This is a genomic window from Bradyrhizobium sp. SZCCHNR2028 (genome assembly GCF_032380995.1).
GTDB lineage: Bacteria > Pseudomonadota > Alphaproteobacteria > Rhizobiales > Xanthobacteraceae > Bradyrhizobium.
On the sequence record NZ_JAUHJF010000009.1, the window covers coordinates 114,015 to 171,685 of the forward strand.

Annotated in this window: 50 protein-coding genes, 1 tRNA gene, 1 other RNA gene and 1 pseudogene (1 of these 53 only partly in view); 32 read left to right on the top strand and 21 right to left on the bottom strand. The window is 65.7% G+C overall.

Features of this window, described 5'->3' with window-relative positions; translation table 11 throughout:
• Positions 1-150 precede the first annotated feature (150 nt).
• Entirely contained in the window at positions 151-1,389 is a 1,239-nt protein-coding gene (locus QX121_RS16755; RefSeq protein ID WP_315812529.1) for an NF038122 family metalloprotease, read from the bottom strand.
• Between the two features lie 251 nt (positions 1,390-1,640).
• Here QX121_RS16755 and QX121_RS16760 point away from each other — a divergent pair, with 251 nt between their 5' ends.
• Together QX121_RS16760 and QX121_RS16765 are read left to right on the top strand one after the other, a co-directional pair.
• Complete coding sequence (locus QX121_RS16760; protein ID WP_315783885.1) at positions 1,641-2,591, top strand: aldo/keto reductase; 951 nt, start codon at positions 1,641-1,643, stop codon at positions 2,589-2,591.
• Between the two features lie 292 nt (positions 2,592-2,883).
• The gene (locus QX121_RS16765) at positions 2,884-4,047 is read left to right on the top strand and encodes a hypothetical protein (RefSeq protein WP_315812530.1); all 1,164 of its coding nucleotides are present in this window, start codon (positions 2,884-2,886) and stop codon (positions 4,045-4,047) included.
• 42 nt (positions 4,048-4,089) lie between these two features.
• Here the strand turns inward: QX121_RS16765 and QX121_RS16770 are convergent, their stop codons facing one another.
• The gene (locus tag QX121_RS16770) at positions 4,090-5,541 is read right to left on the bottom strand and encodes a HAMP domain-containing sensor histidine kinase (protein ID WP_315812531.1); all 1,452 of its coding nucleotides are present in this window, start codon (positions 5,539-5,541) and stop codon (positions 4,090-4,092) included.
• A gap of 5 nt (positions 5,542-5,546) precedes the next feature.
• Positions 5,547-6,218: a response regulator transcription factor gene (locus QX121_RS16775; RefSeq protein ID WP_315734907.1), complete on the bottom strand. Its 672-nt coding sequence runs from the start codon at positions 6,216-6,218 to the stop codon at positions 5,547-5,549.
• 468 nt (positions 6,219-6,686) lie between these two features.
• Here QX121_RS16775 and QX121_RS16780 point away from each other — a divergent pair, with 468 nt between their 5' ends.
• Positions 6,687-8,243, top strand: a complete 1,557-nt coding sequence (locus tag QX121_RS16780) for a glycosyltransferase family 39 protein (protein WP_315812532.1) — start codon at positions 6,687-6,689, stop codon at positions 8,241-8,243.
• A 101-nt stretch (positions 8,244-8,344) separates the two neighbouring features.
• Here the strand turns inward: QX121_RS16780 and QX121_RS16785 are convergent, their stop codons facing one another.
• On the bottom strand, positions 8,345-8,668 hold the full coding sequence (locus tag QX121_RS16785; protein ID WP_315812533.1) for a hypothetical protein: 324 nt from the start codon (positions 8,666-8,668) through the stop codon (positions 8,345-8,347).
• A gap of 781 nt (positions 8,669-9,449) precedes the next feature.
• On the opposite strand from QX121_RS16785, the gene QX121_RS16790 reads away from it, so the two are divergent.
• A complete protein-coding gene (locus tag QX121_RS16790) occupies positions 9,450-10,274 on the top strand; it encodes an NAD(+)--dinitrogen-reductase ADP-D-ribosyltransferase (protein ID WP_315812534.1) in 825 nt (274 codons plus the stop codon).
• A gap of 12 nt (positions 10,275-10,286) precedes the next feature.
• Positions 10,287-11,177, top strand: coding sequence for an ADP-ribosyl-[dinitrogen reductase] hydrolase (gene draG / locus QX121_RS16795; protein WP_315773658.1), 891 nt, complete (start codon positions 10,287-10,289; stop codon positions 11,175-11,177).
• Positions 11,178-11,264: 87 nt separating this feature from the next.
• On the opposite strand, the gene hisC is transcribed toward draG, so the two are convergent.
• Positions 11,265-12,332, bottom strand: a complete 1,068-nt coding sequence (gene hisC, locus QX121_RS16800; RefSeq protein ID WP_315812535.1) for a histidinol-phosphate transaminase — start codon at positions 12,330-12,332, stop codon at positions 11,265-11,267.
• A 316-nt stretch (positions 12,333-12,648) separates the two neighbouring features.
• Here hisC and QX121_RS16805 point away from each other — a divergent pair.
• The 8 genes and pseudogenes from QX121_RS16805 to QX121_RS16840 all read left to right on the top strand — a co-directional run bounded on the left by QX121_RS16805 (position 12,649) and on the right by QX121_RS16840 (position 21,890).
• A pseudogene (locus QX121_RS16805) lies at positions 12,649-13,994 on the top strand (tyrosine-type recombinase/integrase).
• 455 nt (positions 13,995-14,449) lie between these two features.
• A complete protein-coding gene (locus QX121_RS16810; protein ID WP_315773686.1) occupies positions 14,450-14,743 on the top strand; it encodes a helix-turn-helix domain-containing protein in 294 nt (97 codons plus the stop codon).
• Between the two features lie 12 nt (positions 14,744-14,755).
• Positions 14,756-16,771 (top strand): hydrogenase 4 subunit B, encoded by a 2,016-nt coding sequence (gene hyfB / locus QX121_RS16815; RefSeq protein ID WP_315812536.1) that lies wholly within the window; start codon positions 14,756-14,758, stop codon positions 16,769-16,771.
• Positions 16,762-17,715: a respiratory chain complex I subunit 1 family protein gene (locus QX121_RS16820; protein WP_315715389.1), complete on the top strand. Its 954-nt coding sequence runs from the start codon at positions 16,762-16,764 to the stop codon at positions 17,713-17,715. The genes hyfB and QX121_RS16820 overlap by 10 nt, the downstream gene beginning before the upstream one ends.
• Before the next feature lie 2 nt (positions 17,716-17,717).
• Complete coding sequence (locus QX121_RS16825; protein ID WP_315734917.1) at positions 17,718-18,383, top strand: hydrogenase-4 component E; 666 nt, start codon at positions 17,718-17,720, stop codon at positions 18,381-18,383.
• Positions 18,383-19,831 carry a hydrogenase 4 subunit F gene (locus QX121_RS16830; protein WP_315735705.1) on the top strand — a complete coding sequence of 483 codons (1,449 nt, stop codon included), beginning with the start codon at positions 18,383-18,385 and terminating at the stop codon, positions 19,829-19,831. Before QX121_RS16825 ends, QX121_RS16830 begins: the two co-directional genes overlap by 1 nt.
• Before the next feature lie 5 nt (positions 19,832-19,836).
• A complete protein-coding gene (locus QX121_RS16835; protein WP_315812537.1) occupies positions 19,837-21,348 on the top strand; it encodes an NADH-quinone oxidoreductase subunit C in 1,512 nt (503 codons plus the stop codon).
• A 14-nt stretch (positions 21,349-21,362) separates the two neighbouring features.
• On the top strand, positions 21,363-21,890 hold the full coding sequence (locus QX121_RS16840) for an NADH-quinone oxidoreductase subunit NuoB (protein ID WP_315775595.1): 528 nt from the start codon (positions 21,363-21,365) through the stop codon (positions 21,888-21,890).
• Between the two features lie 211 nt (positions 21,891-22,101).
• Here QX121_RS16840 and QX121_RS16845 read toward each other — a convergent pair.
• Positions 22,102-22,178: transfer RNA gene (locus QX121_RS16845), tRNA-Arg, on the bottom strand.
• Positions 22,179-22,447: 269 nt separating this feature from the next.
• Entirely contained in the window at positions 22,448-23,923 is a 1,476-nt protein-coding gene (locus QX121_RS16850; RefSeq protein ID WP_315812538.1) for a HAMP domain-containing sensor histidine kinase, read from the bottom strand.
• 501 nt (positions 23,924-24,424) lie between these two features.
• Here QX121_RS16850 and rpmH point away from each other — a divergent pair.
• The 10 genes from rpmH to dapE all read left to right on the top strand — a co-directional run bounded on the left by rpmH (position 24,425) and on the right by dapE (position 33,478).
• Positions 24,425-24,559, top strand: a complete 135-nt coding sequence (gene rpmH, locus QX121_RS16855) for a 50S ribosomal protein L34 (RefSeq protein ID WP_006609582.1) — start codon at positions 24,425-24,427, stop codon at positions 24,557-24,559.
• A gap of 31 nt (positions 24,560-24,590) precedes the next feature.
• Positions 24,591-25,001: a ribonuclease P protein component gene (gene rnpA / locus QX121_RS16860; RefSeq protein WP_315775596.1), complete on the top strand. Its 411-nt coding sequence runs from the start codon at positions 24,591-24,593 to the stop codon at positions 24,999-25,001.
• A 22-nt stretch (positions 25,002-25,023) separates the two neighbouring features.
• Positions 25,024-26,892: a membrane protein insertase YidC gene (gene yidC / locus QX121_RS16865; protein WP_315812539.1), complete on the top strand. Its 1,869-nt coding sequence runs from the start codon at positions 25,024-25,026 to the stop codon at positions 26,890-26,892.
• A 145-nt stretch (positions 26,893-27,037) separates the two neighbouring features.
• Positions 27,038-27,697 carry a ribosome biogenesis GTP-binding protein YihA/YsxC gene (gene yihA / locus QX121_RS16870; protein WP_315812540.1) on the top strand — a complete coding sequence of 220 codons (660 nt, stop codon included), beginning with the start codon at positions 27,038-27,040 and terminating at the stop codon, positions 27,695-27,697.
• On the top strand, positions 27,694-28,065 hold the full coding sequence (locus tag QX121_RS16875; protein ID WP_315775599.1) for a DUF423 domain-containing protein: 372 nt from the start codon (positions 27,694-27,696) through the stop codon (positions 28,063-28,065). The genes yihA and QX121_RS16875 overlap by 4 nt, the downstream gene beginning before the upstream one ends.
• Before the next feature lie 75 nt (positions 28,066-28,140).
• Positions 28,141-29,037, top strand: coding sequence for an acetylglutamate kinase (gene argB, locus QX121_RS16880; protein ID WP_012047096.1), 897 nt, complete (start codon positions 28,141-28,143; stop codon positions 29,035-29,037).
• Positions 29,038-29,240: 203 nt separating this feature from the next.
• Positions 29,241-30,251, top strand: a complete 1,011-nt coding sequence (locus QX121_RS16885; protein ID WP_315812541.1) for a DUF1036 domain-containing protein — start codon at positions 29,241-29,243, stop codon at positions 30,249-30,251.
• Positions 30,252-30,471: 220 nt separating this feature from the next.
• Entirely contained in the window at positions 30,472-31,164 is a 693-nt protein-coding gene (locus tag QX121_RS16890; protein ID WP_315812542.1) for a pyrimidine 5'-nucleotidase, read from the top strand.
• Between the two features lie 254 nt (positions 31,165-31,418).
• Positions 31,419-32,264 carry a 2,3,4,5-tetrahydropyridine-2,6-dicarboxylate N-succinyltransferase gene (gene dapD / locus QX121_RS16895; protein WP_315775602.1) on the top strand — a complete coding sequence of 282 codons (846 nt, stop codon included), beginning with the start codon at positions 31,419-31,421 and terminating at the stop codon, positions 32,262-32,264.
• A gap of 59 nt (positions 32,265-32,323) precedes the next feature.
• Positions 32,324-33,478: a succinyl-diaminopimelate desuccinylase gene (gene dapE, locus QX121_RS16900; RefSeq protein ID WP_315812543.1), complete on the top strand. Its 1,155-nt coding sequence runs from the start codon at positions 32,324-32,326 to the stop codon at positions 33,476-33,478.
• A gap of 19 nt (positions 33,479-33,497) precedes the next feature.
• On the opposite strand, the gene QX121_RS16905 is transcribed toward dapE, so the two are convergent.
• The 4 genes from QX121_RS16905 to def form a co-directional block, all read right to left on the bottom strand.
• Entirely contained in the window at positions 33,498-35,555 is a 2,058-nt protein-coding gene (locus QX121_RS16905; RefSeq protein WP_315734933.1) for a methyl-accepting chemotaxis protein, read from the bottom strand.
• A 154-nt stretch (positions 35,556-35,709) separates the two neighbouring features.
• Positions 35,710-36,447, bottom strand: a complete 738-nt coding sequence (truA, locus tag QX121_RS16910) for a tRNA pseudouridine(38-40) synthase TruA (protein ID WP_315734935.1) — start codon at positions 36,445-36,447, stop codon at positions 35,710-35,712.
• Positions 36,448-36,564: 117 nt separating this feature from the next.
• Positions 36,565-37,500 (bottom strand): methionyl-tRNA formyltransferase, encoded by a 936-nt coding sequence (gene fmt / locus QX121_RS16915; protein ID WP_315734937.1) that lies wholly within the window; start codon positions 37,498-37,500, stop codon positions 36,565-36,567.
• Between the two features lie 141 nt (positions 37,501-37,641).
• Complete coding sequence (gene def / locus QX121_RS16920; RefSeq protein WP_315812544.1) at positions 37,642-38,169, bottom strand: peptide deformylase; 528 nt, start codon at positions 38,167-38,169, stop codon at positions 37,642-37,644.
• Positions 38,170-38,338: 169 nt separating this feature from the next.
• On the opposite strand from def, the gene QX121_RS16925 reads away from it, so the two are divergent.
• Both QX121_RS16925 and QX121_RS16930 read left to right on the top strand, forming a co-directional pair.
• Entirely contained in the window at positions 38,339-39,571 is a 1,233-nt protein-coding gene (locus QX121_RS16925) for a DNA recombination protein RmuC (RefSeq protein WP_315812545.1), read from the top strand.
• A 43-nt stretch (positions 39,572-39,614) separates the two neighbouring features.
• Complete coding sequence (locus tag QX121_RS16930; protein WP_315773635.1) at positions 39,615-41,000, top strand: AmpG family muropeptide MFS transporter; 1,386 nt, start codon at positions 39,615-39,617, stop codon at positions 40,998-41,000.
• A 203-nt stretch (positions 41,001-41,203) separates the two neighbouring features.
• Here the strand turns inward: QX121_RS16930 and QX121_RS16935 are convergent, their stop codons facing one another.
• The 5 genes from QX121_RS16935 to ffs all read right to left on the bottom strand — a co-directional run bounded on the left by QX121_RS16935 (position 41,204) and on the right by ffs (position 44,765).
• Positions 41,204-41,629 carry a hypothetical protein gene (locus tag QX121_RS16935; RefSeq protein WP_315773633.1) on the bottom strand — a complete coding sequence of 142 codons (426 nt, stop codon included), beginning with the start codon at positions 41,627-41,629 and terminating at the stop codon, positions 41,204-41,206.
• A 20-nt stretch (positions 41,630-41,649) separates the two neighbouring features.
• Positions 41,650-42,249: a recombination mediator RecR gene (gene recR, locus QX121_RS16940; RefSeq protein WP_008964175.1), complete on the bottom strand. Its 600-nt coding sequence runs from the start codon at positions 42,247-42,249 to the stop codon at positions 41,650-41,652.
• A 25-nt stretch (positions 42,250-42,274) separates the two neighbouring features.
• Positions 42,275-42,595 carry a YbaB/EbfC family nucleoid-associated protein gene (locus tag QX121_RS16945; RefSeq protein WP_315775610.1) on the bottom strand — a complete coding sequence of 107 codons (321 nt, stop codon included), beginning with the start codon at positions 42,593-42,595 and terminating at the stop codon, positions 42,275-42,277.
• Positions 42,596-42,698: 103 nt separating this feature from the next.
• Positions 42,699-44,537: a DNA polymerase III subunit gamma/tau gene (locus QX121_RS16950; RefSeq protein WP_315812546.1), complete on the bottom strand. Its 1,839-nt coding sequence runs from the start codon at positions 44,535-44,537 to the stop codon at positions 42,699-42,701.
• A gap of 131 nt (positions 44,538-44,668) precedes the next feature.
• Positions 44,669-44,765: signal recognition particle sRNA small type (ffs, locus tag QX121_RS16955), an RNA gene on the bottom strand.
• Between the two features lie 144 nt (positions 44,766-44,909).
• Between ffs and QX121_RS16960 the strand changes: the two genes are divergently transcribed.
• The 5 genes from QX121_RS16960 (at position 44,910) to QX121_RS16980 (ending at position 48,837) form a co-directional block, all read left to right on the top strand.
• Positions 44,910-45,329 (top strand): HIT family protein, encoded by a 420-nt coding sequence (locus QX121_RS16960; RefSeq protein WP_315773628.1) that lies wholly within the window; start codon positions 44,910-44,912, stop codon positions 45,327-45,329.
• A gap of 3 nt (positions 45,330-45,332) precedes the next feature.
• Positions 45,333-46,277: an NAD(+) diphosphatase gene (gene nudC, locus QX121_RS16965; RefSeq protein ID WP_315773626.1), complete on the top strand. Its 945-nt coding sequence runs from the start codon at positions 45,333-45,335 to the stop codon at positions 46,275-46,277.
• Between the two features lie 130 nt (positions 46,278-46,407).
• Positions 46,408-46,908, top strand: a complete 501-nt coding sequence (locus QX121_RS16970) for an Lrp/AsnC family transcriptional regulator (protein WP_315773624.1) — start codon at positions 46,408-46,410, stop codon at positions 46,906-46,908.
• 112 nt (positions 46,909-47,020) lie between these two features.
• Positions 47,021-47,350, top strand: a complete 330-nt coding sequence (locus QX121_RS16975) for a hypothetical protein (protein ID WP_315799186.1) — start codon at positions 47,021-47,023, stop codon at positions 47,348-47,350.
• 20 nt (positions 47,351-47,370) lie between these two features.
• A complete protein-coding gene (locus QX121_RS16980) occupies positions 47,371-48,837 on the top strand; it encodes a methyl-accepting chemotaxis protein (RefSeq protein WP_315812547.1) in 1,467 nt (488 codons plus the stop codon).
• Positions 48,838-48,900: 63 nt separating this feature from the next.
• Here the strand turns inward: QX121_RS16980 and QX121_RS16985 are convergent, their stop codons facing one another.
• From QX121_RS16985 to QX121_RS17000, 4 genes are all read right to left on the bottom strand, one after another.
• Positions 48,901-50,400, bottom strand: a complete 1,500-nt coding sequence (locus tag QX121_RS16985; protein WP_315812548.1) for a phosphomannomutase/phosphoglucomutase — start codon at positions 50,398-50,400, stop codon at positions 48,901-48,903.
• 224 nt (positions 50,401-50,624) lie between these two features.
• Positions 50,625-51,125, bottom strand: coding sequence for a TIGR02281 family clan AA aspartic protease (locus tag QX121_RS16990; protein ID WP_315773682.1), 501 nt, complete (start codon positions 51,123-51,125; stop codon positions 50,625-50,627).
• 161 nt (positions 51,126-51,286) lie between these two features.
• Positions 51,287-53,761, bottom strand: a complete 2,475-nt coding sequence (gene hrpB, locus QX121_RS16995; RefSeq protein WP_315812549.1) for an ATP-dependent helicase HrpB — start codon at positions 53,759-53,761, stop codon at positions 51,287-51,289.
• A 129-nt stretch (positions 53,762-53,890) separates the two neighbouring features.
• Positions 53,891-55,210 (bottom strand): UDP-glucose/GDP-mannose dehydrogenase family protein, encoded by a 1,320-nt coding sequence (locus tag QX121_RS17000; protein WP_315734961.1) that lies wholly within the window; start codon positions 55,208-55,210, stop codon positions 53,891-53,893.
• Positions 55,211-55,361: 151 nt separating this feature from the next.
• Here QX121_RS17000 and QX121_RS17005 point away from each other — a divergent pair, with 151 nt between their 5' ends.
• A complete protein-coding gene (locus QX121_RS17005; protein ID WP_315812550.1) occupies positions 55,362-56,414 on the top strand; it encodes an acyltransferase family protein in 1,053 nt (350 codons plus the stop codon).
• An 8-nt stretch (positions 56,415-56,422) separates the two neighbouring features.
• On the opposite strand, the gene QX121_RS17010 is transcribed toward QX121_RS17005, so the two are convergent.
• Positions 56,423-57,391, bottom strand: a complete 969-nt coding sequence (locus QX121_RS17010; RefSeq protein ID WP_315812551.1) for a quinone oxidoreductase — start codon at positions 57,389-57,391, stop codon at positions 56,423-56,425.
• A gap of 99 nt (positions 57,392-57,490) precedes the next feature.
• Here QX121_RS17010 and QX121_RS17015 point away from each other — a divergent pair, with 99 nt between their 5' ends.
• Positions 57,491-57,671: the 5' end (the start) of a LysR family transcriptional regulator gene (locus QX121_RS17015; protein WP_315812552.1), read on the top strand. Its footprint extends 671 nt past the window's final position; only the first 181 of its 852 coding nucleotides appear in the window; the start codon lies at positions 57,491-57,493; its stop codon lies off the right edge, out of view.

The following is a 57,671-nucleotide window of genomic DNA, read 5'->3' on the forward strand; positions in this document are numbered from 1 at the left end:
GGCTACATCACGCCTTTCAGTTCAGGCGAGTGCGACGGAGATGGCCGGGGCAAGCGCGGCCATGACGACGATGAAATGGCGGGCATGACTTAGATCGACTACGCGATGACCTTCTCGCGCCCAATCGATCCTCTGCTGGTAGCGACCGCCTCAGTTCGCACTGATCGCGTGCAGATGCATCGCGAGCATCATCGGATCGTGGTGCGGCTCGGCGGAATAGGACGCATAGGCCGTTGCGTGGTCATGGTTCGCGCCGGCATCGGTGCCATTCAGCGCAGCAGCATCGGCCTGGGCATTCGCCAGCACCTGCGCGGCGCCGGCGGCATCACCCAGCTTGGTGAGGCTGGCGGCCGTCTCGGCGGCCACGGCGGAGGCGATCGCGACGGCCTGCTGCGGCGTCTGCACCGGTGCGGCGACCCCGGCGGCGTGCGGGATCTGGGCGAGCAGCGCCTGCGTGTCGGGGGTCGAGATATTGTAGCCGAGCGTCTCCAGCACCACGAGATCGATCGGCGACAGTGTCTGCGACGTGGTCGGATTGTAGAACTCGTTCAAGGGATCGCGGGCGCCCTGGATGCCGGTGTTGAGGAAGTCGGCCGGGTCCGACATCTGGCCGTAATCGGCGATCTTGGTGAGCCCGCCGTCGAGCGAGAAATAGGCCGGCGGCGCCGAGCTGATGCTGTTGTTGATCAGATGCTGCCCCGGCTTGGTGAAGTCGAACAGGTCGAAGATGTCGAGATTGCCCGGCGACGGCACCCGTCCCAGCGCATGCGACAGTTCGTGCAGCGCGACGCCGACCAGCGACTGCGTCGGGATGTCGGTGTTGAAGACGGCGAAGCCGTCCTCCGTCGTCGTGCTGTTTGGATCGATGAGCCCGAGCACCTTGGCCTGGGCGTTGGCGACGAACACCTGGGAATGGCCCTGCACTGCCCGCCCCGTCGGCAGGTTGTCGAACACCGTGTCGCCGGCCACCGCGTGGTCCTGCAGATCGGTTCGGAGCTGCGCGTAGCTGGCGAGGACGCCATTGGAGACATTGGCGCCGGCGCCGCCGCCGGTGCCGGCGAAATCGATCGCGAGGTTGACCGTGGCCTGATCGGTGATCGCCGAGGACAGGATCGCCGCAGCCTGCTCGACGCCGGCGCGGAAGCTTTCGGGCGCGGCAGCAGCGGCGGCATCGAAGGTGAGGTTGAAGGTGAGACCGCCGGTGTGAACCGAGACGGTCTCGGAGCCGTCGGCATGCACCACCGGATCCGACACCGCGCCGGGCGGCAGCACGACAGGCGGGGCGGCCGCAGCCGTATTGGTGGTCGCGTTCTTCGCCGCCGCGGCCGGATCGGGCATCATGAGGCCATCTGAGCTCAGCCCGAGCTGGTCATAGGTCAGCGTGTTCATCAGACGGACTCCTTGATCATGGCCCCCGCGTCTCCAGCTGCGAGGCGTTCGCAGGCTGCGACCATCATCGGCAAGTGAGTGAAAAGTCTGACGCTGCCGGACCCACTTCGGGGCAGCCGCGCCACGGTTTGGATGCGGCCGGACGGGCCCGCCATGCTCCTGCCGCGCTGGTCTCGCGCGACGAATGACGGCAATCTGCGGCAGGCGTCCGCGATGGATGCAGCCAACATCATTCAGATCGAGAGCCTCCCATGAAGATGCGCCCGCTCGGCCGTTCCGGCCTCAACGTTCCGCCCCTCTGCTTCGGCTGCAACGTGTTCGGCTGGACGGTGGACGAGGCGGCCTCGTTCCGCCTGCTCGACAAGGTGCTGGAGTCCGGGATCAACTTCCTCGACACGGCGGACGTCTATTCGCGCTGGGTGCCCGGCCACAGCGGCGGCGAGTCCGAGACCATCATCGGCAAGTGGATGAAGCTGCGCGGCAACCGCGATCGCATCATCCTCGCCACCAAGGTCGGCATGGACATGGGCGACGGCAAGGTCGGGCTGAAGGCCGACTACATCGCGCGCGCGGTGGAGGACAGCCTGCGCCGGCTGCAGACCGACGTCATCGATCTCTATCAGTCGCACAAGGACGACGAGACGACGCCGCAGGAGGAGACGCTGGCGGCCTATGACAGGCTGATCAAGGCCGGCAAGGTGCGCGTGATCGGCGCCTCGAACTTCTCGGCCGAGCGGCTGCAGGCCGCGCTCGAGCTGTCGGCGAAGAGCGGCTTGCCGCGCTATGAGAGCCTGCAGCCGGAATACAGCCTCGCCGAGCGCGCATCCTACGAAGGCGCGCTGCAACGCGTCTGCGAGAACTACGGCGTCGGCGTCATCACCTTCTTCTCGCTGGCCGCCGGCTTCCTCACCGGCAAGTATCGCTCGGAGGCCGATTTCGGCAAGAGCCCGCGCGGACAGCGCGGCATCCCGAAATACATGAACGAGCGCGGCATGCGCATCCTCGCCGCGCTGGACGCGGTCGCAAGGGAGACCGGAGCGCAGCAGGCCTCGATCGCGCTGGCGTGGCTGCTGGCGAAGCCGTCGGTGACGGCGCCGATCGCCAGCGCCACCAGGCCCGAGCACGTCGACACCCTGGTGGCGGCGACGCAGCTCGCGCTGACCGCGGATCAGGTCGCGCGGCTCGACGCGGCCAGCGCGTGAGCGCCGGCGCGCGGCGCCATCATTCAGCGCCGAGCATGCGACGTTTCGACACGCACGCAGTGCGATCGTTCTCCGCCGAACACGGCCTGTGATCGAGGATTCGGCGCGCTCAGCGCCGGTCCTCGATCGCGGCACTTGATCACGCTGCTCCTGCACCGCATTTTCAGCACAGCCGTGAAGCGGGCCGGGCGACTTTGCAGCATCTCGCGGATCGCCACCTCACGGCCAAACTTCGGCCGGGATCGAACTGCTAAGTCCACTGTCAATTTAGAATGTATCGAGGAAGCGTTCGGTGAATCGTGTCGCGCGCGTAGCTGTTGGCGCATTCGTATTTGCACTTGTTCTGTCATCCGTCGTGGCGCTGGCTGGTAGCGCCCGGGCGCAGCAATTGCCGCAGCGCCCGCCGGCCGGCGGCGCCGTCGGTACGCTGCCGGACCGCGAGGCTCTGAACTCCGGCACCGTCACCGTGATCACCGCGCCGATCGGCGGGCCGATGTCGGTCATGGGCTCCGACATGGCCGCGGTGCTCGACGAGGGCGAGAGCCTGCGCGTGCTGCCGATCCTCGGCAGGGGCTCGGCGCAGAACCTCATCGACATCATCATGTTGAAGAACATCGACATGGGCTTCGTCACCACCGACGCGCTGGAATTCGTGAAGACGGAATACAACATTCCAGACATTGCCCAGCGCGTGCGCTACATCGCGCAGCTCTTCCACAACGACGTCCACATCGTCGCGCGGCGCGAGATCCGCTCGCTGGAGGATCTCAATGGACGGCGGGTGTTCGCCGAGCGCTCGATCGGCCTGCCGGCGGCGCGCACGATCTTCCGCCGGCTCGGCATCCGCGCCGACATCGACTCCCAGACTGATCCGACCGGCGGGCTGCAGAAGCTGATCGACGGCCAGGGCGATGCCTGGATCGCCTCGGTGTCGAAGGACGCGCCGATCATCAAGGGCATCAAGAACGAGGGCGGCCGGCTGCATCTCCTGACGATCCCCTATGACCACGCGCTGCAGGACATCTATCTGCCGTCGTCGTTCTCGTCCGAGGAATATCCGAACCTGGTGCCGCCCGGCACCAAGGTCGAGACCGTCGCCGCCTCGACCGTGCTGATGGTCTACAATTGGCCGGAGAACAGCGAGCGCTATCGCCGCACGGCGCGGTTCGTCGACGCGCTGTTCGGCAAGATCCAGGTGCTGCAATCGCCGCCGCGGCATCCGAAATGGCGCGACACCGTGCTGTCGGCGCCGGTGCAGGGCCTGGTCCGCTTCAAGGCGGCGCAGGAATGGCTCGACGGCGCCCGCACGATGCAGTCGCCGGGCCAGGATGCCAACCCGGCCGAATTCCGCAAGTTTCTCGACGAGCGCAAGGCGCAGGCGCGGATGTCGCCGGACGAGGCCGCGAGACTCTACAGCGACTTCCTGAAGTGGCAGCGGAGCAGGGAGCCGCGCTGAGCGCGGGCCGCGCGAGGCTCGCGAGGTCGGGGCGCGGAATCGTTAAACGGAGCGCGGCGGCGGCGCGGCCTTCTCGGCTGTGCGGCGGACCGCCGGGATTGCCGCCTCGGCCGCCGCCGGTGCACCGCCCGGCTGAGGCGCGGCAGGCGCGAAGCTGAGCTCGACCGTGGTGCCGCCACCTGGCGTCTCACGCAACGCCACGCGGCCGTGATGCGTCGCCATGACCTGCGACACGATCGAGAGCCCGAGCCCCATGCCGTCGCCATGGGCGCGGCCGCGCTCGAACGGCTGCAGCAGGCGCTCGGGCTGATCGGCCTGCAGGCCCGGCCCCGAATCGATCACGCTCAGGCGCGCCGACGCGTCGACCTCGACGAGAATCGGACCGCCGGCGCCGGCATGCATGACGGCGTTCCTGATCAGGTTGGAGAGCGCGACCGCCAACGCGGGCTCCGAGCCGAGGATCGAGACCGGCGCATCGCATCCGGCGAAGCCGATCTCGAGGCCGGCCTTCAGCGCCATCGGCACATGCTCGGCCGTGACGCGCCGGGCCAGCGCCACCAGATCGATCTCGGTCAGCTCGACCGGCTCCATCGAAATGCGCGCCAGTTGCAGCAGCATGGTGACGATCGACGACAGCTTCTGGTTCTCGCCGACGAGACGTGCCCGCAAGCCAGCATCCGGGATTGCCTCGAGCATGGTCCGCGCATTGGTCAGCGGCGTCCGCAGCTCATGCGCCGCGTTGGACAGGAAGTTGCGCTGCGCCTCCGCGGCATGATCGATGCGCGACAGGGCGCGATTGAACGCGGTGACCAGCGGCAGCAATTCCGCCGGCGCGTCCCGCTCGGGCAGCCGTCGGCCGTCCGGCACGCCGTCGATCATCTCGGCCGCGCGCGCCACCGCACGAACCGGGCGCGCGATCAGCGTCGGCACGAACACCAGGGCCGCGAATACCGTCACGACCAGCACCAGGATGATTGGAAGCGCAACGACCGTCGCGTCGGTCAGCGTGCCCAGCATCAGCTGCGTCGACGTATAGGCGACGCCGCCGGTCTCGATCCAGACCTCACCGACCGGCGTATTCCGAACGGCCGTCATGCGTTTGAAATTCCGCGTCTCGCCATCGATCGCATAGGCCAGAAAGCTGGTGCCGTCCTGCGACGACAGAGGCTTGTGCGGACGCCATTTCGGAATCGGCCCGTAGCTGACCTCGCCGCTCTTGTCGGAGACGACGTACCAGAATGTCGCGAAATCCTGGATGATCTTGTCGAGACGCGACGTCTGCTTGATGAGCAGCTTGCCGCCGGCATCGCGGGATACGGCCTCCTTCAGCGCATCGGCGACGTCGGCGGCGCCCCATGTGCCGTCATCGTCGCCGCCGAACCGGATCAGCAAGGCGGCCGCGCAGATCAGCATGATGGTGGTGACCACCCCGATCAGCGTCGCCGAGAGCAACGTGATCGAGCGGCGGATACGGCTGAGCTTCTGCCACCTCACCTGCGTCACTCGCCGCTGAGGAGATAGCCGAGGCCGCGCACCGGCCTGATGGCGGCCTTGCAATTGGCCTCGCGCAGCCGGCGGCGCAACCGCGAGACGTGGGCCTCGATGGCATTCGACTGGATCTCGTCCTCAAAGCCGTAGGCCGCGGCTTCGAGCGTCTCGCGCAGGACCACCCGCCCGCTGCGGCGGACCAGCGCCTCAAGGATTGCCAGCTCGCGCCGCGGCACCACGATGGGCACGTCCTCGACGCAGACGGCGCGATTGACGATGTCGTAGCTCAGATTGGCGATGGAGACCGTCGCGCCGCGGTCGAGAAACAGCCGGCGCAGCACCGCCCTCGCCCGTGCCACCAGCTCGATCGGCTCGAACGGCTTGGCGACGTAGTCGTCGGCGCCTTCGTCGAGCGCACGCGCGATGTCGGCGGGGTCATCGAGCGCGGTCAGCACGACCGTCGCCGGGCTCGGCTTCTGCTGCCGCAGATCCGGCAACAGCGCGAGCCCGTCGCCGTCCGGGAGGCCGCGGTCGATCACCACGAGCTCAAAATTGCGCACGGCGATCGCCGCACGCCCTTCGTCGAGCGTCGTGACGATGTCCGACGAGCCGAACGCCGTCGCGAGCGCATCCCGCAGCCAGATCCCCAGCTGGGGGTCATCCTCAACGACCAGAACGCGCACGCGATTCTCCCGCATCATCGACAATCGGCTGTTCCTATCATTACGGAGGGATTACAATAGGATTACGTCGGCGGTGTTCTGATACTTTTGTTTGATCGCGCAAGCGAAGTTGACTCGTTCTGCCAGCGCCGATCGCGCGCAGCTCATATACTCCACGCTGCTGGCGGGCACTGGCCCTATCGCGACATCTCCGATTGCAAGCTGAACCGCTTCTCGGCTGGCGCGATTGCGGTCGTATGACGTGCCCCGCCGCGATGATCCGTTTTTCCATCGGCCGGCAAGCCGGCGGCGTCAGCCTTTCGTAATCGTCTTGGCCGAGACTGGCACACTCAAACAAACGCCGAGGATTCGCTCGCATGGAGCCTGCCGCATGATCGACCGGACACACCGGACGGTCCGCCCCCAATTATCGGCCGCGGCCGCTCACCGAACGTCCCGTTCGACGCACCATTTTTGATGCACACCGGCATGTTCCACGAGTTTGCGTTCTCGACCGTCGCTGAACGGTCGGACAGCCATCCGGCAGCCTGGCGCATTCCATTCCTGCGCTGGCTGGACGGCATCGAGGCCGGCTGGGCGGTGCCGCTGCTGCTGACCTGCTTCGTGGCCGTGTGGACGGCCTATCTCTCGATCGCCTATGCCGGCGCCGGCCTGCATCCCGACGTTCTCGAGACCTGGACATTCGGACGGCAGTTCGCCTGGGGCTACGACAAGCATCCGCCGCTGATGGGCTGGATCGCCGGCGCCTGGACCGCCGTCTTCCCTCTCTCCGACTGGTCATTCCACCTGATGGCGATGACCAATGCGGCGCTGGCGCTGTGGTGCGTCGATCTCGTCTCGCGCCGTTTCGTCACTGGGGACAAGCGGGTGATCGTGCTGCTGCTGCTGATGCTGACGCCGGCCTATCAGTTTCACGCACAGCGCTTCAACGCCAACTCGGTGCAGCTCGCGACGTGGCCGCTCGCCACCTACTGCTTCCTGCGCGCGTTCGAAACGCGAACGCTGCCCTGGGCAGCCGCCGCGGGCCTGACGGCCGCGCTCGCACTGCTCGGCAAGTACTACTCGATCTTTCTGGTGATGAGCTTCGCATTCGCCGCCATGGCGCATCCGCAGCGACGCGCCTATTTCACATCGGCATCGCCGTGGATCTCCGGCGTCGTGGGCCTCGCCGCACTGTCGATGCATCTCGACTGGCTCGTCGCCAACGATGCGGCCCCCATTCAGTACGCGCTGCTGCACGCCAGGTCCAACCTGTCTACGTCGTTACGGGATTCCCTGTTCTTCCTGCTGGGGCTCGCGGCCGCGATGGCCGTGCCGGCCGCGACCTGGCTGATCGTCGCCGGCGCCAGGATCAGGTCTTTCTCCACGGAGATGGCCACGCTGAACGACGGCCTCCGGCTGTTGTCATATATCGCCATCGGCACGCTCGGCCTGCCCGTCATCAACGCGCTGGTCATGGGCACCGACCTGCCGTCGCTATGGGCGCTGCAGGGACTGTTCTTGTTCGTCGTGGTCGTCGTCTGCGCCACCAGCTATCCGATCGCGCGCTTTCATACCGTCAACATCGCGGTGCTGACGGCCGGGATCGCCGTCCTGGCTGCGATCGTTGCGGCGCCGCTCCACGCCTTCTATCGCAACAAGCACGGCTATGAGGAAGGTCGTACCTTCTACCAGCAGACCGCACGGGAAGCGACGCGACAATGGCGGGAGTTGACGGGGAAGCCGCTCGAGCATGTCGGCGGCACCGAGAGCCTTGCGCTCGCAACCACCTTCTACAGTGCCGATCATCCCGCTTACGGTCTGCCCACCACAGCCCACCAGACCGGTGCGGACTCTGGCAGCGGAGGCTGGATTTCGCTGTGCTTCCGCGACCAGGCGGATTGCATCGGCGCCGCGGAAGCGGCGGCCGCCGGATCCGGCAACTACGTCAAGCGCGAGTTCGCGGTGCAGGCCCGGCTGCTCGGCTGGACGGGATGCACACGAACGGTGGTGGCATTCCTGGTGACACGGCCGAAGGAACCGTAGGTCGAGGCAACGCTGGACGCGGCAGCCTCGTCAGCGGATCCGAACATTCGGATCAAGGACAAGGTCCCGCGTCGGCGGGACCTTGCGCTTGGGCGGCGGTCTCAGTCGTTGTCCCAGGATCCGTCGGAATAGCCGTCCCGGTAGCCGGACACATAGCCGTCGCCATAGTTGCCGTATTCCGCGTCGTACTCATAGACGCGGTGACGACGATAGACGACCCGCGGCGGCGGATAATCCTCGTAGCTGTAGACATAGGTGGGCGCGGAACGGGCGGTTGCCGCAGACCCGATCAGGGCTCCGATCGCCAGACCTCCGACGACGCCGGCCGCCACCGCCGCTCCGCGGTTGCCACCGGCATTGGCCGGCGTCGCGATCGTGCCTGCGATGGTCGAGGCCACGATCATAAGCGCGCAAATTCGTTTCATTGGGTTCTCCTTGCGATCAGCTCAGCCGTCGCTGCGGGAGACTCGCGGCCGCGGCTTACCGTATCATTACAGACGCAAGACGATGCGACCAACATGTGAGCGCGAGTGTCACCACGAGGTCCATCATGGCAGGCCGTTCGGACGTGTGGGGCTGGGACACAAACCGAACGGCCCGCTCACTGGACTCCGACGACGTTCGAAGCCATGCGGCGCCAGATCATGATGGAAGGTGCCGCAGGTGGGACGGAGCCGACCTGATCAGGCCGGGCTTTCGGGTCTGCGGCGGCGCTCCAATGTCCTTCCGATCGAACACCACATCGAGAGACGGCGAGCCATGGCTCATCATGACACGCTGTCGATGGCGCGACCGATGTGATGTCGGTCGTAAGGACGCATCGAAGCTAGCGTCACGGCCTTACCGCAGCATTACAGTAGACGCAGATGACGCGGGCATCTCACCAGTGGACGGCCGGGAAGAATTCAACGCGATCGTGCTGATTGCCCTCCGTGCTGACACACTGCGCGCGATCGAGCAGCCGGCTTCGAATGGATAGAAGACAACGCTCTCGGCAGGCGCGCTCGATGCACTTCACAGACGAACCGCTCCGACAGCGCAACGGCGACGCAGTTGCCTGCGGGCGATTTCGAAGGCGCCAAGCGGCGGGGTTGCGGTGGTCATGGTAGCACCGGCTGGGGCGGTTGCAGCTGACAATCAGAAGCTCTCCGCCATGTCAGTACCGACGGCTTCCCTTATACTGCGCGACCCGGCATCATGCCGATCATGAACGACGCAGCACAGCGCGCCCGCCGCGGCATCGGCCATTCGACCAACCTCGTGGGGCGTCCTTCCGAGTGGCTGGCGAGCGCTGCCTTCAACGAGGCGGCGGTGCCGCTGCACATCTGGGGCGTCACCGAGATGAACCCCAGCCTGTTCACGATGCTCGATCAGGCCGAACATCTCGCCGAAGCCGGCGAAGCCTTCACCACCTACACGATGGCAATGTTCGGGCTCGATCCCGAGCAACGCGCCGCGACGTCCGGCGGCCAGCGGCGTTTCCGCTCGTCCTTCCTGCGGCTGATCCAGGGCTGGGGCTTCGACAGCAACGGCCCGGAAGGCGCCGTGCTCAAGGGCTGGGTCGAGAGCCGGTTCGGCCTCGGCCCATCGTTCCACAAGGAGGCTATCGAAGCCGTGGCAAGCCGGGCCTGGACGACCTATGTCGAGGAGAAGATGTCGAGCCGCTTCCACAACAATGCGATCTGGGTGCAGCTCGATCTGCTGTTCGAATTCTGCCAATGGGCCATGCGCCGCTTCACCTTCCCCGACCAGACACATCTGACGCTGCATCGCGGCGTCAATTCGTTCGACGAGCATTGGATCGTGGAGCGAACGACGCGGCGCGAGGCGGTGGTCCGGCTCAACAATCTCGTCTCGTTCTCCTCCGACCGCGACACCGCCGGCTGCTTCGGCGACATGATCCTCACCGCGCGCGTCCCCGTCAGCAAGATCGTGTTCTTCAACGGCCTGCTGTCGTCACATGCGCTGAAGGGCGAAGGCGAATACCTCGTGATCGGCGGCGACTACCGCGTGAGCGTCGACTATGTGTGAGCGGATCGCAGCATGACCGCACTCGATGTCGAGGAACGCGCGCTCGCGGCCTATCTCGGCTTTGCCATCGGCGATGCGCTCGGCGCCACCGTCGAGTTCATGACCCGAGACGAGATCGCCGCGCAATATGGCGTGCATCGCGACATCATCGGCGGCGGCTGGCTGAAGCTGAAGCCGGGCGAGGTCACCGACGACACCGAGATGTCGCTGGCGCTGGGACGCTCGCTGATCCGCAATGGCGGCTTCGACGCACGCGACGTCTGCGAGGAGTTCGCGGCATGGCTTCGGACCGGGCCGGCCGATGTCGGCAACACCTGCCGCCGCGGCATCCGCCGTTACGTCATGCGCGGCACGGTCGAAGGTGTCTACGCCGAAGGCGACGCTGGCAATGGCGCGGCGATGCGCGTACTGCCCGTGGCGCTCGCGACGCTCGAGGCACCGGACAACGCCGAGACGTGGACGCTGGCGCAGGCGCGCGCCACGCACCATCATCCGTTGTCGGACGACGCCTGCGTTGCGCTGGTGCGCATGACTCATGCCTTGCTGCAGGGTGAGGGCCAGGACGCCGTCCGCCGCGAAGCCGAAGCTCTGATCGGCAAGCACCGCGCCTTCAGCTTCGTCCCCTACCCCGGGCAGAGCTCGGCCTTCATCGTCGACACCATGCAGACCGTGCTGCACCACTATCTCGCCATCGACTCGTTCACAGAATGCCTGGTGCAGACCGTCAATCAGGGCGGCGACGCCGACACGACGGGCGCTCTCGCGGGCATGCTGGCCGGCGCCACCTATGGGCTGGCGGCGATTCCTGCGCGCTGGCGCGACAGGCTCGACCGCGACGTGGCTGCAGCCATTCACGCGCAGGTGCCGCGGCTGCTAGAAATCGCGCGCGTGCTTCGGGTCTGATGTCTGGGACCAATGGCATCCAGACTTCGCAGAGTGTGCCGGTCGTGGCGGATCGGCTCCGACCGATCGTCATCTCAGCCACAACTCTCAACCATTCTGCGCCAACACCTCGCGCAGCGCGTCCGTCAGCCGCGCGAGCTCCGTCTCCGAGCCGATGGTGATACGCAGATAGTCCGCGATCCGCGGGGCGGTGAAATGGCGGACGAGCACGGCGCGCTGACGCAGGGCCGTGGCCAGCGCCTGGCCGGAATGATCAGGATGACGGACGAAGACGAAATTGGCGCTGGACGGCAGGACCTCGAAGCCGAGACGGGCCAGCGCGGCGGTGAGGTCGGCGCGGTTCTTCATGATGACCGAGCGCGCCTGTTGGAAATACGCGTCGTCCTCGATCGAGGCGATCGCGCCGGCCTGGGCGGGGCGGCCGAGCGGGTAGGAGTTGAAGCTGTCCTTGACCCGCGTCAGGCCTTCGATCAGGCCGGCGGCGCCGATCGCGTAGCCGACGCGCAGCCCGGCCAGCGCGCGCGATTTCGACATCGTCTGCACCACCAGCAGGTTGGGATGCTCGGAGATCAAAGGGATCGCAGTCTCGGCGCCGAAATCGACATAGGCCTCGTCGATGACGACGGCCACATCGCTGTGGGCAGCAGCCAACCGTGCGATCTCGGCACGCGACAGCGCAATTCCGGTCGGCGCATTCGGATTGGCCACGATCACGGGGCCGGGGCGGTCGACATAATCGTCGATACGCACGCGCATCTCGGCATCGAGCGGAACGGTCGCGTAGTCGATCCCGAGCAGCCGGCAGTAGACCGGATAGAAGCTGTAGGTCACGTCAGGGAACAGCAGCGGCGCAGGTTGCTTCAGGAGCGCCGCAAATGTATGCGCGAGCACCTCGTCCGAGCCGTTGCCGACGAACACCTGCTCGGGTGAGACCTTGTGATAGGCCGCGAGCACCTCGCGCAGCCGCGTTGCCTGGGGATCTGGATAGAGCCGCAAGGTGTCGGCAGCGGCGGCCCGTATGGCCTCGATCGCCTTCGGCGACGGCCCGAACGGGCTCTCATTGGTGTTGAGCTTGACCAGGCCCGGGATCTGCGGCTGCTCGCCAGGCACATAGGGCGACAGCCCATGAACGAGCTCTGACCAGAAGCGACTCAAGATTGTTCTCCTGCGCACCCGAGATCCGCCAATCGACGCATCGACCGGAAGTGATGGACGTGCGAATTGAACGTGCTGTGGTTCATCGGCGAATGGCGCGCCCGGAACGTTTCGAACGTCCGACCCTCAGATTCGTAGTTCAAAAACATTGCTACGCCACGCTATCCGACTGTACGCCACAGCGCAACGATAGACGCAAAAGTCCTTAATTTCGAGCCTTTTATCGCACATCCTCCTACAAGGTCGGGGTCGAACCGTCGAACTCCCCGATTTGCCAAAACCGTTTGAAAAACCGTTTTTGTTTCGGAGCGCTCCGATGGCCGATGTCCGCCTCCTGCTGACCGACAAAGAAATCGCTCGCCTGCCGACCCCGAGGAAGGGCTGGTATCTGGCGCGCGACACCGAACTGAAGGGATTCTTCGTCGTCGTCGGAAAGCGGAAACGAACCTTTACCGTCCAAGGCGACCTTCGCGAGGACGGCAAGCGAGCGACGTCGATCCAGGTCGCAATCGGCGACGTCAAAGAACTCTCGACAAGGACGGCCCGAGCGACTGCCAAGGAATATCTTGCTCAGATAAGCCGGGGTCAGCATCCCAAGGCCGGGTCGAAACCGAGTCGCGTCGCGGCCAGCGGGGATAGCCCGACCGCGCATCAATCCGGCGGCATCACGCTCAGGCAAGCGTGGGAGCGATATCGCGACGCCCACATGATTAGGAAAGGCCGTAGCGAGCGCACAATCGAGAGCTATCGGGATCACGTGGAACGAATCTTCATCAAATGGCTCGATACGCCATTGGAAGATTTGGGCCGCCACCCTGCAAAGGTGGTCGAGAGACATGACGAAATCACCAAGGAGAACGGGCCATATATTGCGAATGGAAGCATGCGCACTCTCCGGGCCATCTATTCCCACGCCCGAAAAGCCAACAAGACCTTGCCGCCCGATATTCCCGTCGGGGCTATCGACTGGAATGGAGAGAAGCGACGCGACACCGGAATGGGGCCCGGTGATCTGAGGGCCTGGTTTTCCGAATTGTCGGCTTTGGACAATCCGATCCGCCGTGAATTCCATCTCTTCACGCTGCTTTCGGGATGTCGGCCCACCGCGTTGCAGGAAACCACTCCGGGCAATATCGATTTCAAGAGACGGATCCTACACATTCCCAAGCCCAAGGGCTGCGCGAAGCGGGCCTTCGACATCCTCTATCTCGGGAAATGATCCGCTGCCTGATCCGAGTCATGCGTTTCGGACATCAGATGCATCCGTCGCATGCCCGCCAATGGATATTCCCGGCCGACAGCGTGTCGGGGCACATCGTCGAGCAGAAAGAAGATCGGGCCACGCTGTCGAAATGGGGTAACGATCTACGGCAGAGCTTTCGCACCATCGCCGCCGCAGCCGGCGTGTCGGAGTTCGATGCGAAGCTGCTGATGAACCACGCAATTCCCGGCGTGAACGCAGGCTACATCACTCGCCCTAAGCTGCTGGAGGATCACCTACGACGCCAACAACAAGCGATCAGCAGTACGGTATTTGCGGCATCGAATGCGAATAGCCCAAGTATCCGTCGGTGGCTGAAATCCACCAACTCGCAACTTCTCAATGTTATCGCTGACGACATTCGCGGGCAACAAGGGCTGAAGTCAGCGATCGCGGAATAGCAAGAGCGCGCTCCGTGGGAGAGAGGTGCTTAGTGTCGGCTCCTAGACGCGCGAAACGCGTGTAGCGATCCGCTCTTCTGCATAGATGACGGCACAAGCTCCCCTGTGGCGGAGAGAGTATCAGTCAATCTCCATTGAAAGAGAACGCATTTTCGTTCTTCCCCGACCCAAACCCACCGATTGAGCTACGGCCGGAGAATAGGGTTTCGCCCCCGACAACGACCTGTTCCGCCAATAATCCATCATCGCCGAAAGTCCATCAAGCGAGTCGATCAATGGCCGGCCTGCAATACGCACCCTCCAATGCGTTGATGCCTGGGACAAAGTCCTCGGCAAATGAGGTCTCGAACATCAATATAGCTATACAAAACAACTTCATTGGTATAATTGATCGAACAGCTAGCACTTTTACGTGCAGTATTGATGCACAAAATATCAGTACTGGCATCTCGACGATGATCACCGCAGCACAGCTCCGCGCGGCCAGGGCGCTTCTTGACATCGACCAGCGCCAGCTTGCCGAACTGTCTGGCCTTTCGGTCCCCACGATCCAGCGTATGGAAGCGAGCGAAGGCGTCGTGCGCGGCAACGTCGATTCCTTGATGAAATTGATCGAGGCGCTGATCCAGAGCGGCATCGAACTGATCGGCGACGGAGCAGCCAGTCAGACCGGAGGCCGCGGAGTCCGGCTCAAGGAGCCCGCACTCTCCGACTCGCGCCACGTGAAGGGTATGGCGAAAAGGGCATAGGATCCAATTCAGATGAGTGTCGTTGCATTCCTCATGCTCTGCGCAGCGGCGATGTTGGGGGTTGCGCTGTTGGCGGTAGCCATCGCGCGCGCGTATGCGGCGACTCGCATCATCTACGGCGCCATGCTGGCGCTGTGCAGCGCGGCGACGGTTTTTTCGCTTCTCGCGCTTGCCGGCCATGCCGGCGCCCCGACTGACCTCGTTCTGCCGCTCGGCCTGCCCTGGATCGGCGCACACTTCGCGATCGATGCGCTCGCGGCCTTTTTTCTCGTTGTCGTGAATATCGGCGGCGCCGTGGCAAGTCTCTACGCGCTCGGCTACGGCGCGCACGCGGAGGAGCCGCATCGCGTGCTGCCGTTCTTTCCGGCCTTCCTCGCCGGAATGAATCTGGTCCTGCTGGCGGCTGATGCCTTCAGCTATCTGTTGTCCTGGGAGTTCATGTCACTGGCCTCCTGGGCGCTCGTAATCGCGCATCATCGCGATCCCGAGAACATGCGCGCCGGCTACGTGTATCTGATCATGGCGAGCCTCGGCACGCTCGCGCTCCTGCTCGCCCTCGGCCTGCTCGCCGGGCCGGGCGGCAGTTACGACTTCGAGACGATCAGACATGGCGTGCGAACGCCGCTGACGGCTGCGATGGTCCTCGTGCTGGTCCTGATCGGTGCAGGATCCAAGGCCGGGCTGGTGCCGCTGCATGCCTGGCTGCCGCTTGCGCATCCGGCGGCGCCAAGTCACGTTTCGGCTCTGATGAGCGGCGTGATGACGAAGGTCGCGATCTACGCCTTCATCCGCATCGTGTTCGACCTTACCGGCGACCTGCCCTGGTGGTCGGGCGCGCTGCTGCTCGCGATCGGCAGCCTGAGCGCAGTCCTCGGCGTGTTGCAGGCCCTGATGCAGGACGACGCCAAGCGGCTGCTCGCCTATTCGACCATTGAAAATATCGGCATCGTCTTCATCGGGCTCGGCCTCGCGCTGTCGTTCCGAGCCGACGGCATGAATGCGGCGGCCGCGCTGGCCATAACGGCGGCCTTGTTGCACGTGCTCAACCATTCCCTCTTCAAGAGCCTGCTGTTCTTCGGCGCCGGCGCGGTGCTGACCGCAACCGGCCAGCGCGACATGGATCGTCTCGGCGGATTGATCCACCGCATGCCGGTGACGAGCTTCCTGTTCCTGGTCGGCTGCATGGCGATCTCGGCGCTGCCGCCACTGAACGGTTTCGTATCGGAATGGCTAACCTTCCAGGCCGTGCTTCAGAGTCCCGACCTGGCGCGATGGTTGCTGAAGGTCATGGTCCCGGCGGCAGGCGGCCTGCTCGCGCTCGCAGCAGCGCTGGCGGGCGCGACCTTCGTCAAGGCCTTCGGTATCACCTTCCTCGGCCGTCCACGCAGCACGGAAGCGGGACAAGCAACGGAGGTGGACCGCTTCTCGCTCTCGGCCATGGCGACACTTGCCTTGCTCTGCCTGATCACCGGCATCGTTCCGGGCTTCGTCATCGATGCCATCGCCCCGATCACGCACCAGCTTGCCGGCACGGCGCTGACGCCGCAGGGGAGCCGGCCCTGGCTCACGATCGTGCCGGAGGCCGAAACCGGCAGCTCCTATAACGGCTTGCTGGTCTTTCTCTTCATCACCACGTCCGCGCTGCTGGCGGTGTGGGCCATCCACCGCTTCGCCTCGCACGCGATCCGCCGCGGCCCGGCATGGGATTGCGGCTTTCCCGATCCCAGTCCGCTGACGCAATATTCCGGCTCGAGCTTTGCCCAGCCTATCCGCCGCGTGTTCCTAGCGCGGACTCCTGTCACGAGTGAAGAGGTCACCATGCCCGCGCCCGGCGACACACGCGCCGCCCGCTTCACGCTGACGATCGCCGATCCGGTGTGGGACTGGCTCTACGAGCCGTTTGCCGGCGCCGTCGAACGCGCCGCACTCCAGCTCAACAAACTGCAATTCCTCACCATCCGCCGCTACCTCAGCCTTGTCTTCCTCTCCCTCGTGCTGCTCTTGCTGGTGCTGGCGATATGGAGCTGATCTCCGCCCTTCTCGTTCAGGTCTCGCAGATGATGCTGGTGCTGCTGGCGGCGCCGCTGCTGACCGGCTTCATCCGCAAGGTGAAGGCGCGCCTCCAGCGCCGCCGCGGCCCGCCGATCGTGCAGCCCTATCGCGATATCCTACGGCTCCTGAAGAAAGAGGTCGTGGTCGCGGACAATGCCTCGTGGATATTCCGCGTCGCGCCCTATCTGATCTTCGCGGCGACCTGGGTCGCCGCCGCGCTGGTGCCGACCTTCGCCAAGGGTTTGCTGTTCAGCTGGTCCGCGGACCTCATCGCCATCATCGCGCTGCTCGCCAGCGCGCGGTTTTTCCTCGCGCTCGCCGGCATGGATATCGGCACCGCCTTCGGCGGCATCGGGGCGAGCCGGGAAATGATGATCGCCTCGCTCGCCGAGCCGGCCATGCTGCTGGTCGTCTTCACCATGGCGCTGGTTGCGCACTCGACGCAGCTCTCGGCCGTGGCCGATCTGTTCGCCTCGGGCGTCGGCCTGCGTGTCTCGCTGGGCCTTGCGATGGTCGGGCTGATCATCGTCGCCATCGCCGAAAACGGCCGCGTTCCGGTCGACAACCCGGCGACCCATCTCGAACTCACCATGGTGCATGAAGCCATGGTGCTGGAATATTCAGGTCGCCACCTCGCCATGATCGAACTCGCGGCCGCGGTCAAGCTGCTGCTCTACATCTCGCTGATCGGCTGCATCTTCGTGCCGTGGACGCTGGCTGCGCCCAGCGCGAGCACCGCAAGCCATCTGACCGGATTCACCGGCTATCTCGCCAAGCTCACTGTGTTCGGCTTTCTGCTCGGCGTGTTCGAGACCGCCATTGCGAAGATGAGGGTGTTCCGCCTACCGGATTTCATCGGCGCTGCCTTGATGCTCGGCCTGCTCGGCACGCTGCTGTTGTTCGTATCGAGGAGCCTCTAGCAATGGCGCACGGACTGACATTCGACGTCGCGCACCTGTTGGCGGGCAGCCTGTTGCTCGTCAGCTTCCTGATGATCACACAGCACCGGCTCTATGCCCTGCTCAACGCCTTTGCGCTCCAGGCCGTGCTGCTCGCGATGTCGGTCGCCTGGCAGGCCCACGTCCAGAGCGCGCCGCATCTCTATGTCACCGCCATGATCGCGCTGGTCTTCAAGGCCGTGGTCGTGCCGGTCGGGCTGCATCGCATCATCCAGCGACTCGGCATCCATCGCGAGATCGAAACCGTGATCGGTTCCGGAACGACCATGCTGACCGGCATGGGACTGGTCGCGCTCTCGATGACGGTCATGCTGAAGGTCACCCCCGCCGCCGATCCGCTCGCGCGCGAGGACCTCGCCTTCGCGCTGTCGGTCGTACTGCTCGGTCTGTTGATGATGGTGAGCCGGCGTAACGCCGTGAGCCAGGTGGTCGGCTTCATGTCGCTTGAAAACGGGCTGGTGCTCGCAGGCACCGGCGCGCGCGGCATGCCGCTGGTAGTCGAGATCAGCGTCGCCTTCTCGATCCTGATCGCCTTCTTCGTGATCGGCGTCTTCCTGTTCCGGATCCGCGAGCGCTTCGATACCGTCGATGTCCAGGCGCTGGATCGCTTTCGCGGAGAGCGCCGATGATGTTGTCCACCAACGAGGGCGTCGTCCTCGTCACCGTCATTCCGGTCGTCTCGGCCGCTGTGCTGGCCCTGCTTCCCGGCTATCGGCTGTCCGCGCGCCTCAACGTGCTGGCGTCGGGGTTGACCTTCGCGGCCTCGCTCTCGATGTTCTTCGCCGATCACATCCAGCCCGGCTCTTACCTGTTCGTCGATGAACTCAACATCGCGTTCATCGTGCTCAATACCTTCGTCGGCTTCACCACCAGCGTGTTTTCGGCAAGCTATATCGGCCACGAGCTGGCGACCGGGCGGCTGACGCCTGCATACTTGCGCTTCTACCACGCCATGTTCCAGGTCATGATGGGCGGGATGAATCTCGCGCTGACCGCCAACAATATCGGCTTGATGTGGGTCGGCATCGAACTGGCGACGCTGACGACCGTGCTGATGGTCGGCATCTACCGCACCCATGAAGCGCTCGAAGCCGCCTGGAAATATTTCATTCTCGGCAGCGTCGGCATCGGGCTCGCGCTGTTCGGCACCATCCTGGTCTACATGGCTGCGCTCCCCGTGGTGGGCGAAGGCATCAACGGCATGGTCTGGACGGTGCTGGTCGCGCATGCCTCGCAGTTCGATCCGGCGCTGATCAACGTCGCCTTCATATTCCTGCTGCTCGGTTACGGCACCAAGGTGGGGTTGGCGCCGCTGCACGCCTGGCTGCCGGATGCGCATGCGGAAGGGCCGACGCCGATCTCCGCGGTGTTGTCCGGCCTCCTGCTCAACGTCGCACTCTACGCAGTGCTTCGTTTCAAGATCGTGCTGGCAGCCAATCCGAGCGCGGTGGCTCCTGGACCCCTGATGGTGACACTCGGTCTGGTATCGCTGGTGTTCGCCGCCTTCATGCTCTACCGGCGGCGCGACATCAAACGCCTGTTCGCCTATTCCTCGATCGAGCACATGGGGATCATCACCTTTGCCTTCGGGATGGGCGGCCCGGTCGCCAATTTTGCGGGGCTGCTGCACATGGTGATGCACAGCCTTACCAAGTCGGGAATCTTCTTTGCCGTTGGCCACGTCGCGCAGATCAAGGACACGCAGAAGATCGCCGATATCCGCGGCCTGACCGCGACCCATCCGGCGCTCGGCTGGAGCCTCGTGATCGGTGTCGTGGCCATCGCCGGATTGCCGCCGTTCGGCGTCTTCATGAGCGAATTCCTGGTCGTGACCTCGACCTTCGCGCGCGAGCCGCTGCTTGCCATCCCGCTCGTGTTCGGCATCCTGCTCGCGCTCGGCGCGCTGTTCTATCATCTCAACGGTATCGCCTTTGGCGTTCCGACCGGGAGCACTGCACCATCGGATGCCTCCTACATGCCGATGATCGTGCATTTCGGTCTCGTGCTGATCGCCGGAATCTTCCTCCCGCCCACGCTGGTCACGTGGTTCCGGCACGTCGCCGATATTCTGGGGTGATCGCAATGGGCCTCGACGAACTCCTGCGCCAAGGCGAGCTTGCATCGAGCCCCTGTCCCTGGCCGCGCGCCGTCGTCGGCGTCGCGACCTGGAACGAGGCGATCGCAGGACTTGCCGGCGCCGACTGGGAACTGCTCGGCCTTTGGGGCGAGGCGGATCGCGTTCACATGGCGCTGCTCGATGCGCCGAAGACTGTGGTCGGCATCATCACGCTCGATTGCCCGACCCGCCGCTATCCGTCGGTCGGTCTGCACCACCCACCGGCACTTCGGCTGGAACGGACCATCCGCGATCTCCGCGGCCTGGAGCCGCAGGGCCTGCCGGACCCGCGCGCCTGGCTCGACCACGGCAATTGGGGCCTGCGGCATCCGCTCGCTGCGAAGCCCGAGCCGACGCCGATCGACAGGACCTATGCGTTCCTTCCCGTCGAAGGCGACGGCCTGCATCAGATTCCGGTCGGACCGGTCCATGCCGGCATCATCGAGCCCGGCCACTTCCGCTTCACAGCCAACGGCGAGACCGTGGTGCGGTTAGAGCCTCGGCTCGGCTATGTGCACAAGGGTATCGAAGGCCTGATTGCGGGCGCGAACCTTGCGAAGGCGGGCAAGCTCGCAGCTCGCGCCTCCGGTGACAGCACGGTCGCCTACGGACTGGCCTTCGCGCGCGCGGTGGAGGCCGCGTTGGGGGTGGAAGTTCCGCTGCGTGCGCACCATCTGCGCGCGCTGATGGCGGAGCTGGAACGTCTCGCCAATCATCTCGGCGATTTCGGCGCAATCTGCAACGATGCTTCCTTCGCCCTGATGCTGGCCCATTGCGGCGTGTTGCGCGAGAGGGTGCTGCGCGGCGCGGGCAATGTTTTCGGGCACCGCCTGATGCGCGACTTGATCCTGCCCGGCGGCGTTGCGACCGATATCAACCAGGATGGCATCCAGGCGATCCGATCGCTGGTGAGCGATATCCAGGCACGCTTCCCAGCCCTGGTGGAACTCTACGACAACACGGCCTCGCTCCAGGATCGCACCGTCACCACGGGCACGGTGAAGGCCGATCTCGCCCGTCAATACGCGCCCGGCGGCTTCATCGGCCGTGCATCGGGCCGCACCTTCGACGCACGCAAGCATCTTGCCTACGCGCCCTATGACAAGCTCGCCTTCGAGATTCCTGTGCTTGAGGCCGGCGACGTCAACGCGCGGGTGTGGATTCGCGTTCGCGAGATCGAGCAGAGTCTAGGGCTCGTCACCCAATTGCTGGAGCGGATGCCGCAGGGCGAGTTGCGGATCGATCTGCCCATGGCCGGCGAGGTTCGCGAGGGCATGGCGCTGGTGGAGGGTTTTCGCGGCGACATCCTGGTCTGGCTCAGGCTCAATGCCGACAACAGCATTGCGCACTGCCATCTGCGTGACCCTTCCTGGTTCCAATGGCCGCTGCTGGAGGCCGCGATCCAAGACAACATCGTTGCCGATTTCCCGCTCTGCAACAAATCGTTCAACTGCTCCTACTCGGGCCACGACCTCTAGGGACGTCCATCCAGATGAGAAAGCTGCTGTTCCAGAGTCTCGTGCAGATGCCGTTGACGGAGCCGGCGCCGTCGGCCGACGACCGGGCACTTGCAGAAGTGGGCGCTGCGCTGGAGCGGGCGGCCCGCCGGCGCCTTGGCCGGTCGCTGTCGATCCGCGAGGTCGACGCCGGCTCCTGCAACGGCTGCGAGCTGGAAATTCATGCGCTCAACAACGCCTATTACGATCTCGAACGCTTCGGCCTCCGCTTCGTCGCCTCACCGCGCCACGCGGACGTGCTGCTGGTGACTGGGCCGGTGACGAAGAACATGCGCATGGCGCTGGAGCGGACCTACAACGCAACACCAAATCCGAAGTGGGTCGTGGCCGTGGGCGACTGCGCCCGCGACGGCGGGTGCTTCGCCAGCAGCTATGCCGTGGTGGGGGGCGTGGGAGAGGTCGTGCCGGTCGATCTGCATGTCCCGGGGTGCCCGCCCGCTCCGCTCGAAATTCTCCGCGGGCTATTGGCTCTTCTCGAACGCGTGGCTTCGGCCACGCCATAGCCATCTCGACGGCTTCGATGATTTATAGGACCTCAGAGGCACTGGCGGAGAGAGTGGGATTCGAACCCCCGTTAATTCTCCGATCTGGATGCAATCCTTTGCCAGGAGCGGCACCGTCCACGAGCATGCATGTCGCACACCAAAACCGTTTGAAAAACCGTTTCAGTTTTCAAATCTCAAACGGTGATTTTAGCTAAGTCATTGATCTAAATGGCGCGCCCGGAACGATTCGAACGTCCGACCCTCAGATTCGTAGTCTGATGCTCTATCCAGCTGAGCTACGGGCGCGTTTTTCGCGTTTGGCAGGCTCCGGGCCAGGGGCCGGATCCCGGAAGGCCGGGGCGGCAAATGCCGGCAGGCCTCGCGAAGGGCCTTTGACTAACGGCTCGGAGACCGCTTGGCAAGGCTGGAGCGGGACATTTTGCGACCATTTTTCCGCAGACGCGCTGGCGCGGTTCGGTAGAGCCGGAGCGGACGGGCTTCGTTCCGGCACGCCCGAAGTTCCGGGCTCGACGCCTGCGGCATCGCCCCGGAATGGCAGGTGAGGCCGGTCCGGTTCAGGCGCTGGCGCGCTCGGTCCAGAAGGTCTGCAGCTCGACAGGGCGGTCGGGAATCGTGATTCGGAAGGTGGCCCCCAGGGTCCCTTCGACCAGCTGGATGTCGCCATCGTGGGCCCGGACCAGCTCGGCCGCGATCGCAAGGCCCAGCCCCGAGCCGCCCGGGCGACCGGCACCGCGAAAGGCCTCGAACAGGTGCTCTCGCACCTTCGCCGGGACGCCGGGACCCGTGTCCGAGACCTCCAGGATCGCCACCCCGCCCTCGCGGCAGCCGGTGATGCGGATCTGGCGCACGCCGGCATCCGCCGCGAGGCTGTCCAAGGCCTGGGCGGCATTGCGCACCAGGTTGAGCAGCACGCGGAACAGCTGGTCCGGATCAGCATCGATCTTCAGCCCGCGCTCGATCGCCGCGATCCACGTGATCGAGGCATCCGGCGACAGGCCAGCGGTCTCCCGCACCTCCGCCACCACCTGCTCGACCGCCACCATGCGGCGGTCCGGCGCCGGCTCCTGCACCTTGCCGTAGGACAGCGTCGACTGGCAGAACGCGATGGCGCGCTCCAGCGAGCGCATCAGCTTCGGCGCGAAGCGCTGCACCCGCGGATCGGGAACGCTGGCGAGCTGGTCCGACAGCAGTTGCGACGAGGCCAGCAGGTTGCGGAGGTCATGGTTGATCTTGGACACGGCGAGGCCGAGGGCGGCGAGCCGGCTCTTCTGATGCAGCATCGAGACGAGGTCGCGCTGCATGTCGGCGAGCTCGCGCTCGGCGACGCCGATCTCGTCGGAACGCTGGCTCGGCACGATGATTCGCGCCACGCTCTCCGGATTTTCGTGGAAGCCTACGAGGCTCGCGGTGAGGCGCCGCATTGGCCGCACGAACAGGAAATGCAGAGCAAGATAGACCAGCGCCGCGGTCAGCACCGCCAGCAGCAGCGACACGCCGAGCAGATTGCGCGAGAAGCGATACATCGCCTTGCGCAACGGCTTCTCGTCGGTCACGACCTCGATGAACTGGGCGCGGCCCGGCGACGGCCCGATCACGCGCATGGTGTGATCGCCGGTCTCTGTCATCATCGTCAGCGAGTTCACGATCGACGACCACACCGTCATGTCGCGCATGTCGAAGTCGTGGTCGATCGAGGCGGGCAGGTCGGCGCTGGCGAGCAGGCGGCGCTGCTGGCCCATCTTGATGGCGACGCCGCGCGCGTTGATGGAGGTGAGGATCTGCCGCGCCAGCGAATCCGGCACCATGCCGGACGGCGCGGCATCAAGCACCAGCGCAGCGGTATTGGCGGCCGCCAAGCGATCGTTAAGCCGGTTGGTCCAGAAATTGGCGATCGCCGGCACGTAGATCAGCACCTCCGCGATCATCACCAGCGGAATGGTCAACAGCAGCAGCTTTCCAGACAAGCCGAGCCGGCGCGACCTTTTCGGTCGCAGGCGCTCCAGGATTGGCTGGTTGTCGCTCTCGGTCACGTATCGCCCTTGTAAGAGACACCCCCACCCTTACGGGACCGCAAGATGGGACTGCACCGGAGTCCGGTCAAATTACGGATCGCTCATGTTCCGGTTTCCAAATCGTTCATAATGGAACCCAAAACTGCACGACCTCTGACGTCTTCAACCCCGCCGTGCCGAGGCTATTCTTGCCCTCGTCTGGCGCCCAGGGTCTTGCGTTCTCGTCTTGCTTCGTCTCATTCGCCACGCCGACCCACGGCCGGTGACGAAGGTCTTTACGAGATCTCGGCGCCGTCGATCGCCTGCACCGCCTAGGACGCCTTGCCGCGATTGACGAAGGCGGGACGCTCCCTTATAAGCCGCGCCAACCGTCCGCGATGACCCGGCCCGCCCGGGAGCGGCTCGATTTCAGGGCCGGCAGCGGTCCATTTCGGGCCCGGAAGCATCACCGGACATCAATCGACATTTCAAGCAGGCAAGTTGTCAACTGGCAAATTGCCCGGCAGCGGAGAACGACCCGTGAAGCGGACTTATCAACCCAGCAAACTGGTGCGCAAGCGCCGTCACGGCTTCCGCGCCCGTCTCGCCACCACCGGCGGCCGCAAGGTCCTTGCCGCGCGTCGCGCCCGGGGCCGCAAGCGTCTCAGCGCCTGAAGCCAGGGCGTCTGTCCCGGAGATTTCCATCATGGATCGGCTGCGGCAGCGGGCGGACTTCCTCGCCGTTGCCGATGGCGTGCGGGCGAACAGTCCTGCCTTCGGAGTCCAGCGCCGGGAACGGCCGGACCAGGGCCCGATCCGGATCGGCTTTACCGTCACCAAGAAGAATGGCACCGCCACGGAGCGTAATCGCATCCGTCGGCGGTTGCGCGAGCTTGTGAAACGGCTCGATCCCCTGTCGATGCGGCCGCACAGTGACTACGTGCTGGTCGGCCGGCGGGATGCCCTGTCACGCGACTTCTCGACCATGCTCGCCGACCTCCAGGCGACGCTCCGCCGCCTCGACCGGCCGCAGGCCAAGCCGCAGCCGCGCAAGCCGTCGGATGCGGACAAGCCAAACGCTCCCGCACCGGACGCGCATTCCCGCAAACCGGATTGAACGACGAGACGATAAGAAAACGATGACCGACAATCGCAACACCATTCTCGCCGTCATTCTCTCCGGCCTCGTGCTGATCCTTTGGCAGGTCTTCTACAACGGACCGCAGATGGAGAAGCAGCGCGCGCAGGCGCAACTTCAGGCCGAGCTCGCCAAGAAGCAGGTTCCGGCCGCGCAGCCGGACGGCAGCGTCCCCTCGGCCACGCCGCAGGCCGGCGCAGCCGCGACCGGCAGCCCGAATGCACCGGGCGTTGCTGCCCCGGCCGCAGGTTCCGTGATGCCGCGTGACGCCGCCATCGCCGCCTCGCCGCGCGTCAAGATCGACACGCCGCGTCTGACCGGCAGCATCGCGCTGAAGGGCGCCCGCATCGATGATCTCGCGCTGGTGCAGTACCGCGACACGGTCGACCCGAAATCACCTGCAATCGTGCTGTTCTCGCCGTCGAACACCGCCAACCCTTATTATGCCGAGTTCGGATGGGTCGGCGTCCCCGGCGCCAACGTCCAGGCGCCCGATCCGAGCACGGTCTGGCAGCAGGACGGCTCCAACGCGCTGACGCCGTCGACGCCGGTCAAGCTGACCTACGACAACGGCCAGGGCCTCATCTTCCGCCGCACCATCTCGGTCGATGACCACTACCTGTTCTCGATCAAGGACGAGGTCACCAACAACGGCACGGCTGCGGCAACGCTGTATCCCTATGGCTTGATCTCGCGCCACGGCACTCCGCACGTCTCCGGCTACTACATCCTGCACGAGGGCCTCATTGGCTATCTCGGCGAAAAGGGCCTGCAGGAATACACCTACAAGAAGATGGACGACGACAAGGTCGCCGAATTCACGGTCACCAATGCCTGGATGGGCATCACCGACAAATATTGGGCTGCAGCCCTGCTGCCGTCCAGCGACGCTCATCTGCTGACACGCTACCAGTCCAACCTCGCCGACAACGTCCGCCGTTACCAGACCGACTATCGGCAGGATGCCCAGACCGTCGCCCCGGGCGCCACCAACTCCGTCTCCACGCGGCTGTTCGCCGGCGCCAAGGAGGCCGGCGTCGTCGGCATCAACTTCCCGATCGGCGGCCTCGGCGGCTACAACCAGCAGCTCGGGCTGAACCATTTCGATCTCCTGATCGACTGGGGCTGGTTCTACTTCCTGACCAAGCCGATGTTCCTGGCGCTGGATTTCTTCTTCCGCTTCTTCGGCAATTTCGGCATCTCGATCCTGCTGGTGACGGTGCTGGTGAAGCTCCTGTTCTTCCCGCTCGCCAACAAGTCCTACGCCTCGATGGCGAAGATGAAGGCGATCCAGCCGCAGCTCCAGGCGCTCAAGGAGCGCTATCCGGACGACCGGATGAAGCAGCAGCAGGAGATGATGGAGATCTACAAGAAGGAGAAGATCAACCCGGTCGCCGGCTGTCTTCCGGTCGTGCTGCAGATCCCGGTGTTCTTCTCGCTCTACAAGGTGCTGTTCGTCACCATCGAGATGCGGCATGCGCCGTTCTATGGCTGGATCAAGGACCTGTCGGCGCCGGATCCGACCAATCTATTCACGCTGTTCGGCCTGATCCCGTTCGACCCGACCCAGCTGCCGCTGTTCGGCCACTACCTGGCGCTCGGCATCTGGCCGATCATCATGGGCATCACGATGTGGTTCCAGATGAAGCTGAACCCGACGCCGCCGGATCCGACGCAGGCGATGATCTTCAACTGGATGCCGCTGATCTTCACCTTCATGCTCGCGGGCTTCCCGGCCGGCCTCGTGATCTATTGGGCCTGGAACAATACGCTGTCGGTGCTGCAGCAGGGCTTCATCATGCGCCGCAACGGCGTGAAGGTGGAGCTGTTCGACAACATCCGCGGCACGTTTAAAAAAAAAGTAGCGTGACGAGTAAGGCGGCGTGAGCCGCTGAAGCAACGAAACGTCTACCGTCATGGCCGGGCTTGTCCCGGCCATCCACGTTTTGATATCCCGCGCAATGGGCGTGGATGCCCGGGTCAGGCCCGGGCATGACGAAGAGCGAGGCCTTGTCATGACCACCAGCCACGACACTGACGAGCGCCTGATCGAAAAAGGCCGCAAGCTGTTCGCTCAATCGTGGCGCTTCACCCATGCCTCGCCCTCGATCGAGAGCCTGCCGCCGATGGGAAGCCTTGAAGTCGCCTTCGCCGGCCGCTCCAATGTCGGCAAGTCCAGCCTGATCAACGCACTGACCGGCCAGAACGCGCTGGCGCGCACCTCGCATACGCCGGGTCGCACCCAGGAGCTGATCTTCTTCGAGGGGCCCGAGCATGCGCCGCTGCGGCTGGTCGACATGCCCGGCTATGGATATGCCGCCGCGGCAAAGACCAAGGTCGCGTCCTGGACCGAGCTGATCCACAAATTCCTGCTCGGCCGCGCCTCGCTCGCTCGCGTCTATGTGCTGATCGATGCCCGTCATGGGCTGAAGGACGTCGATCAGGAGATCCTCAAGACGCTGGACCGGTCCGCCGTCAGCTATCAGCTCGTCCTGACCAAGGCCGACCAGATCAAGCCGGCTGAGCTCGCAAGCCGGATCGCCGAGACCGAGGCCGCGCTCGCCAAGCATCCGGCGGCGTTTCCTCAAGTGCTGGCGACGTCGTCACGATCCGGCGCCGGCATGCCGGAGCTGCGTGCCGCCATGGTGCGGCTGCTGGAAGAGCGGAGCACATGATGACGCCGTGGCGAATCCTGGTCGCAATGGCCGGGCTGATGGGCGCCACGGGCGTCGCGCTGGCGGCCAAGGCCGCGCACGAGCCCGATGCATCGCGGCTCGCGACCGCCTCCACCATGCTGCTGTTCCACGCCTGCGCCCTGCTCGGCACCATCGCGCTGGCAGAGCGCGGCGTGGTTCATCGGCGCATCGGCCTGATCACGGCGATCGGCTTCGTGCTCGGCCCGGCCCTGTTCGCCGGCGACCTCTTGATGCGGCAGTTCACCGGCGACCGGCTGTTTCCGTTCGCGGCGCCGATCGGCGGTAGCTTGCAGATCGCGAGCTGGCTCGCACTCGCGGTCTGCGCGCTGTGGCCGCGGCGGGTGTGATCCGGCGCTTTGCGCCGCGGGCGGCAATCGGCTAGAACGCGGCGCGACGCCCCCGACAGCCGAGACCTCCCAGACATGACCGACGCGACCACCATCAGCCCGCTCGATCAGGCCCGCATCCTGTCCGAAGCGCTCCCGCACATGCAGGAGTATGACGACGAAACCATCGTCATCAAATATGGCGGTCACGCCATGGGTGACGAGGACACCGCGAAAGCGTTCGCGCGCGACATCGTGCTGCTCGAGCAGACCGCCATCAATCCGGTGGTGGTGCACGGCGGCGGACCGCAGATCGCGACCATGCTCAAGCGCCTCGGCATCGTCTCCGAATTCGCCGCCGGCCTGCGCATCACCGATGCCGCGACCATCGAGATCGTCGAGATGGTGCTGGCCGGCTCCATCAACAAGCAGCTGGTCGGCTACATCAACGAGGCCGGCGGCAAGGCCGTCGGGCTGTGCGGCAAGGACGGCAACATGGTGCGCGCGGTCAAGGCGACCCGCACCATGGTCGATCCCGACAGTCACATCGAGAAGGTGGTCGATCTCGGCTTCGTCGGCGAGCCGGACAAGGTCGATCTGACGCTGCTCAATCAGCTGATCGGCTACGAGCTGATCCCGATCCTCGCGCCGCTGGCGACCTCGAAGGAAGGCCAGACCTTCAACGTGAACGCCGATACGTTCGCCGGGGCCGTGGCCGGTGCGCTGAAGGCCAAGCGCCTCCTGCTGCTCACCGACGTACCCGGCGTGCTCGACAAGTCGAAGAAGCTGATTCCGGAATTGTCGGTGAAGGACGCGCGCAAGCTGATCGCCGACGGCACCATCTCCGGCGGCATGATCCCGAAGGTCGAGACCTGCATCTACGCACTCGAGCAGGGCGTGCAGGGCGTCGTCATCCTGGACGGCAAGGTGCAGCACGCCGTGCTGCTCGAGCTGTTCACCAACCAGGGCACGGGCACGCTGATCCACAAGTGAGCACTTCCCGCCAACTCTCTCCGTCATGGCCGGGCGAAAGCGCGGAGCGCGTCTTCGCAATGCAGACAGCCCGGCCATCCACGTCGTTCGGCGAAGTCGGAGAGAGAGACGTGGATGCCCGGGCCTTCGCCGCGCCGAAGCGGCTTCGGCCGCGCAGGCGGGTCAAGCCCGGGCATGACGATGTGGGGATATGCGGGCCTGCAATGCCCCTCACGACTCGCCTCTTCCTCGCCCTGTCTACGATCCTCCTTGCCGTTCTCGTCGCGGCCACCCCCGCTCGCGCCGACCTCAAGCTCTGCAACCGCATGAGCTACGTCGTCGAGGCCGCGATCGGCATCGACGAGAAGGCAGCGACCGCGACGCGCGGCTGGTTCCGGCTCGATCCGGCGACCTGCCGTGTGGTGCTGCAGGGGACGATGACCGCCGATCGCATCCTGCTGCATGCGCGCGCGCTCAGCCTGTACGGCGCCTCGCCGATCGCCGCGAACGGCAATGACCAGCTGTGCGTCGCGGCCGACAATTTCGTCATCGCAGCCGCCCGGCAGTGCCGCACCGGGCAGACGCCGGCGCCGTTCACGCAGGTGACGCCGACCAAGGCCGACGACGGCACCCTGATCGCCTACCTCGCCGAGAGCGCCGAATATGACGACGAGCAGGCGCGGCTCGCCGGCATCCAGCGGCTGCTCGGCATCGCCGGCTATGACGCCTCGCCGATCGACGGCGTTGACGGGCCGAAGACCCAGGCCGCGCTCGCCGCGTTCCTGAAGAGCCGCGGGCTGTCATCCGACGTTGTGTCGCAGCCGAATTTCTTCGCGACCATGGTGGAGGCGGTGCAGACGCCGGCGCCGACCGGGCTGACCTGGTGCAACGACACGCCGCACAAGGTGATGGCGGCGGTGGCGACGGACGACGGCCGCACCGTGGTCAGCCGCGGCTGGTACCGGATCGATGCCGGCAAATGCCTGCATCCGGACATCACCGGACAGCCGAAGAAAGTCTACAGCTTCGCCGAAGCGGTCGACGATGAGAACCGCACCATCAAAGTGAAGAACAAGCCGCTGAACTGGGGCGGGCTGGTGCAGCTCTGCACCCGCGAGAACAAGTTCGAGACATCCGAGCAGGGCGACTGTCCGAGCCGCGGCTTCACCGCCACCGGCTTCACCGCCGTCGACATCACCCGCGGCGGCAAGACGCTGCGATTTGCACTGCCGTGATAGGCATATCGATGTTGCCCACGTTGCCACCACACCCACAGCTGTCATCCCGGCGAACGCCGGGATCCATAACCACCGGCCGAGGTTTGTGCCATCGGCATCAGCCATCATGCCGCAAGATAGCTTCCGCGGTATGGGTCCCGGCGCTCGCCGGGACGACAGCGGAATATGCCGCCCTAGCCGGGCATGATGACCGAAGGCAGGATGGACCGACGCCCACATGACAGAATCCCCCCGCGCCTTCGATCACGTCGACACCTGGGTGTTCGATCTCGACAACACGCTGTATCCGCATCACGTCAATCTGTGGCAGCAGGTCGATGCGCGGATCGGCGAGTTCGTCTCCAACTGGCTCGAGGTCGATGCGGACGAGGCGCGGCGCATCCAGAAGGACTACTACCGCCGCTACGGCACGACGATGCGCGGCATGATGACCGAGCACGGCGTGCACGCCGACGACTTCCTCGCCTACGTGCACAAGATCGACCACTCGCCGCTGGAGCCGAATCCGGCGATGGGCGCGGCGATCGAGAAGCTGCCCGGACGCAAGCTGATCCTGACCAACGGCTCGGTCGACCATGTCGATGCCGTGCTGGCGCGGCTCGACATTGCCGGCCATTTCCATGGCGTGTTCGACATCATCGCGGCCGAGCTGACGCCGAAGCCGGCGCGCGAGACCTACGACAAATTCCTCAAGCTGCATGCCGTCGATCCGACACGGGCGGCGATGTTCGAGGACCTTTCCCGCAACCTCGTGGTGCCGCACGAGCTCGGCATGACCACGGTGCTGGTGGTGCCCGACGGTACCAAGGAGGTGGTGCGCGAGGACTGGGAGCTGGCGGGTCGCGACGACCCGCATGTCGATCATGTCACGGACGATCTGACCGGATTCTTGCAGCGGCTGGTGGGGTGAGACCCGCCACGCATTGAGCTGTCATTCCGGGGCGATGCGAAGCATCGAACCCGGAATCTCGAGATTCCGGGTCTGGTCCTTCGGACCATCCGGAATGACGGAGCATGATAAGCCGCACCTCCCGCGCGGACGGCCCCCGCCACCGATGCGTCCTTGACTCTCCGGGTCCAAATCCCGAAAAAGCCGCCCTGCCCACCATGCTCGTACACGGCCGTCCCCGGCTTTCTGCCCAGGGACCAAGCGAGGATCGACCGATGTCACTGTCCGCCCTGGAATCCACCATCAACAGCGCCTTCGATGCCCGTGACGGCGTCTCGACCACGACCAAGGGCGAGGTCCGCGACGCCGTGGAGAGCGCGCTGGAGCTGCTCGACAAGGGTGAGGCGCGGGTCGCCGAGCGCGGCACTGACGGCAAGTGGAGCGTCAACCAGTGGCTGAAGAAGGCCGTGCTGCTGTCGTTCCGCCTCAACGACATGAGCGTGATCCCGGGCGGCCCCGGCCAGGCGTCGTGGTGGGACAAGGTGCCGTCGAAGTTCGAAGGCTGGGGCGAGAACCGTTTTCGCGATGCCGGCTTCCGCGCCGTGCCCGGCGCGATCGTGCGCCGCTCGGCCTACATCGCCAAGAACGTCGTGCTGATGCCGTCCTTCGTCAATCTCGGCGCCTATGTCGACGAAGCCACCATGGTCGACACCTGGTCGACGGTCGGCTCCTGCGCCCAGATCGGCAAGCGTGTGCACATCTCCGGCGGCGTCGGCATCGGCGGCGTGCTGGAGCCGCTGCAGGCCGGTCCTGTGATCATCGAGGATGACTGTTTCATCGGCGCGCGATCGGAGGTTGCCGAGGGCGTGGTCGTGCGCAAGGGTGCGGTGCTGTCGATGGGCGTGTTCCTGGGCGCGTCGACCAAGATCGTCGACCGCGAGACCGGCGAGGTGTTCGTCGGCGAGGTGCCGGAATACGCCGTCGTTGTGCCGGGCGCACTGCCGGGCAAGCCGATGAAGAACGGCCAGATCGGCCCCTCCACCGCCTGCGCCGTCATCGTCAAGCGGGTCGACGAGCGCACCCGCTCCAAGACCTCGATCAACGAGCTCTTGCGCGACTGATCGTCCGCGCTCGGGCGGCCGCACTAGCCGCCGCCCGAGCGCCCATGTTAAGCGAGGGCATGACCGATGCCCTCGCCATCACCCGCGACCTGATCCGCTGTCCCTCAGTGACCCCCGCCGATGCCGGGGCGCTCGGCGTGCTCGAGGCCCTGCTGAAGCAGGCCGGCTTCACGACCCATCGCGTGACCTTCTCGGAAGCAGGCACGGCCGACATCGACAATCTCTACGCCCGTATCGGCACCGAGGGGCCGCACATCACCTTCGCCGGTCATACCGACGTTGTGCCCCCCGGCGACGAGGCGGCGTGGAGCCTGCCTGCATTCTCCGGCGAGGTGAAGGACGGCTACATCTATGGCCGCGGCGCCGTCGACATGAAGGGCGGCATCGCCTGCAGCGTTGCGGCCGTGCTCGACTATCTACGCGATCACGGTGGACAGCCAAAAGGCTCGATCTCGTTCCTGATCACTGGCGACGAAGAGGACGTCTCGGTCAACGGCACCATCAAGCTGTTGCAGTGGGCGGCCGAGCGCGGCGAGCGGTTCGACCATTGCGTGCTCGGCGAGCCGTCCAATCAAGAGGTCATGGGCGACTGCATCAAGATCGGCCGCCGCGGCTCGCAGTCCGGCACCCTGATCGTCGAGGGCAAGCAGGGCCACGTCGCCTATCCGCACCGTGCCTCCAACCCGGTGCCGGACATCTCGCGCCTGATCGTCGCACTGTCGGACGAGCCGCTCGATCATGGCAGCGCGCAGTTCCAGCCGTCGAATCTCGAATTCACCACCGTCGATGTCGGCAACACCGCAACCAACGTCATCCCGGGCCTGGCGCGGGCGAAGTTCAACATCCGCTACAATGACTGCCATACGCAGGAGACGCTGCGCGCGCTGGTGGAAGAGCGGCTCGCCAAGGCCTGTGGCAACCGCATCCGCGCCCACATCGACTGGCTGCCGTCGAACTCCAACGTGTTCCTGACCAAGCCCGGACCGTTCACCGACCTCGCCGTCGCCGCGATCGAGAGCGTGACGGGGCGCAAGCCGGAGCTGTCGACCACCGGCGGCACCTCGGACGCGCGTTTCATATCGAGCTACTGCCCGGTGATCGAGTTCGGCCTGGTCGGCCAGACCATGCACCAGATCGACGAGCGCGCCTCGGTCGCCGACATCGCGACCCTGACGAAGATCTATCGCGGCATTCTCGAAAGATATTTCGCCTGAGCGGCCCGCCTGATCCTGATCAGGCGGCCTTCACCTCCGCCAGGAACTGATCGACCTCGCGACGCAGGTCGGTGGCCTGGCCGGCAAGGCTCGCCGCGGAGTCGAGCAGCGAGCGCGCCGATCCGCGGGTGTCCGCGGCGGCCGCGCTGACCAGCGCGATCGACGACGAGACGTCGTTGGTGCCGCTCGCGGTCTGCTGCACACTGCGGGCGATCTCGCGGGTCGTGGCGCTCTGCTCGGCCACCGCGCTCGCCACCGCACCGGTGACGCCGCTGATGGTGTTGACGACGGCGGCGATCTTCTCGATCGCGGCCACCGTGCTGCCGGTCTCGTTCTGGATCGCGGCGATCTGGCTTTCGATCTCTTCCGTGGCCTTGCTGGTCTGCGAAGCAAGGCTCTTCACCTCTGACGCGACCACGGCAAACCCCTTGCCCGCCTCACCCGCACGCGCGGATTCGATCGTGGCGTTGAGCGCGAGCAGATTGGTCTGCGAGGCGATGGCGCGGATCAGTTGCACGACGTCGCCGATGCGGGTGGCGCTGCCGGCGAGCGTGCGCACCTTGTCGGTGGTGTCGAGCGCCTGGCTGGTCGCGTTCGAGGATTCCGACGCGGCTTCCGCGATCTGTCGGGTGATCTCCTTCATCGACGCGTCGAGCTCCTCGGAGGCAGCCGCCACCGTATTGACGCCAGAGGTCGCCTGCGCCGCCGCTTCGGCCACGGCGGTGGCACGGGACGCGGTGGTGCTGGCCGAGCCGTCGAGCGTCTCGGCCGATTGCTTCAGGCCGCTCGCGGCATCGCTCAGCCGACCGCACAGCGTGTCGATGACCTCGCCGAACCGCCGGGTGAGCGCCTCGATCTTCTGCCGGCGCGCATCGCGCCGCGCCTCGGCATCGGCGCCCTGCAGCGACAGCCGGTCGGCCTCCGCCGACTTCTCCTGCAGAACGCCGATGGCGTTGGCGAGCGTGCCGATTTCGTCGGTCCGATCGCCATATCCGATCTCGACGCTGCGCTCGCCACCGGCGATCCGACGGATCATTTCGGTCAGATTCGACAGCGGCTTGATCACGCGGGCATTGAACCAGACCGTTCCCAGTGCGGCGGCCGCGACGTTGATCAGCAACAGGACCAGCGCCAGGGCAAAACGGGTCTGCGACTCGGCAATCGCGACCTCGCTCTGGCTCAGCGCCTCGGCGAGGGCTGCATCCCGCAGCGGCAGGATCGTATCGAGGATCGGGAATACGGACCGCAGGAACTGGTCGGGATCGAGCTCGAGCACCTTGCCCCGGTTCGGCGCCACCTGCGACGAATAGAACTCGCCGCCGCGGGCCCAATAGCCATTCTCGACCTCGGTCAGGGCCGCGAAGATCGGCTTCTGGTTGATCTCTGCGGCAGCGAGCTTGGCCGTCGTCCAGATGCGCTCGATGCGTCCCTTGAACGTCGCGAGCGCCTCGGCCGGTTCACCCGCCATCGGCTGCTTGGTCGCGATCATGCGAACGAACGTCGTCGTGGCGCGACCGGCCCAGTCGCGCAAATCCCAGCCGATCACGGCAAGACGCGCGGCCTGGCCGACCGCTGGATTGGCCGCATTGATCCGGCGCACGATCACGTCGACATGGCTGCCGGTCGTTTCCTGGATCGTGAACATCTGCGGCACGTAATCACGGACGATTGCTTCGGATCGCGCCGCCTTGGCCTGCGCGACGGCATCGAGAGCGGCCCCGCGCGTCGCACGCAATTTCTGCTGGATCGAGTCCAGCGCGGCGGTGTCTTCACTCAGCAGCGCCAGGCTGCGCGCCTTGGCGAAGGCGTCGTCAGAGCCTTGAAGTATCTTCTGCAGCGCGGCCAGCTCGTCCGAGTTCGCCGGATTCGGCGACGCCAGGCGTGGATTGACCATGGCGCGCTCGAGGTTCAGCTTTTCCGGCAGCCGCAGCATGGCGGCCAGCAGCTGCGTATCACGGCCTGCCGTCCTCGCGGCCTGCAGCGAGGTCAGCTGCTGCCAGGCGAACAACATGGTTGCGAGCAGGCCGATGACGGCCCCGAGCAGCAAAGAGAGCAGGAAGACTTGACGAATGCGCACGATCGACCTCGCTGGACAGCAGCCTGAGGTCCGGATAGCAGCGAGGGCTTCAATTTGGAGTTAATGAATCCTGTCCCTTACTCCCGAAACGACTACTCATTAGGATAATCATTGGCAGCTAATAGCGATTCGCGGGTTCCACTGCAGAACAATCTCAATAGTCGACTTTCACGAGATAGAGGCCTTCCGGCGGCGCGACGACGCCACAGGCGGCGCGATTGCGCGCGGCGAGCGCGGCAGCGAGATCATCGGCGCTCCAGCGGCCCTGCCCGACCCACACCAGCGAGCCAACCATCGAGCGCACCTGGCTGTGCAGATAGGAGCGTGCGGAGGTGAGGATGGTGATGGCATCGCCGTCCCTGACGACGTCGAGCTGATCGAGCGTCTTCTCCGGCGATTTTGCCTGACATTCCGTGTCGCGGAAAGTCGTGAAATCATGCTTGCCGATCAGCCGCTGGGCCGCCGCGTGCATCGCGTCCGAGTCGAGCCGCTGCGGCACGCGCCAGACGCGGCCGACCTCGAGCGCGAGATTGGAGCGGCGGTTGACGATGCGATAGCGATAGTGCCGCCTGCGGGCGGAGAAGCGTGCTTCGAAGGTGTCGGGAACGATCTCGGCGTCGAGCACCGCGATCGGGTTGGGCCGCAGATGCGCGTTGAGCGCGTCGCGCAATTTGTCGGGCCGGAATTCTTTCTCAACGTCGCAATGCGCGACCTGACCGGTGGCGTGGACGCCGGCATCGGTGCGCCCCGAGCCATGCACCCGGGTCGGCACGCCACAGGTCGCCTGCACCGCCGCTTCGAGCGCGCCCTGCACCGACGGCAAGGTCGCCTGCAGTTGCCAGCCGCAGTACGGCGCGCCGTCATATTCGATGGTGAGCTTGTAGCGGGGCATCTGACCCGATCGAGTTTTGCCGTCATTGCCGGGCTCGACCCGGCAATCCATCCCTGGACGAAGCTTGTTCTTGAGATGGATGCGCGGGTCAAGCCCGCGCATGACGAGATGAGGTGGTCAGCCGAAACGCAGGCCCGGCGCGATACGGGTGCCGCGCAGGAAATCCGCGGCCTTCATGGGACCCTTGCCGGCGCGCTGTAGCTCGGTGACGCGGATGGCGCCGTCGGCGCAGGCGATGGTGAGCTGCTCGTCAAGAACGGCGCCCGGCTCGCCCCCGCCGTCGGCAAGCGCGCAGCGCAGGATCTTCAAGCGGACCGCTTCGCCATCAAGCGTGAACTCACTCCAGGCGCCAGGAAATGGCGACAGGCCGTGGATGTGCCGCAGCACCGCGTGGGCCGGCTTCGTCCAGTCGATCCGCGCCTCGGCCTTCTCGATCTTGGCGGCGTAGGTGACGCCTTCCTCTGCCTGCTTCGTCAGCGTCAGCCCGCCGCGCTCTAGCGCCGCCATCGCGCGCACCATGAGATCGGCGCCGATCCGCGACAGGCGGTCGTGCAGATCGGACGCCGTCATCGCGTCGGTGATCGCAAGGCGCTCGGCCATCGCGACATCGCCGGTGTCGAGCCCGACATCCATCTTCATCACCATGACGCCGGACTCGGCATCACCCGCCATGATCGCGCGGTTGATAGGCGCGGCACCGCGCCAGCGCGGCAGCAGGGAAGCGTGGAGATTGTAGCAGCCGAGCTTGGGCGCATCGAGAATGGCTTGGGGAAGGATCATGCCGTAGGCGACGACCACGGCCGCATCGGCCTGATGAGCCTGAAACTCGGCCAAGGCCTCCTCGGTCTTCAGCGTCTTCGGCGTGAACACGGCAATGCCGAGCCGGCGCGCCTCGGTCTCGACCGGCGTCGGCTGCAGCGCGAGGCCGCGGCGGCCGCCGGGTTTCGGCGCGCGCGTATAGACCGCCGCGATCTCGTGGCCGTGGCCGGCGAGTTCGAGCAGGGTCGGCACGGCGAAATCCGGCGTGCCCATGAAGATCAGGCGAAGCGGCATCTGGTGGAAGATCCTGCATTGCCGAATCCTCCGCGTCATGGCCGGGCTTGTCCCGGCCATCCACGTCGAGCTGCCTGTAACGCGCGGCGAGACGTGGATGCCCGGGTCAAGCCCGGGCATGACGGAGGAGAGAGTTAACCGTTACTCGCTGGCGCGCTTGGCGGCCTTGGTGAACTTCTTCATCACGCGGTCGCGCTTCAGCTTCGACAGATAGTCGATGAACAGCACGCCGTTGAGATGATCGATCTCATGCTGGATGCAGGTGGCGTAGAGCCCCTCGGCATCCTCCTCGCGGACCACCCCGTCGAGATCGGTGAAGCGCACGCGAACGCGTGCCGGCCGCTCGACCTCCTCGTAATATTCGGGGATCGACAGACAGCCTTCCTCGTAGAGCGACAGCTCGTCCGACTTGGCGATGATCTCGGGATTGATGAAGACGCGCGGCTCGCGCTTGCCCTCCCCGTTGGCATCGGGCTTGGCCAGATCCATGGTGATGACGCGCAGCGGCTGCGCGACCTGGATCGCTGCGAGCCCGATGCCCGGCGCGTCGTACATGGTCTGGAACATGTCGTCGACCAGCTGCCGGATCTCCAGCGTGACCTTCTCGACCGGCTTGGACACCAGCCGCAACTGCCGGTCCGGCAGGATGATGATTTCTCTTAGGGACATGGCGCGCGATTTAAGCCGCGGAACCGGCGCGGTCAATGTGATGGCTCGCGGTTAAGACTTCACTAACCATGAATTTCAACGTTTCGTTAACCATGATTCTTAACGTGCCCTTAACCATAATTGTTCTCTCTTCGTTCGCGAGCTTGCGCGAATCGGATAGACGGGGGTGATGACCGTCAGCCAATCCCTCAATCCTGTCGTCGTCATCATCGGCGACCTGCCCATCAGGGCGAGCGATGCGCTGATCGGATTCGGCGTACTGGTGCTGCTGCTGCTCGTGATCATCGTGGCCGCCGTGGCCCGCTCCGGACGGCGCGGCGCGGAGCTCGCCGCCCAGCAGGCGATGCGGGCTGACGAGCTCGAACAACGGTTCGGCGAGATGATCCGCGTCCAGAGCGAGGCCTCCGGCCGGGTCGACGCGATGGCCCAGCTGCTCGCCGGCCGTCAGGTGGACCTGGCCCGCAGCGTGAACGAACGGCTCGATGCGGTCACCCACCGCGTCGGACAGTCGATGGAGCAGAGCACGCGCCACACAATGGATAGTCTGCGCGTGCTGCACGAGCGCCTCGGCATCATCGACAACGCCCATCGTGATCTCAGCGAGCTGACGACGCAAGTGACGACCTTGCGCGACGTCCTCGCCAACAAACAGTCGCGCGGCGCCTTCGGCCAGGCGCGCATGGAGGCGATCGTCCAGGACGGGCTTCCGAAGGGCAGCTACGCGTTTCAGCACACGCTCGCCAGCGGCAAGCGGCCCGACTGCGTCGTGTTCCTGCCCGATTCGCGACCGCTGTGCATCGACGCCAAGTTTCCGCTGGAAGCCGTGACCGCGCTGCACGACGCCGTGACCGAGGAGGAGAAGCGCGCCGCGGCGCAGCGGCTGCGCACCGACGTGCTCCGCCACGTCAATGACATTGCCGAGAAGTACCTCGTGGTCGGCGAGACGCAGGACACGGCGCTGATGTTCGTGCCGTCGGAATCGGTCTATGCCGAGATCCATGACGGCTTCGACGACGTGATCCAGAAAGCCTATCGTGCCCGCGTCGTGCTGGTGTCGCCGTCGCTCCTGATGTTGGCGATCCAGGTCATGCAGCAGATCATGAAGGATGCGCGCATCCGCGACGCCGCCGACCAGATCCGCAACGAGGTGATCAACCTCGGCGACGATCTCGGCCGCCTGCGCGAGCGCGTGCTCAAACTGCAGAAGCATTTCGGCGATGTCGGCGAGGACATCCGCCAGATCCTCATTTCCGCCGACAAGATCGAGAAGCGCGCCGCCCGCATCGAGGAGCTCGATTTCAGCAAGCAGGATGCGCCGGTGGACTCACCACGCATCGCGCCGGTTACCGGCACGACGCCGGATCTGTTTCCGCTGGCGGGACGCGTGCAGGTGGGGGAGTGATGGTGGCGTCGCGAAGGCCGTTCAAATCTGCTACCACCCGCCCATGACCGCACCTGACGCCGCTTCCGAGATCCCTGCTGCCGCTCCAAAGCCCGGCGCTGCCAAACCCGCCCCCACCTGGCGCGAGAGCATGGCCGTCTACTTGCAGCCGCGCGTGCTCGTGGTGCTGTTCCTCGGCTTCTCGTCGGGACTGCCGCTGGCGTTGTCCGGCTCGACGCTTCAGATCTGGATGCGTGAGCTCGGCGTCGATCTCGGCACGATCGGGCTGTTCGCCCTCGTCGGAACGCCTTACACGCTGAAATTCCTTTGGGCGCCGCTGGTGGACGCGCTGCACGTGCCGCTGCTCACGCGCGCGTTTGGACGGCGGCGCGGCTGGCTGGTGTTCGCACAGCTGCTCTTGATCGGCGCCATCCTGCTGCTGGCGCTCACCGATCCGGCACATGCGCCGTTCATGGTGGCGCTGGCCGCGCTGCTGGTCGCCGCGATGTCGGCGACCCAGGACATCGTGGTCGATGCCTTCCGCGTCGAGAGCCTGCCGGAGAGCGAGCAGGCCGCGGGCATGGCGGCGTATGTCGCCGCCTATCGCATCGGCATGCTGGTCTCGACCGCCGGCGCACTGGTGGTGGTCAGTGCATTCGAGAACTCGGGGCTGACGCGTCCGTCGTCCTGGATGTGGGGCTATGTTGCGATGGCCGTACTGGTGCTGATCGGCACGATCACGGCCCTCGCGGCGACCGAGCCGGCCCAGTCGCAGCAGGCGGAGGCCGCGATGGGTGCGGACACCGCGCTCACCCGCGTGATGCATGCGGCTGCCGGAGCCTTCGTCGAGTTCCTCGGCCGACGTGATGCGCTCACGGCGCTCGCCTTCGTCGTGCTGTTCAAGTTCACCGACGCCTTCTCCGGCACGATGACCGCGCCGTTCGTGATCGATCTCGGCTTCAGCAAGGTCGACTACGCCGCGATTGTGAAAGGCGTGGGCCTCGCCGCGACGCTCGCCGGCGGCTTTGCCGGCGGCTTCGTCGCGCGACGCTATTCGCTCGCGACGAGTCTCTGGATCGGCGGCATGGTGCAGGCGCTGGCGAACCTCTCGTTCTCCTGGCTTGCGATCGTCGGAGTCAATCAATGGGCACTGGCGCTGGCGATCTCGGCGGAAAACTTCACCAGCGCGGTCGGCACCGTGATCTTCGTCGCCTATCTCTCCGCGCTGTGTCAGAACCCGCTGCACACCGCCACCCAATATGCACTGCTGACCGCGCTCGCCGCGGTCGGGCGCACCTATTTGTCGTCAGGCGCCGGCTACGTGGCGAAGGCGACCGGCTGGCCGCTGTTCTTCGTGATCTGCGTGCTGGTCGCGATCCCGAGCCTTGTGCTGCTCGCCTGGCTGCAGCGGCGCGGACATTTCGACCAGTTGGGGCCAGTGAAGGTGTAGCTGCGCCTCACATTCGACCGTCGTCACCCACCACCGGGTGTCGTCTTCGACGAGCCCGATGACAGGCTCCGACGGGTGACCCAGTATTCCAGAGACGTCAGCCATCGACCGAGCAGCCGCGGGGTACTGGATCGCCCGGTCGAGCCGGGCGCTGACAGCGGAAAGTCAGGACGCCGCGCTCGCGTGGACGGCCCAATCAGGTCTCACCGCTTCACTAAGCTCCACTTGGTCACGACCGCCTCGCTCATCTGTCCCGCATCCTGGGCGCAGGCGATCTCGTCGACCTTGACCGCGATCTGCTTGCCGAGCAGACCCTTGAGCTGCGACGCCTGCGCCGTGTTCGCGGTAACGAGCTGGAATGTCTCCGGGCCGGTCTCCAGATTGCACAGCCCGCTCGGCGGCGGCAGGCGGCGCGGCTCGCTCGTGATCTGATAGGCGGCGGACGGCTGGCCCGGCTTGGCGCCTTTGAGCTTCAGCGCGTTCAGCTCGCCCGACAGCACGTCACCGGCATTGAGCGGCTTGCCCGCCTTCTGCGCCGCCTCGCTTTGCTGCGCCAGCACTGACGGCGCCGAGAGCGCCGCCAGAATCGCGCCCAAAGCCAGCCGTTTGCCGAATCCGCGTTTCGTCATCATTCCACTTCCGTCTGTGCTTAGAACAAGGTCCGCTGCCGCATCGCGGCCGAGAGCGTGCCTTCGTCGAGATAGTCGAGCTCGCCGCCGACCGGCACGCCATGTGCCAGCCGCGTGACCTTGACGTTCGCCTCCTGCAGGAGGTCGGTGATGTAGTGCGCGGTGGTCTGGCCGTCGACCGTCGCATTCAAAGCGAGGATGATCTCGGACACCTCGGGCGCATGCGCGCGCTGCACCAGCGCATCGATGGTGAGATCCTGCGGGCCCACGCCGTCGAGCGGCGACAGCGTGCCGCCGAGCACGTGATAGCGGCCGTTGGAGGCCTTGGCGCGCTCCAGCGCCCAGAGGTCGGCGACGTCGGCGACGACGACGATCATCGCCGGATCGCGACGCGGATCGGTGCACACGGTGCACGGGCTTTGCGTATCGATGTTGCCGCAGGTCTTGCAGACCTGGATGCGATCGATCGCGACCTGCAGCGCCGAGGCAAGCGGCACCATCAGCGCCTCGCGCTTCTTGATCAGATGCAGGGCGGCGCGCCGCGCCGAGCGCGGACCGAGGCCGGGCAGGCGCGCAAGCAGTTGGATAAGGCGTTCGATCTCGGGACCGGCGACGGCCATCAGTTCACGAATGTCATCAGGTCAACTAACCGAAACCGAAGCCCGGCGGCAGGCCGAGCTTGCCGGTGATGGCCTGCATCTTCTCCTGCATCGCGGCTTCCGCCTTGCGCCGCGCATCGCCATGCGCCGTGACCAGCAGGTCCTCCAGGATCTCGGCCTCCTCCGGCTTGAGCAGCGACGGATCGATCTTGACGCTCTTCACGTCCATCTTGGCGGTCATGCGCACGGCAACCAGACCGCCGCCCGAGATGCCCTCGACCTCGACGTTGCCGAGTTCCTCCTGCATCTCCTGCATCTTCGTCTGCAGCTGCGCCGCCTGTTTCATCATGCCGAGAAAGTCAGCCATCGGAGCACCTCATCATCAGCCATCTTGTTGAGCATGATCTCCGCGCAAACGCCTTTGGCGTTTGTCGCGAGGAAAACCGGTTTCCACTTTTCCGGATCATGCTCTAGAAATCATCATCGTCGGACTCGTCAGGCGGCTCGACAGCACTGGCGTCCGATTCGGGCGGCTCGGGGGCGAGCCGGCGCACTTCGACCACCTTGGTGCCCGGGAACCGCGCCAGGATCTCCTGCACGCGCGGATCGGCCTCCGCCGCCGCCTCGCGCTCGCTCTTGGCGCGCAGATTCTGCTCGCGCAAGGTCGCCTGGCCCGGCTCGTTGGAAACGATCACTGTCCAGCGCCGGCCGGTCCAGTCCTCCAGCTTGCGCCCGAGGTCCGAGACAAGCGAGCGCTGCGCCGTCCGTTCCAGCGCGATCTCCAGTCGTCCCTCTTCGAAGCGAACCAGCCGCACATCCATCTCGAGCGCGCTCTTGGTGATCAGGTCACGATTCTTGCCGGCCAGCGCGACGAGTTCCTGAAAGCTCCCTATGCGCAGTGCGGGCTGGTCCTGCGATGCCGGCGACGGCTGCGATGACATCGCCTGCGGGCGCATCGAACCGCCGACCGCGGCGAGCGTCGGGCCTTGCGCGCGCGGCGCCTGCATCGGCGCCGACGTCATCACAGGCGGCGCCCCCGCGCTCATGCCGGATGCCGGCGGAGGGCGCGCCCCGCCGCCGTTCGTGACGATCGGCGAGCCACCACCGCTCTGCTCGATCATGCGAATGGCTTCGTCGGGTGTCGGCAGATCGGCCGCGTAGGCGATGCGCACCAGCACCATTTCCGCCGCTGCAGCCGGGCGCGTCGCGCCTTGTGTCTCGGCGATGCCCTTGAGCAGCATCTGCCACATCCGCGACAGCACCCGCATCGACAGCTTGGTGGCGAAGTCGCGCGCGCGCAGCCGCTCGGTCTCGCTGAAGGCCACGTTGTCGGCCGTCGCCGGCACGACCTTCACCCGGGTGACGAAGTTCACGAACTCGGCCAGATCCGACAGCACAACCACAGGGTCGGCGCCGACGTCATATTGCTCGCGGAATTCCTTGAAGGCGGCGGCAATGTCGCCGCTGGCGAGATGGTGGAACAGGTCGATCACGCGGGTGCGATCGGCGAGGCCCAGCATCTGCCGGACGTCATCGGCGCGCACCTCGCCGGCGCTGTGCGCGATCGCCTGATCGAGCAGCGACAACGAATCGCGCACCGAGCCTTCGGCGGCGCGCGCGATGATACCGAGCGCCTCGGGCTCGATCGTCACGCCTTCCTTGGTCGCGATGCCCTGGAGATGCTTCATCAGCACCTCGGCCTCGACCCGGCGCAGATCGAAGCGCTGACAGCGCGACAGCACCGTCACCGGCACCTTGCGGATCTCGGTGGTGGCGAACACGAACTTGGCGTGCTCCGGCGGCTCCTCCAGCGTCTTCAGGAAGGCGTTGAACGCCGCCGTCGACAGCATGTGGACTTCGTCGATGATGTAGACCTTGTAGCGCGCGCTGGCCGGCGCATAGCGGACGCTGTCATTGATCTGGCGGACGTCGTCGACGCCGGTATGGGACGCCGCGTCCATCTCCAGGATGTCCATGTGCCGGCTTTCCATGATCGCCTGGCAATGGGTGCCGAGCACCGGCATATGGATGGTCGGCCCCTTCACCGAGCCGTCCGGCAGCTCGTAATTCAATGCGCGGGCGAGAATGCGGGCGGTGGTCGTCTTGCCGACGCCGCGGACGCCGGTCAGAATCCAGGCCTGCGGAATCCGGCCGGTCTCGAACGCGTTCGAGACCGTGCGCACCACGGCCTCCTGGCCGATCAGATCTGCGAAGCTGGAGGGGCGGTATTTGCGCGCCAGCACCCGGTAGGGCTTGGCGGGAGCGTCGGCGCTGTCAGGCGGAACAGGTGGGGCGCCAGCGTCGGTCATCGAGCGATCCGCAAGTGAGTATTCCAGGCCGACATCGATCGCGATCGTCGACGCAATCAGCCGGGGCGCGGTCGAGCGCCCGCCCTGCGCGGGGTCCCCGCCATCTTTGCGCGATTCGCTCGAGAAAACAGGTAGGAGACTGACGAGCGACCCGATCCGGACCTCGTTAGGGCTGCTTCCTTCCGGACCTGACCCGGTTGGCGAGTGGCTCGTCCACCGCCAATCTCCCGCTGCCTATTTGGGGCCAAACGGTCCGGAAAGCAAGCGCGAGCTTCGCCGGGGCGGCCCACCGCCCCGCGGGCTTGTGCCGCAGCTCGGAAAGGCTTTAGGTGCCGTCGAATTCCCGCCAGACCGTCCGCCAGGAACCGCCGCATGCCCGAATCAGCCTGGTCGCTGCATCCGCAACTTGCGAAGGATACGATCGACATTGGCGACCTGCCGCTGTCCCGCGTGCTGGTGATCAAGGACGCGAACTATCCTTGGCTGCTGGTGGTGCCGCGCCGCGAGGGCGCGGTCGAGATCATCGATCTCGACGAGGTTGCGCAGGCGCAGCTGATGACCGAGATCACGCGGGTGTCGCGCGCGCTCAAGGAGATCACCAAATGCGACAAACTCAACGTCGCCGCGCTCGGCAACATGGTGCCGCAGTTGCACGTCCACATCATCGCGCGACGCACAAGTGACGTGGCCTGGCCGCGACCGGTGTGGGGCACCGCGCCGCCCGTGCCTCACGATGCGCAGGAGGTGCAGCAGTTCATCAGCGCTGTCAGGCGCAAGATCTGGTTAGGGTAAGAGATGTCGCCATTCGACTTGTTTCCGCTCGGCAAGCCGGCCTTCGTCAGCCATCCAATCGATCGCGCCGCCCATCTGCGCTTCCATGATGACAAGCTGATCGCCTTCGAGAGCAATCCCTCGACGCGCGCCTATGTCGTGCACCGCGATTCGCTGGTGCTGAAGCGCGACGGCGACCAGCTGCGCGCGCTGCTGTCGATCGACGAGGCGCTGAAGTTCGGTGCCAATCCGGGAACGATCTTCCTCGGGCTGCAGGACGGCGCGGCCGTGTTCGGCATGGGCATCTCGCCGGCCGCCGTCGAAAAGCTCGCCGGGCGCGACGATGTGTCGGTCGCCGAGCTGCGCGGGATGGCAATGCAGGGTGCGACCCCGGTCGACCAGCTGGCGACGATCGCGATGGCGAAATCCCTGGTGTCCTGGCATCAGCGTCACGGCTTCTGCGCCAATTGCGGCGCCAAGACCGCGATGCGCGAGGGCGGCTGGAAGCGCGAATGCCCGAGCTGTAAGACCGAGCATTTCCCGCGCACCGATCCGGTCGTGATCTCGCTGGTCGCTTCCGGCGACAAGTGCCTGCTCGGGCGGCAGAAGCAGTTTCCGGCCGGCATGTATTCCTGCCTCGCCGGCTTCGTCGAGGCGGCCGAGACGATCGAGGACGCCGTCCGGCGCGAGGTGTTCGAAGAATCCGGCATTCGCTGCACCGACGTGACTTATTACATGACCCAGCCCTGGCCTTACCCGTCGTCGCTGATGATCGGCTGCAGCGCCCGGGCGCTCAACGAAGACATCGTCATCGACCGTAACGAGCTCGAGGACGTGCGCTGGTTCAGCCGCGACGAGGCCCGGCAGATGCTGGTGCGGCAGCATCCGGATGGCTTGGCGGGACCGCATCCGTTCGCCATTGCTCATCATCTGGTCGGCCGCTGGCTGAAGGAGAACGACGAGCGGTAACAGGAGACCGGCCTACCCCTCCGCGGAAGCGGCCAGACCCGGCCGCAACGGGCTGAACGGCCGATCCTTGCCTTGGAACGATTTTCTCTATATGAGGGTTTTATAGCCTTCATATGGAACAAGTTTCTCCATGACCGATGTCGCCGCCCAAAGCTCCGAGGCCAATCGCCGGCTCGATGCCATCGACCGCAAGATTCTGATGGTCCTGCAGGAGGACGCTTCGCTGTCCGTCGCCGAGATCGGCGACCGGGTCGGACTGTCGTCGACACCGTGCTGGAAGCGCATCCAGCGGCTGGAGGCCGATGGCGTGATCCTGCGCCGGGTGGCCCTGGTCGATCAGAACAAGATCGGGCTCGGCATCTCCGTGTTCGTGTCGGTGGAGAGCGCCGACCATTCTGAGGCCTGGCTGCGCAAATTCGCCGAGGCGGTCAGCTCGATGCCGGAGGTGATGGAGTTCTACCGGATGGCCGGCGACGTCGACTACATGCTGCGCGTCGTCGTTGCGGACATGCAGAGCTACGATGTCTTCTACAAGAAGCTGATCAGCGCGGTGCCCCTCAAGAACGTCACCTCGCGCTTCGCCATGGAGAAGATCAAGTCGGTGACGGCGCTGCCGGTGCCGCCGGTCTGAGCCGAGCATTCCGGGCAGCTTCGACGTTGCAGCGCTAGCGTCCCGAACCTCGGTCGTCATCCCTAACGAACGTTTACCTGAAGTTATTCCCATCCCTCTATTCTTGGATGCGATGACGTCCGGTGCAACCATACCTCAGCCTTCGCGCGCCTGGCTCAATGCCACGGCGCTCCTGATCGCGAGCTTTGTCGCGGTTGCTGCGCTGTCACTCCAGGTGCGCATGGGGAGCGAAATCGTGGCCGTCGCTTTCCCACCTTGGTGGAGCGCGCAACAGGCGATGCTCGCTGCGGCCTCGGCTGACGCCGCTCTCGTGCGCACGACGACCGTTTCATCGCTGCTGGTCGTCCGTCCCGGCGAACACGACGGCTTGGCGCGGCTGCGCGAGGCCGGAGCCTGGCTCGTCATCGATCCGCAGGCGGTGTCCGCCTGCTTTGCAAAATGATCTCTTTGGGGGAATAGGAAATGACCGTCGAGACCAGCGATCTGGCAACCCTCCGGCACACGACCAGCAAGCTTCTGCTGGCGGTGCTCTGGGTTCACGTTCCGCTCTCCCTCATCATCGGGCTGTCGCGCGGCGACTGGTTGATGCCGACCATGCTCATGGTCGTCATGGCAGTGGTGGCAACCCTTTCCTGGCGCAGCGCTGGCGACACTTTGTCGACCCAGCTCACCGTCGCAGTCGCCGTCATGGGCGGCGTATCCGTGCTCGTCTACCAGATGTCCGGACATGCCTGGCAGATCGACATGCACATGTATTTCTTCGCGGCGCTGGCCTGTCTGGTCGCATATTGCGACTACCGGCCGATCCTGGCCGGCACCGTCGCCGTCGCGCTTCACCATCTGGTCCTGAACTTCGTCTTTCCTGCAGCGATCTACCCGGGCGGCGCTGATTTCGGCCGCGTTGTGCTGCATGCGGTCATCCTGCTGATCGAGGCCGGCGTTCTCATCGCCCTCGCGCTCAAGCTGACGCAGTTGTTCGAAACCAGCGCGCGCAAGACCGCGGAAGCCGAATCGGCGATCGCTGCCGAGGCGCGCGCCAACGCCGAGCGGTTCGAGGCCGAGCAACGCGTCAAGCAGCAGACCGATCTTGCCCGGCGCGAGCTGGCAGAGGGCTTCGAGCGCAAGATCGGCGGCATCGTCGAGGCGGTGGCCGTCGCCGCAAACGAGATGCAGAGCCTGTCCTCGTCGATGAGCCGGAGCAGCGCCGAGTCCTCGCGCCAGACGTCGGCCGCGGCCGGCGCCTCGCAGCAGGCGTCGACCAATGTCGAGACGGTCGCTGCAGCAACGGAAGAGCTGACTGCGTCGATCAACAACATCTCGCAGCAGGTGACGCGCTCGGCGGAGATCGCCGCGAAAGCGGCGGACGAAGCTCGCCGCACCAACACGGTGGTCGAGAGCCTGGCTGCCGGCACCCAGAAGATCGGCGAGGTGGTGACGCTGATCCAGACGATCGCCAGCCAGACCAACCTGCTGGCGCTGAATGCCACCATCGAGGCGGCGCGCGCTGGCGAGCACGGCAAGGGCTTCGCCGTCGTGGCAAGCGAGGTCAAGGCGCTCGCCAACCAGACCGCGAAGGCCACCGAGGAAATTTCCAGCCAGGTGCAGAGCATCCAGAGCGCCACGGGGGACGCCGTCAGCGCCATCCAGGCGATCGGGGGAACGATTGCCGAGATCGACGAAATCTCCAAGGAGATCGCCACCGCGGTCGAGCAGCAGGGCCTCGCCACCGGAGAAATTTCCGGCAACGTGCAGCAGGCGGCCGAAGGCACGCGGCTTGTCAGCCAAAGCATGGGCAGCGTGACCCGTGCCTCCGACGAGACCGGCAGCGCCGCCTCGCGCCTGCTGGAGTCCGCGAACGGACTCACCTCGCAATCGACCCGGCTCAAATCCGAGGTCGATCAGTTCCTGAGCTCCCTGAGGGCCGCTTGATCCCATCGAATAGGATGGGATCAGCGCGAGCATCGGCCCTAGCGCGACATCATCAACGCGGCCTCAGATCGTCTGGTTGTAGGCGCCGACTTCGGGATGCGTCCGCAGCACCTCGTTGACCGCCTCGAACATGTCGTGCATGCGCCGCTCGGACACCGGGCTTTCGACTACCACCACGAGCTCGGGCTTATTGGATGACGCTCGCACCAGACCCCAGCTGCCGTCCTCGACCGTGACGCGCACGCCATTGACGGTGACGAGATCGCGGATCGGCTGGCCCGCGACCTTGCCGCCCTGCTGCTGCAGCGCCTGGAAATGCTTCACGACGGCGTCGGCGACGCCGTATTTGACCTCGTCGCCACAATGCGGCGACATCGTCGGCGACGACCAGGTCTTCGGCAGCGCGTCCTTCAGGTCGGCCATCGATTTTCCGGGCGCGCGATCGAGCATCTCGCAGATCGCGATCGCCGAGACCAGACCATCGTCATAGCCGCGACCGAATGGCTTGTTGAAGAAGAAGTGGCCGGATTTCTCGAAACCGGCGAGCGCGCCGAGCTCGTTGGTGCGGCGCTTCATGTAGGAATGGCCGGTCTTCCAATAGACGGTCTTCGCGCCCTGGGCCTGCAGCACCGGATCGGTCATGAACAGCCCGGTTGATTTCACGTCGACGACGAACTGCGCATTCTTGTGGATCGCCGACATGTCGCGCGCCAGCATCACGCCGACCTTGTCGGCAAAAATCTCCTCGCCGGTGTTGTCGACCACGCCGCAGCGGTCGCCGTCGCCATCAAATCCGAGACCGACATCGGCCTCGTGCGCGAGCACGGCATCGCGGATGGCGTGCAGCATCTCCATGTCTTCGGGATTGGGATTGTATTTCGGGAAGGTGTGATCGAGCTCGGTGTCGAGCGGGATCACCTCGCAGCCGATCGCCTCCAGCACCTGCGGCGCGAACGCGCCCGCGGTGCCGTTGCCGCAGGCCGCGACCACCTTGAGCCTGCGCTTGAGCTTGGGACGGCTGGTGAGGTCGGCGATGTAGCGCGCCGGATAATTCTCGTGAAATTGGTAGGAGCCGCCACCGCCGTTCTTGAACTCGGCGTTGAGCACGATCTCCTTCAGCCGGGTCATCTCCTCGGGCCCGAAGGTGAGCGGACGGTTGGCGCCCATCTTCACGCCGGTCCAGCCGTTGTCATTGTGCGAGGCGGTCACCATGGCGACGCAGGGCACGTCGAGATCGAACTGCGCGAAATAGGCCATCGGCGTCACCGCGAGGCCGACGTCATGCACCTTGCAGCCGGCGGCCATCAGGCCCGAAATCAGGGCGTATTTGATCGAGGCGGAGTAGCCGCGGAAATCGTGCCCGGTCACGATCTCCTGCTTCACGCCGCGTTCGGCGATCAGCGCGCCCAGCCCCATGCCGAGCGCCTGCACCCCCATCAAATTGATCTCCTTATTGAACAGCCAGCGCGCGTCATATTCGCGGAAGCCCGTCGGCTTCACCATCGGCTCGGATTCGAAGGCGTAGGTATTGGGAACCAGGACGGGCTTGGGTTTCGGAAACATCAGGAGACGGCCTCGGCAATATCACATCAATGGAAGAAGGCGTTCATGCTTAGCACGACGTCAGACAACAGTGTCAGAAGGCAGAGGAATGCAGGCAACAATCGGGCAGGACCGCTCGCGCAGGCCACCCGACGAACTATTCAATGACTGCGACTCGGGATCGGCCTGCCTGCCGGTATATGGGGGCCGGTGACGCGCGAAACAACATTCCGCTTCGGTGCAGCCTACTGCTCCAGCACCATCTGGCCGTTGGCGTAAGCGAAACGCTTCAGCTTGGACAGGAAGGACAGGCCGAGCAGGTTCTCCGACAGCGCCGTATCGGGCAGCACCAGCGCGTCGACATCGCGCACGGTGAGCTCGCCGAGCTCGACCATCGCGAGCTTCGCCCGCGCCGCCTTCACGGTGCCGTTGGCCGTGGTCACGGTGGCGGTGTAGTCGCCGCGCGCAGGGCGCAGGCCGAAGCGGGCGGCCGAGCTTTCGTTCAGCGCGACCATCGAGGCGCCGGTATCGACCATGAAGCTGATGCGCTGGCCGTCGATGCGGCCGTCGGCGCGGAAGTGACCGCGGCGGTCGGTCGGAATGCTCAGGCTGCGCTGGCCCGCGGCAGACGGCTCCGCCGTGGCAACCCGCACGGACGGTGTCGCGGATGCCGACGCGGGGGTCAGGCGATCGGCCAGTTGCGCCATGAAGGTGCCGAGACCGACGAGAACGGCCGCAAAGATCATTATGTTACGCATGACGCAAACGCCCGACTTTACCCCGCAACCGATTTGACCATCAAAGCCGCTGACGGGCGACTGCGAGCGACCGGCTGCCGCCGCCATTTTGGCGAAAACGATGAGTGAAGCGTTAACGACAACGATAGCGGCGGTACAATTTGCATGAGCTACGTTCCCCGCGGCTTGGCCCGCCGGGTCGGCTCGGCATGGGCCGGATCGTCGGGCCAGGGATGGCGCGGATAACGGCCGCGCAGGTCGGTGCGGACCGCGGCATAGGAGCCGCGCCAGAAGCCGGGCAGATCGCGCGTCACCTGTACCGGCCGCTGCGCCGGCGACAGCAGCTCCAGCACCAGGGGCACCGCGCCGCGCGCGATCGAGGGATGGACGTTCAGGCCGAACAGCTCCTGCAGCCGCACCGCGATGGTGGGCCCCTGCTCGGCCTCGTAGTCGATCGCCAGCATGGTGCCGGTCGGCGCCTCGAAATGCGTCGGCGCCTCCCGGTCGAGCCGGGCCCGCAGATCCCAGGGGAGCAGTGCCATGACGGCATCCGAGACGTCGCCGGGCGAGACCTCCTTGAGCGAGGTCTTGTCGGCCAGCAGCGGCACCAGCCAGTCCTCGCGCCGCTCGGCAAGCCCCGCATCCGACAGGTCCGGCCAACTGTCGCCTTCCGCCTTGCGCAGGAAGGTAACGCGATCGCGCCATTGCAGGGCGGCCTTCGACCACGGCAGCCTGTCAAGGCCCGCGGCGCAGATGCCGTCGGCGAAGATGCGCGCGGTCTCCTCCGACGGCGTCAGCGCGACCGGCGCATCGGCCATGGTGATCGCATGCAGCTTGCGCCGGCGCCGCGCCCGCAACGCCATCGCGTCTTGATCGAAGCTGACCTCGTCTCTCGCTTCGATATGCGCAGCAAAATGCCGCTCGATATCCTCGATCGCCAGCGGCGCCGCCAGCAGGATGCGGCCGCTGGCCGCCGTTCCCGTCAGCTCACCGACCGCGATATAGGGTACGCGCGCCAGCGACGAGGTCGGCTCGACGGCGGCGCCACGGCCATTGGCGAGCACGAAGCTGGCATTGCCGCGGTTGCGCGCGATCCGGTCGGGAAAGGCGAAGGCGAGCATCAAGCCGGTGCTGAGCTGCCCTTGCACTTGCGGGGAGGAAGCCGCCTCGACCTGCTGCGCCCAGCGCCGTGCCATGTCACGCGCACTCTGCGCCCGTTGCGAGCGGTCGCGACGGAACTGATCGAGCCTGACCTCGAGATCAACGCTGTCGCCGCCGAGCCCGCGCTCGGTCAGGATGGCGGCGATGTCGGCGGCCTGCGCGGCGGCGCCATAATCAGCGGCGTCGACGATCATGCGGGCGAGCCGCGGCGGCAGCGCCAGCGCCCGCAGGCGGCGGCCCTCGTCGGTGAGGCGGCCTTCTTCGTCGAGCGCGCCGAGCTCGCGCAGCAGATCACGCGCCTCCTTCCAGGCCGGTTGCGGCGGCGGATCGAGGAAGCTCAGCGCGGAGGGGTCATTGACACCCCATTGCGCCAGATCGAGCACCAGCGAGGACAGGTCGGCGCTGAGAATTTCCGGCTGCGTATAGGCCGCCAGCGAGGCCGTCTGCGGCTCGTCCCATAACCGGTAGCAGACGCCAGGCTCGGTGCGGCCGGCGCGGCCGCGGCGCTGATCGACAGCGGCGCGCGAAGCCCGCACCGTCTCTAGCCGGGTCAGGCCGATGTCCGGCTCGTAGCGCGGCACCCGGGCGAGCCCGGAATCGACCACGATGCGGACGCCCTCGATGGTCAACGAAGTCTCGGCAATCGAGGTCGCCAGCACCACCTTGCGGCTGCCCTTCGGCGCCGGCGAGATGGCGCGGTCCTGGACCGCGGCATCGAGCGCACCGAACAGCGGTACGATCTCGATCGCTGCGTCGTGAACGCGCTCGGCCAGCATGGTCTGGGTGCGGCGGATCTCGGCCGCGCCGGGCAGGAACGCCAGCACCGAGCCCGCATCGGCGCGCAAAGCGGTAGCGATGGTCTCGGCCATCTGGCGCTCGACGGGCGCATCCGGCTTGCGGCCGACATAGCGGGTCTCCACCGGATAGGCGCGGCCCTCGCTCTCGACCACCGGTGCATTGCCGAGCAGGGTAGCGACGCGGGCGCCGTCGAGCGTCGCCGACATCACGAGGATGCGGAGATCCTCGCGCAGCCCCTGCTGCGCATCACGCGCCAACGCCAGGCCGAGATCGGCATCGAGCGAGCGCTCGTGGAATTCGTCGAACAGCACGGCGGCGACGCCGGTCAGCTCGGGATCATCCAGGATCTGCCGCGTGAAGATGCCCTCGGTGACGACCTCGATGCGGGTCGCGCGCGAGATCTTCGAGCCGAAGCGCACGCGGTAGCCGACGGTGTCGCCTACGCGCTCGCCGAGCGACTTCGCCATCCGCTCGGCGCTGGCGCGGGCCGCGATCCGGCGGGGCTCCAGCACGATGATCTTCTTAGTTCCGACCCACGGCGCATCACGCAAGGCCAGCGGCACCCGCGTGGTCTTGCCGGCGCCGGGCGGCGCCACCAGAACGGCGGTGTTGCTGCGTTCGAGCGTGCCGGACAGGTCGTCCAGCACGGCGTCGATGGGCAGCGGTGTGTCGAAGCGAAGGGGCAATCGTTGAACCCGTCATTGCCCGCGAAGGCGGACAATCCAGTAGACGCAGATCTCGCGGATGACGAAGATCGAGGCTACTGGATACCCCGCCTACGCGGGGTATGACAACGTCATGTCACGCTCCTCACATCACGCGCCCTTCACCGACGGCCTGCCCACGCTCTCGTAGACGAAGCCGTGAGCGGCCATCTCGTCGGGGCGGTAGACGTTGCGCAGGTCGACGACGACCGGATGGGCCATCACCTCCTTGAGGCGATCGAGATCCATGGCGCGGTACTGCACCCATTCGGTCACCAGCACGATCGCATCGGCGCCCGTCGCGCACTCATAGGGATCGTCGAAATAGGCGATCTCCGGCAGCTCCTTCTTGGCCTGCTCGATGCCGACCGGATCATGCGCGCGCACCTTGGCGCCCATGTCGAGCAGCCCGGTCACCAGCGGGATCGACGGCGCCTCGCGCATGTCGTCGGTCTCCGGCTTGAAGGTGAGGCCGAGCACCGCCACCGTCTTGCCGCGCAGATTGCCGCCGACCGCATGCGCGACCTTGCGCGCCATCGCTCGCTTGCGGTTGTCGTTGACGGCCAGCACCGATTCGACGATGCGCAGCTGCGTGTCGTAGTCCTGCGCGATCTTGATCAGCGCGCGCGTATCCTTCGGAAAGCACGAGCCGCCGAAGCCCGGACCGGCATGCAGGAACTTGGAGCCGATGCGGTTGTCGAGACCGATGCCGCGCGCCACCTCCTGCACGTCGGCACCGACCTTCTCGGCGAGATCGGCGACCTCGTTGATGAAGGTGATCTTGGTGGCGAGGAACGCGTTGGCGGCGTACTTGATCAGCTCGGCGGTGCGGCGCTCGGTGTACATCATCGGCGCCTGGTTCAACGACAGCGGGCGATAGATGTCGCCGAGCACCTTGCGGCCGCGCTCGTCCGCGGTGCCGACGACGATGCGATCCGGCCATTTGAAATCGCGGATCGCGGCACCTTCGCGCAGGAATTCCGGATTGGAGGCAACGACGACATCGGCCGTCGGATTGGTCTCGCGGATGATGCGCTCGACCTCGTCGCCGGTGCCGACCGGCACCGTCGACTTCGTCACGACCACGGTGAAGCCGGTGAGGGAGGCTGCGATCTCGCGCGCTGCGGCATAGACGTAGGTGAGGTCGGCGTGACCGTCGCCGCGCCGCGACGGCGTACCAACCGCGATGAACACGGCATCGGCCTCCGCGACCGGCTGCTTGAGGTCCGTGGTGAAATCGAGCCGCTTGGCCTTGACGTTGGCCGCGACCAGCGCATCCAGGCCGGGCTCGAAGATCGGGATTTCTCCGCGATGCAGCGCGGCGATCTTGCTCTCGTCCTTGTCCACGCAGGTCACCTGGTGGCCGAAATCGGCGAAGCAGGCACCGGACACCAGCCCCACATAGCCCGTGCCGATCATCGCAATTCGCATCGAAACCCATCCTTCAAGGTTAATACTTTCGCGTCTTAAACCATTTGCGGTTCAAGGGGAATTTAGAAAACGGCATGACGTTTGGATGACAAGGAGGAGTATTAACGGCTCTGCCCGACAATGCGGCAGCTCCGCGCCAAAGAGGGACAGCATGACCGCAAATGGTACGCCGAAATCGGCCGGAACCGAGGCGCGCATCGACTGGGTCGACTACGCCAAGGGTATCTGCATCATCATGGTCGTGATGATGCACTCGGTGCTCGGCGTCGAGCTGGCCGCCGGCGAGACCGGCTTCATGCACGCCGTCGTCGCATTCGCCAAGCCGTTCCGGATGCCCGACTTCTTCCTGATTTCCGGCCTGTTCCTGCCGCTGGTGATCGACCGGGATTGGCGCACCTATATCGACCGCAAGGTCGTGCATTTCGCCTATTTCTACGTGCTGTGGGTGACCATCCAGTTCGGCTTCAAGGCGCCCGGCTTCGCCGCGGCCTCCGGCTGGCAACATGCCGGCTATCTGTATCTCGAATCCTTCGTCGAGCCGTTCGGCACGCTGTGGTTCATCTATCTGCTGCCGATCTTCTTCGTCGTCATCAAACTGACACGAAAGCTGCCGGCGCCGGTGATCTGGGGCATCGCGGCCGGCCTGGAAATGTCGCATATCGTCACTGGCTGGACCGTGATCGACGAATTCTGCGCCCGCTTCGTCTACATCTATTCCGGCTATCTGTTCGCGACCACCATCTTCGCGCTGTCGGACCGCGCGCGGGCGCAGCCGATGCTCGCCATCGTCGGCCTGCTCGCCTGGGCGGTGATCAACCAGTCGCTGGTGAACCTCGGTGTCAGCGAATGGCCGGCTGTCTCCCTCATGCTTGGCTATGCCGGCGCGGTCGCCATCATCATCGCCGGCACGCTGCTGGCGCGCGCGCAACTCCTCAATGCGCTGCGCTTCTGTGGCGAGCATTCGATCGTGATCTACCTCGCCTTCTTCCTGCCCATGGCAGCCACACGCACAGTCCTGCTGAAGACCGGGGTGATCGGGGACATCGGAACGATCTCGCTGCTGGTCACGATCGCCGGCGTGCTCGGCGCGCTCCTGATCTGGCGCCTCGCGCTCCGCGTCGGCGCCCGCTTCCTGTTCGAACGCCCCATCGCGTTCTGGATCGCTCCGCTGAAGCCGAAAGCCGTGTTGCAGCCGGCGGAGTAGCCTCACCGTCAGGGCACCAGAAGCAGCGCGCCACGGCTGCGGCCGCTCTCCAGATCGATATGGGCCTCGACGACCCGCGCCAGCGGATACGCGGTGCCGTGGCCGACGAGATCGCCATCGGCGAGCGCGGCGAGAACCGTCGCTGCATCCCTGCGATAGTCGGCGACATCGTTGACATGGGCCATCACGCTCGGCCGTGCCAGCGACAGGCTGCGGCGCGGCCCCAGCTCCTCGACGGCAAGGCTTGGAATTGGACCGCCGGACTGACCGATGCTGGCGACCGTCCCGAACGGCCTGACGCAGGCGAGCGTCCGCGCAAGCGTCTTGCCGCCGACGCCATCATAGGCGACGTCGACGCCGCGCCCGTCGGTCAATCGCTTCACGGCATCGACAAAGTCAGCATCCCGGCCGACGATCAGATGGCGCGCGCCAGCGGCACGCGCGAGCTCCGCCTTGGCCTCCGAGCTCACCGTGCCGATGACGGTCGCGCCGCGCAGCCGAGCCAGTCGCGTCAGCACCTGGCCGAGCCCGCCGGCGGCACTGTGCACCAACAACGTCGTTCCGGCTCCGACGGCATAGGTACGATTGAGCAGCATCGCCGCGGTGATGCCTTTCAGCAGGGTCGACGCAGCGCTCGCTTCAGACACGGCGTCGGGCAGCGGCACCGCGCGCCAGGCGGGCAGATTTCGCTCCGAGGCATAGGCGCCGACCGGGGCGCCGGCATAGGCGACGCGGTCGCCGACGGACAACTCTGTCACGTCCGCGCCTTTCGCCGTCACGATCCCCGCCCCTTCGACGCCAGGAATTCCATCGGGCAGCGGATAGAGGCCGCTGCGCTGATAGATATCGATGAAGTTCACGCCGATCGCGGTGTGGCGCAGCCGGATCTCGTTGGCGCCCGGCGCCGGCAGCTCAACATTCTCCAGCACCAGATTCTCCGCGCCACCGGGTGACTTCAGTCGAACGATAGCAACCATGCCCGTCTCCACACATCTTGCCTTGATCCGGACAGTGTGGTCAGCGTTGGCATTCTGCGGAATTGCCCAATTTGGCTCCCCTATTGTGAATATTCGAACATGCGGATCGACTGGACCGACCTTCACCACTTCGTGACGCTGGCCCGCGAGGGCACGCTGTCGGCCGCCGCACGTGGTCTCGGCGTCGATCATGTCACGGTGGCCCGCCGGGTCGCGGCCCTGGAACGGGCCACCGGACTGAAGCTGGTCGACCGCCGAGCGCGGGCCTATGAGCTGACCG

Coding starts and splice junctions, on each gene's coding strand:
- QX121_RS16755 (WP_315812529.1), bottom strand. CDS start 1,389: ATGAACACGCTGACCTATGACCAGCTCGGGCTGAGCTCAGATGGCCTC.
- QX121_RS16760 (WP_315783885.1), top strand. CDS start 1,641: ATGAAGATGCGCCCGCTCGGCCGTTCCGGCCTCAACGTTCCGCCCCTC.
- QX121_RS16780 (WP_315812532.1), top strand. CDS start 6,687: ATGTTCCACGAGTTTGCGTTCTCGACCGTCGCTGAACGGTCGGACAGC.
- QX121_RS16785 (WP_315812533.1), bottom strand. CDS start 8,668: ATGAAACGAATTTGCGCGCTTATGATCGTGGCCTCGACCATCGCAGGC.
- QX121_RS16790 (WP_315812534.1), top strand. CDS start 9,450: ATGAACGACGCAGCACAGCGCGCCCGCCGCGGCATCGGCCATTCGACC.
- draG (WP_315773658.1), top strand. CDS start 10,287: ATGACCGCACTCGATGTCGAGGAACGCGCGCTCGCGGCCTATCTCGGC.
- QX121_RS16810 (WP_315773686.1), top strand. CDS start 14,450: ATGATCACCGCAGCACAGCTCCGCGCGGCCAGGGCGCTTCTTGACATC.
- hyfB (WP_315812536.1), top strand. CDS start 14,756: ATGAGTGTCGTTGCATTCCTCATGCTCTGCGCAGCGGCGATGTTGGGG.
- QX121_RS16820 (WP_315715389.1), top strand. CDS start 16,762: ATGGAGCTGATCTCCGCCCTTCTCGTTCAGGTCTCGCAGATGATGCTG.
- QX121_RS16825 (WP_315734917.1), top strand. CDS start 17,718: ATGGCGCACGGACTGACATTCGACGTCGCGCACCTGTTGGCGGGCAGC.
- QX121_RS16830 (WP_315735705.1), top strand. CDS start 18,383: ATGTTGTCCACCAACGAGGGCGTCGTCCTCGTCACCGTCATTCCGGTC.
- QX121_RS16835 (WP_315812537.1), top strand. CDS start 19,837: ATGGGCCTCGACGAACTCCTGCGCCAAGGCGAGCTTGCATCGAGCCCC.
- QX121_RS16840 (WP_315775595.1), top strand. CDS start 21,363: ATGAGAAAGCTGCTGTTCCAGAGTCTCGTGCAGATGCCGTTGACGGAG.
- rnpA (WP_315775596.1), top strand. CDS start 24,591: ATGGATCGGCTGCGGCAGCGGGCGGACTTCCTCGCCGTTGCCGATGGC.
- yidC (WP_315812539.1), top strand. CDS start 25,024: ATGACCGACAATCGCAACACCATTCTCGCCGTCATTCTCTCCGGCCTC.
- yihA (WP_315812540.1), top strand. CDS start 27,038: ATGACCACCAGCCACGACACTGACGAGCGCCTGATCGAAAAAGGCCGC.
- QX121_RS16875 (WP_315775599.1), top strand. CDS start 27,694: ATGATGACGCCGTGGCGAATCCTGGTCGCAATGGCCGGGCTGATGGGC.
- argB (WP_012047096.1), top strand. CDS start 28,141: ATGACCGACGCGACCACCATCAGCCCGCTCGATCAGGCCCGCATCCTG.
- QX121_RS16885 (WP_315812541.1), top strand. CDS start 29,241: ATGCCCCTCACGACTCGCCTCTTCCTCGCCCTGTCTACGATCCTCCTT.
- QX121_RS16890 (WP_315812542.1), top strand. CDS start 30,472: ATGACAGAATCCCCCCGCGCCTTCGATCACGTCGACACCTGGGTGTTC.
- dapD (WP_315775602.1), top strand. CDS start 31,419: ATGTCACTGTCCGCCCTGGAATCCACCATCAACAGCGCCTTCGATGCC.
- dapE (WP_315812543.1), top strand. CDS start 32,324: ATGACCGATGCCCTCGCCATCACCCGCGACCTGATCCGCTGTCCCTCA.
- truA (WP_315734935.1), bottom strand. CDS start 36,447: ATGCCCCGCTACAAGCTCACCATCGAATATGACGGCGCGCCGTACTGC.
- fmt (WP_315734937.1), bottom strand. CDS start 37,500: ATGCCGCTTCGCCTGATCTTCATGGGCACGCCGGATTTCGCCGTGCCG.
- def (WP_315812544.1), bottom strand. CDS start 38,169: ATGTCCCTAAGAGAAATCATCATCCTGCCGGACCGGCAGTTGCGGCTG.
- QX121_RS16925 (WP_315812545.1), top strand. CDS start 38,339: ATGACCGTCAGCCAATCCCTCAATCCTGTCGTCGTCATCATCGGCGAC.
- QX121_RS16930 (WP_315773635.1), top strand. CDS start 39,615: ATGACCGCACCTGACGCCGCTTCCGAGATCCCTGCTGCCGCTCCAAAG.
- QX121_RS16935 (WP_315773633.1), bottom strand. CDS start 41,629: ATGACGAAACGCGGATTCGGCAAACGGCTGGCTTTGGGCGCGATTCTG.
- recR (WP_008964175.1), bottom strand. CDS start 42,249: ATGGCCGTCGCCGGTCCCGAGATCGAACGCCTTATCCAACTGCTTGCG.
- QX121_RS16945 (WP_315775610.1), bottom strand. CDS start 42,595: ATGGCTGACTTTCTCGGCATGATGAAACAGGCGGCGCAGCTGCAGACG.
- QX121_RS16950 (WP_315812546.1), bottom strand. CDS start 44,537: ATGACCGACGCTGGCGCCCCACCTGTTCCGCCTGACAGCGCCGACGCT.
- QX121_RS16960 (WP_315773628.1), top strand. CDS start 44,910: ATGCCCGAATCAGCCTGGTCGCTGCATCCGCAACTTGCGAAGGATACG.
- nudC (WP_315773626.1), top strand. CDS start 45,333: ATGTCGCCATTCGACTTGTTTCCGCTCGGCAAGCCGGCCTTCGTCAGC.
- QX121_RS16970 (WP_315773624.1), top strand. CDS start 46,408: ATGACCGATGTCGCCGCCCAAAGCTCCGAGGCCAATCGCCGGCTCGAT.
- QX121_RS16975 (WP_315799186.1), top strand. CDS start 47,021: ATGACGTCCGGTGCAACCATACCTCAGCCTTCGCGCGCCTGGCTCAAT.
- QX121_RS16980 (WP_315812547.1), top strand. CDS start 47,371: ATGACCGTCGAGACCAGCGATCTGGCAACCCTCCGGCACACGACCAGC.
- QX121_RS16985 (WP_315812548.1), bottom strand. CDS start 50,400: ATGTTTCCGAAACCCAAGCCCGTCCTGGTTCCCAATACCTACGCCTTC.
- QX121_RS16990 (WP_315773682.1), bottom strand. CDS start 51,125: ATGATCTTTGCGGCCGTTCTCGTCGGTCTCGGCACCTTCATGGCGCAA.
- QX121_RS17000 (WP_315734961.1), bottom strand. CDS start 55,210: ATGCGAATTGCGATGATCGGCACGGGCTATGTGGGGCTGGTGTCCGGT.
- QX121_RS17005 (WP_315812550.1), top strand. CDS start 55,362: ATGACCGCAAATGGTACGCCGAAATCGGCCGGAACCGAGGCGCGCATC.
- QX121_RS17010 (WP_315812551.1), bottom strand. CDS start 57,391: ATGGTTGCTATCGTTCGACTGAAGTCACCCGGTGGCGCGGAGAATCTG.